The following is a 57671-nucleotide window of genomic DNA, read 5'->3' as shown; positions in this document are numbered from 1 at the left end:
CGCGCACGACCATCGCCGCGTGGTCCATCGCCTGCATTTCCTTGATGTCCGCGCCCGCCGCGAACAGCTTCTCGCCGCCGTACAGGACCACCGCCCGCACGTCGTCGCGCCGGGCCGCCTCCTCGGCCAGCTCGCGCAGCCGGTCCTGTGTCGCGACGTCCAGCGCGTTCATCGGGGGGCGGTTCAGACGGAGGGTGCCGACGCCCTCGGAGACTTCCAGGTTCACAGTCATGAAGGCAGGTTAACGGCCACTAACGACAAGGGACCCGGTGCTGTCGCTCACAGCACCGGGTCCCTCAAGGGCCGGCCGGGGTTACTTGGTCCACTCCGACCAGGAGAGGTTCCAGCCGTTGAGACCGTTGTCGGGCTGGATGACCTTGTCCTTGGAGTTCTTCACGACGACCACGTCGCCGATCAGGGAGCTGTTGTAGAACCAGGCGGCCGGCGTGGACGGGTCGCCGGCCCCGCGGGCGTCGCGCAGACCGACGCAGCCGTGGCTGGTGTTTGCCGAGCCGAACACCGAGGGGTCGCCCCAGTAGTTGCCGTGGATGAAGGTGCCCGAGCTCGACAGGCGCATCGCGTGCGGCACGTCCTTGATGTCGTACTCGCCGCCGAAGCCGACGGTGGCGCCGTTCATGCGCGTCACCTCGTACTTCTCGCTGATGACCATCTGCCCGTTGTACGTGGTGTTCTGCGGGGAGCCCGCGCTGATCGGGATGGTCTTCAGGAGCTTGCCGTCGCGCTCCACCTTCATGGTGTGGGCGCTCGCGTCGACGGTGGAGACCTGGGAGCGGCCGATGGTGAAGTGGACGGTGCGGGTCTGCTTGCCGTAGACGCCGGGCCGGCCCTCGACGCCGTCCAGGTTCAGCTTGACGGTGACCTTGGTGCCGGGCGCCCAGTAGTTCTCGGGGCGGAAGTCGAGGCGGTCGTTGCCGAACCAGTGGCCCTCGACCGGGACGGACGGCTCGGCCGTCACGGTGATCGCCTTCTTGACCGCGTCCGGGTTGGTGATGCCCCGGCTGAAGTTGATGGAGACCGGCATTCCGACACCGACGGTGGACCCGTCCTCGGGCACGTACTGGCCGATGAAGGTGTTGGTCGGGACGAGCGTGGTGAAGGTGGTGTCCTTGGCGGACTCGCGGCCCTTGGCGTCCTTGGCGACCGCGTGGACCTTGTACTGCGTGGCGGAGGCGAGGTGCTGGTCCGGGGCCCAGCCGAGGCCGTCGGCGGATATCTTCCCGGCGACCGCGTTGCCCTTGCTGTCGGCGACCGTGACGGCGGTCAGCCTGCCCTTGTCGGCGGATATCTTCAGCGCGCCGTTGGTGGCCACGTCCTTGGCGTTGTCCGCCGGGACGATGGTGACCACGGCCTCGGACGCCTTGGTGTCCTCGGTGGCGCCCGCGCTGCCGGCCTTCGACTTCGATCCGCCGTCGCCCCCGCCGCACGCGGTGACGAGCAGCAGCAGCGCCCCGCATATGAGGGCCAGCAGTGCGCTGCCCCGACGACCGCGCCGTCCGGCCGCGGCCGGAGCCCCCGAAATAGGCTGCCCGTTCAAGACTGTTCTCCCCTCGCACGGCGTGGCCCCGCCACCGCCCGCACTCACTCACCCCCGCGCGCGTCCTCGCGCGCGCACGGCGTTAGATAATCACACCGAACACGCCGTGATCTCCCCTCCAATGTCACCGTTCAGTCCCAAGTTTTCCTGGAACTCTCAGGTGAAACACAGGAACCGTTCCCGGTTGGTTAACCGGGAACGGTCATGGGGCCGTGCGTTCGAGGGGGCGGGCCCCATGAGGTCCTCATGGGGCTCGGGAGACCTCAGCCGGTCCTCAGGAAATGGCGGAGCCCGCCTTCCACTTCGCCCAGTCCAGGTTCCAGCCACTGAGCCCGTTGTCCGGAGCGACCTCGCGGTCATGGGAGTTGACGACCTCGACCACGTCGCCGATGAGGGTGCGGTCGAAGAACCAGCCCGCCGGGGTGTCCGAACTGCCGCCCTTCACGTCCCGCAGACCGACACAGCCGTGGCTGGTGTTGGAGTTGCCGAAGGTGCTGGAGGGGGCCCAGTAGTTGCCGTGCAGGAAGGTGCCGGTGTTGGTGAGCCGGATGGCGTGCGGCACGTCCGGGATGTCGTACTCCCCGCCGAACCCGACGGTCTGGCTGTTCATCCGCGTCACGTCGTACATCTCGGTCACGACCATCTTGCCGTTGTACGTGGTGTTCTTCGGCGACCCCGCGGAGATCGGCAGCGTCGACACCAGCTCGCCGCCGCGCCGCACCTCCATGGTGTGCGCCTCGGCGTCCACCAGGGACTCCTGGTCGCGCCCCACGGTGAAGCCGATCGTCTTGTCCTGGATGCCGTAGACGTCGGGCGCCGCGAGCACGTCGCGCAGCCGCATGTCGACGGTGACCTTGGTGCCGGGCGCCCAGTACTTCTCCGGCCGGAAGTCGAGCCGGTCCTTGCCGAACCAGTGGCCCCGCACGTCCACCGGAGGCTGCGAGGTGATCCTGATGGCGCGCTCTACGGCCGCCTTGTCCTTGATCGCCTGGTTGAAGTTGAACGACACGATCATGCCGACGCCCACCGTGGAGCGGTTCTCCGGCTTGAAGTACCCGATGAAGCGGTGCTCGGGCACGAGGGTGGCGAAGCTGGTGTGCCGGGCCTGGCGGCGGCCGTGGCCGTCGAGCGCCACGGTGTCCACCGTGTAGAGGGCGGCCAGTTGCAGCGCGCCCCCGGTCGGCGTCCAGGTCAGCCCGTCCGCGGAGATCTTGCCCGGCACCTCCTCGGGCTGCGCGTCCTCCGTCTTCATGACCTTGACCCGCTCCAGGCGCCCGCCCGGCACCCGCACCTCCACCTTCTGGTCCGCCTTGACTCCCTTGGCCCCGTCGTCCGGGGTCACCAGGATGGCCTCCTGCGGCGTCAACGGCTTGCCGCCGATGTCGCCGATGTCCAGGGCGCCGCCCGAGCACCCGGTCAGCGCGGTCACCAGGACCGCCGTCAGTCCTGCCCATGCCAGGGCGGCGGCCGTGCCCGCCCCTGCCCGCTTCAGTACGTCTCTCACGACCGGCCCAACGACCGCCCCCCGCCGGGGGAAACGTGAGTACGAGGGCTGTTGCGGGAAGAACAGGTGCAGAGACGCGCAGGGAAGCCGCGGCCGGGACGCCGCTGCCGCCCCCGCGCCGAGCCGCGGGAGGCCGTCAGGTGTCGAGCGCAGCCGAACAGAAGGCAGTGCGGAGTGCCGCGAGCGGCACGCCCGGTACGGAGGGGCACCCCGCGGTGAACGGCCATCGGGGTGAACCGGGGGCCCTGCGCCCCCCTGTCTGGCCGGGCGCCCCCACCCCGCTCGGCGCCCGCTTCCGGGTCGGCCCGGACGGGGTCGCGGGCACCAACTTCGCGCTGTGGGCGGGAGGCGCCGAATCGGTCGAGCTGTGCCTGTTCGACCCGGCGGGCACCGAGACGCGGCTGGTCCTCACCGAACTGACCCATGAGATCTGGCACGGCTTCGTCCCCGGGGTGCGCCCCGGGCAGCGGTACGGCTTCCGGGTGCACGGGCGCTGGGACCCGTGGACGGGGGCCCGTTGGAACCCGGCGAAGCTGCTCCTGGACCCGTACGCGCGGGCCGTGGACGGTGACTTCGTGCTGCCGCCCGAGGTGTACGGGCACGTGCGGGACTGGCCGCAGCAGCAGGTCGCCGACACCGTGCGCGACGACCGCGACTCGGCGCCGCACGTACCCAAGGGCGTGGTGGTGCAGGACGACGACGACTGGGCCGACGACCGCCGTCCCAAGACGCCCTGGTCCGACTCCGTCATCTACGAGCTGCACGTACGCGGCTTCACCCGGCTGCACCCGGACGTCCCCGAACCGCTGCGCGGCACCTACGCCGGGCTCGCGCACCCGGCCGCGATCGACCATCTGGTGCGGCTCGGCGTCACCGCGGTCGAGCTGCTTCCGGTGCACCAGTTCGCGCACGAGGACCATCTGCTGCGGCGGGGCCTGAAGAACTACTGGGGCTACAACTCGATCGGCTACTTCGCGCCGCACGCCGGATACTCGGCGAGCGGCACCGCGGGCCAGCAGGTCGGCGAGTTCAAGCGGATGGTGCGGGCGCTGCACGAGGCGGGCATCGAGGTGATCCTCGACGTGGTCTACAACCACACCGCCGAGGCGAGCGAGATGGGCCCCACGCTGTCCCTGCGCGGCATCGACAACCGCGGCTACTACCGCCTCCAGGCGGACGCCCGGCGCTATGCCGACTACACCGGCTGCGGCAACACCCTGCACGTGGTCCAGCCCCATGTACTGCGTCTGATCACCGATTCGCTGCGCTACTGGGTCACCGAGATGGGGGTGGACGGCTTCCGGTTCGACCTGGCGGCGGCGCTGGCCCGCTCGATGCACGACGTCGACATGCTGTCGCCCTTCCTCGCGGTGATCGCGCAGGACCCGGTGCTGCGCCGGGTGAAGCTGATCGCCGAGCCCTGGGACGTGGGCAACGGCGGCTACCAGGTGGGGGCCTTCCCACCGCTGTGGACCGAGTGGAACGACCGCTACCGGGACGCGGTACGGGACTTCTGGCGCGGCGCGCTGCCCGACATGCGCGACCTCGGCTACCGGCTGTCGGGCTCCAGCGACCTGTACGCCTGGGGCGGCCGGCGGCCGTACGCGTCCATCAACTTCATCACCGCGCACGACGGCTTCACGCTGCGGGACCTGGTGTCGTACGAGCGCAAGCACAACGAGGCCAACGGCGAGGGCAACCGGGACGGCACCAACGACAACCGGGCCTGGAATTGCGGGGTGGAGGGCGAGACCGACGATCCGCGGGTCAACGCGTTGCGGCGGCGCCAGCTGCGGAACCTGCTCACCACCCTCCTGGTTTCGACGGGCGTGCCGATGCTGGTCGCGGGCGACGAGATGGGGCGCACCCAGGGCGGCAACAACAACGCCTACTGCCAGGACGGCGAGGTCAGCTGGCTCGACTGGTCGCTCCTGGAACAGCCGGGCGCGCGTGGCCTGCTCGAACTGGCCACGCGGCTCCTGGAGTTGAGGCACCGTCACCCCGTGCTGCGGCGACGCGCCTTCTTCTCGGGACGGGCCCAGGGGGCGGACGGGCTGCGGGACCTGGCCTGGTTCACCGCGCGCGGCGAGGAGATGACCGAGCGGGACTGGTACGCGCCCGCCGCCACGCTCGGCCTGTATCTGTCGGGGCGCGACATCCCGGGGCGCGACGCCCGGGGCGCACCCGTGACCGACGACAGCTTCCTGATCCTGCTGCACTCGGCGGACCGTCCGGCGGACTGCGTCCTGCCGGGCCCGCCGTGGGCCGCCTCCTACGAACTGGTCGTGGACACCTCGCGCGAGGACCAGGCCGAGCCGCCGGGAGTGGCCTACCGGGGCGGCGAGATGGTGACGCTCCCGGCCCGCTCGGTGCTGGTCCTGAAGGTGGCGGGGTAGGGAGACGCCGGCGGCTAGCCGAGGATCTTGCGGTCGTACGCCACCGCCACCGCGGCCGCCCGGTCCTTGACGCCCAACTTGCCGTAGATGTGGGTGAGATGGGTCTTCACCGTGGCCTCGCTGATGAACAGGGCGCGGGCGATCTCCCGGTTCGAGGTGCCCTTGGCGACCAGTTCGAGGACTTCGCGCTCGCGGCCGGAGAGCGGTTCGCCCGCGGGTGCCGCGGGCGTGCGGACCGCCGTGACCAGACGTGAGGCGACGGCCGGGGAGAGGACCGTGCGGCCCGCCGCGGCGGCGCGGACCGCGGTGAACAGCTCCTCCCGCGGGGCGTCCTTGAGGAGGTAGCCGGTGGCGCCCGCCTCGATCGCGGGCAGGGTGTCGGAGTCGGTGTCGTAGGTGGTGAGGACGAGGACCTTGGAGCGCAGTCCGCGCCGGGTGAGCTCGGCGATCGCGGCCACTCCCCCACCCCCGGGCATGCGCAGGTCCATCAGGACGACGTCCGGGTCGAGCCGCTCGGCGAGATCGACGCCCTCGACGCCGTTGGAGGCCTCGCCGAGGACCTCGAAGCCGTCGGCGGAGGCGAACATGCCGCGCAGACCGTCCCGCACTACGGGGTGGTCGTCGCAGATCAGGAGGGTGATGGTGGCGTCAGTGGTCATGAGGCACCAACGGTACGCGGGCCGAGACCGCGGTGCCATGGCCGGGCTCCGACTCGACGGTGAGGCTGCCCGCGATGCGTTCGGCGCGGGCCCGCATCCCGTCCAGGCCGAAGCCGCCGGTGCCCGAGCGGGCCGGCAGGTCCAGCGGGTCGAAGCCGCGGCCGTCGTCGCGGACGTCCAGGGAGACCTCGTCGCCCATGAAGGAGAGGGTCACGCCGATGCGCGAGGCCCCGGCGTGGCGGCTCGCGTTGGCGAGGGCCTCCTGGGCGATGCGCAGCAGGGTGGCCTCGATCTCGTCGTGGAGCTGGACGGCGGTGCCGGTCACGGTGAAGTCGGCGCGCACCCCGTGCCGGGTGCCCCATTCGGCGACGGTCTTCTTCAACGCCTCGTGCAGCAGGTCGTGTTCGAGGTCGAGCGGGCTGAGGTTCTGCACCGAGCGGCGGGCCTCGCCGAGGCTGTGCCGGGCCAGCGCCTGGGCGCTGGCGAGGTGTTCGCGTACGAGGGCGGGGTCGTCGCTGCTCGTGACCACCTGGAGCTGGGCGATGATCCCGGCCAGGCCCTGGGCGATGGTGTCGTGGATCTCGGCGGCGAGCCGGCGCCGCTCGTCGGCGACACCGGCTTCCCGTGCCTGGAGCAGGAGTTGGGCGTGCAGGGCGGCGTTCTCGTCGAGGGCCTGCTGGAGCCGGGCGTTGGTGGTCTCCAGGGCGGCGATCGTCTCCACCTGCACCCGGGAGCGCTCGTCCTCCTGGGCGGCGAGATGGCTGAACACCGTGAGCAGGACGCAGTTGATGACGAGCACCGCGCCGAACACCACCCAGCCCATGGTCCCCTTCGGCGGCAGCCCGCCGGACTGCGAACCGGCCATGGTGACGGCGGTGGCGACCAGACCGATCCGTACCAGGCGCCGGGGCAGCACCGCCTGGGCACCGAAGTAGCCGCAGACGGCGAAGAAGGCGAAGAACGGGTTGAGCCAGGTGAGCGCGAAGGCGAGACCCCAGCGCACGAAGTAGTAGACGGCCCCCGCGGCGCTCGGTCCCGGCCGGGCGCGGCGCCACCGGTCCCAGCAGACCTGGAGCATGAGGGCGCCGCCGACCAGGCAGAGCGCGGCCCGGCGGGCGTCCGGGCTCATCAGCAGGTCGGCGGTGGCGGCCGCGGCGAGGCAGCCGATGAACAGCAGGCCGAAGGGGCCCCAGCGGTGGAACACCTCCCAGCGTTCCTCCACCAGGTCCCGCTTCACCTCGTTCGCCCCGTCGCTCATGGCACCAGTGTCATCCACGTCGCAGGGCCCGCCGGTACCGCCCCAGCGGGCGATCGCCGTCATTCCCACCGGAACCAGCGGGTCGCTGCGGCCGAGAGCAGCACGGTCCACAGGGCGAGGACGCCGATGTGGTCCCAGCCCGGCCAGCTGCCGGCCGCTGCCTCGGTGAGTGCCTGGGCCGCGGCGCCGAAGGGCAGCAGCTCCACGATGCGGCCGAGCGTGTCGGGCATGGCCTGGACGGGCAGCCACACACCGGCGCTGAACATCATCGGGAAGAACACCGCGGAGCCGATGGCGTTGGCGATCTTGGAGGTGCGCGAGAGCGCGGAGACCAGGGCGCCGAGGGCGAGCGCGCTCAGAACGGCGAGCAGCAGCGCGAAGGCGTAGCCGAACAGCTGGTGCGGCAGCGCCACCTGGAAGGCGAGCCGGCCCACCGTGATCGACAGGAGCGCGGAGATCACCGCGGCCACCCCGTGCAGCCCCATCTGGGCGCCGAGCAGGGCGGAGGGGCGCACGGGGGTGACCGACATCCGGCGCAGGATGCCCCGCTCGCGGTACCCGGTGATGACCGGCGGCATCGCCTGGAGCCCGGCCATGATCATGGAGAAGAGCACGGCGACGGGGACGTACGCGTCCACGAAGCGGATGCCGCCGAGGGCCTTGTCCGGGTCGCGGAAGCCCGGGATCGAGCCGAGCACGACCAGCAGGACGGTCGGGACGACCATGATCCAGAACAGTCCGGCGGGCTCGCGCCGGAAGAGCGTGGCCTCGGTCTTCAGTACCGCGGCGGCGGCCCGGCGCGAGGGGCGGGCGGCACGGGCGGGGCGCGGCGGGGTGAGGGTGGTGGTCATGCCGAGGCCTCCGTCAGGTCCAGGAACGCGTCGTCGAGGGTGGCCTCGGAGACGCGGAGTTGGTGGGCGGTGATGTGGTGCCGGGCGAGCAGGGTGATCACCGCGTTGACGGTCTCGTCGGTGCCGTGGATGGTCACCCGGCCCTGCTTCTCCTCGACGGCGGCGGCCTGCGGCAGCCCGGCGAGCGCGAAGTCGTCGAGCGGGGCCGAGGGCGTGAAGGAGATGACGGTGGAGCCGGCCGCGCGCCGGATGAGACCCGAGGGGGTGTCCAGGGCGGCGATCCGCCCCTTGTCGATCACGGCGATCCGGTCGCAGAGCCGCTGCGCCTCCTCCATGAAGTGGGTGACCAGGAGGACCGTGACCCCGCCGCGGCGCACGTCCTCGATCAGTTCCCAGGTGTCGCGGCGGGCCCGCGGGTCGAGCCCCGTGGTCAGTTCGTCGAGCACCACCACGCGCGGGTTGCCGATGAGGGCGAGCGCGATGAACAGGCGCTGCTTCTGGCCGCCGGACAGCTTGGCGAAGCGGGTGCCGAGCTTCTCGGCGAGCCCGAGGCGTTCGGCGAGGGGTCGCCAGTCGGCCGGGTCGGAGTAGAAGGAGGCGTACAGCTCCAGGGACTCGCGCACGGTGAGCTTGGGCTGGAGCTCGCTCTCCTGGAGCTGGGCGCCGAGGATGCGGGTCACCCGGTCGTGGTCGGCGACCGGGTCGTACCCGGCCACCCGGATCGTCCCGGCGTCCGGGACGCGCAGCCCCTCGATGCACTCGACGGTGGTGGTCTTGCCCGCGCCGTTGGGGCCGAGGATCCCGAAGATCTCCCCCTCCTCGACGGCAAAGCTGACGTCGTCGACAGCGGGCCTGCGGCCGTATGCCTTGCGCACTGCGTTGACTTCGATGATTGCCATGCCATGAGAATCCCGGCCGGCGGGGGTCCGCCACATCGCCCATCGCGCTCGACCCCGCATCAACCGATCGGTTGACGGGCGGTACGACCCCCACGCGTCCGAGCGGTCCTAGGACCAGCGGACCAGCCCGGCCCGGCCGAAACTCGGTGGGCACTGTCGGTGCCCGTCCGTAGGCTCGGCCCTGATGTCCGAAACACGTGCAGCTATCAAGGACCAGTCGGCCACGCGCTCACTCCTGAGGCTCTGGCCGTATGTACGCCCCATTCGAACGCGCCTGTTCAGCGCGGCATTTGTGGCCATTGTCGCCTCCTGCCTCGGTCTGGTGATCCCGCTCGTCCTGAAGTGGATCGTGGACGGCCCGGTGGCCGACCGCGACCCCGGCGGCGTGTGGCTCGGCGCGCTGTACCTGCTGCTGCTCGGCCTCGCGGAGGCGGCGCTCTTCGGGTACCGGCGATGGCTGGTGGCGCGGCCGCTCGCGAGCGTCGAGGCGGAGATGCGGGCCGATCTGTACCGGCACGTGCAGCGCCTTCCGGTCTCGTTCCACGACCGCTGGGCCTCGGGCCAGCTCCTGTCGCGCGGCACCACGGACCTGATGCTGCTCCGGATGTTCCTGGCGTTCCCGCTGACCTTCCTGGTCGTCAACGCGGTCACCATCCTGGCCGGGTTCGCGATCCTGCTCTCGCAGCAGTGGAGCCTCGGCCTGGTGCTGCTCGTGCCGGTCATTCCGCTGGTGGTCCTCTGCTCGCTCTTCGAGACCCGCTACTCGCTGGTCGCCCGGCAGGCACAGGACCAGGTGGGCGATCTGACGACGGTCGTCGAGGAGAGCGTGCTCGGCATCCGCATCATCAAGGGGTTCGGGCAGCACCGCAGCCAGGCGCTGGCCTTCCGCGAACTCTCCCAGCGGCTGCGCGGCACCGAGCTCGCCAAGGCCCGGCTGCTCGCGGGGCTGTGGGGCCTGATCACCACGATCCCCGAACTCGCCATCGGCGCGGCTCTGGTGCTCGGCACGGTGCAGGTGGCCGACGGCGAGCTCTCGGCCGGGACGCTCGTGGCGTTCCTGTCGACGGCCCTCGCGCTGCGCTGGCCGGTCGAGTCGATCGGGTTCCTGCTCGCGATGAGCCAGGAGTCGGCGACGGCGACGGCCCGCTTCTTCGAGGCGATGGACGCGCAGGAGGAGGCGGAGGCGCCGGGCTCCTCCACGAGCCACCCCCGGGGGACGTTGCCCCCGGGCACCCCCCAAGAACCCCCACGTGAGGCCACGCCCCTCGAACCCGATCGTGAGGCCAAGCCCCTCGATCCCGGTCGGGGCTCCGCCCCGGGAGCCGTCTCCGCCGTCGCTTCGTCCGTGGACCGTGCACCGGGGGCGCGGCCCCTGGACGCCCGCTCCTCAGACGCCGGAGGGACAGACGCCGGAGGGGCTGAACCGCAGCCTCCCAGCGCCGAGTTGGAAGCGTCCGCCGCCGACCGGGCGGCCGGCATCCGGTTCGAAGGGGTCACGTTCCGCTACCCCGACGCCGCCGACGGCAGTGCCCCCGTCCTGTCCCGCATCGATCTGCACATACGGCCGGGCGAGACCATGGCCCTTGTCGGCGGGACCGGGTCGGGCAAGACCACGCTCACCGCGCTCGTGCCGCGGCTGCACGAGGTCAGCGGCGGGCGGATCACGCTCGACGGCGAGGACATCGCGCACATGACGCGGGACCGGCTGCGCGGTCTCGTCTCCGTGGCGTTCGAGGAACCCACCCTGTTCTCCGCCACCGTCGGAGAGAACGTCGCGATGGGCGGCGGGAGCCCGGACGACCTGGAGCGGGCGCTCGACATCGCACAGGCCCAGTTCGTGCGGCGGCTGCCGCAAGGCGTGGACACCCAGGTCGGCGAGCAGGGCCTGAGCCTGTCCGGCGGCCAGCGCCAGCGGCTCGCACTGGCCCGGGCGGTCGTGGGGCGGCCGAGGTTCCTGATCCTCGACGACCCCCTGTCGGCCCTGGACGTCCACACCGAGGCCCTGGTCGAGGCGGCGCTGCGCCGGGTGCTCCAGGACACCACCGCGCTCGTCGTCGCGCACCGCCCTTCCACCGTGCTGCTCGCCGACCGGGTGGCACTGCTTTCGCAGGGCCGCGTCGGCGCCGTCGGCACCCACCAGGAACTGCTGCGCACCAACGCCGAATACGCCTGGCTGATGTCCGGCGCCGATGTCCGGCACGACGAGGGGGAGGACCGGCGATGACCACGACCGTCGGGGAGCAGAAGGCAACGGGCGACGAGGAGTTGAGGCCGGCCGGGGACGGCGATCCCTTCGACCGGGACGAACTGCCCGCGCCGCCCGGGGCGACCGGGGCGCTGCTCGGCTCACTGCTGCGCCCGCTGCGCCGGGGCGTGGTGATCGCGACGCTGATGCTGGTGGTGCAGCAGGCCGCGGCCCAGGCGGGCCCGCTGCTCGTGGCGTACGCCATCGACCGGGGCGTCCCCGCCTTCCGGGCCCACGACCACGGCCCGCTGATCGCCGTCGGCGCCGGATACCTACTGTGCGCGCTGGCCTCCGGGTTCTTCCAGTACGCGTTCGTACGGGCCTCGGCGGTCGTCAACCAGGACGTGCTGCTCGATCTGCGCGGGCGGATCTTCCGGCAGGCGCAGGCGCTGAGCGTGGACTTCCACGAGCGCTACACCTCGGGCCGGCTGATCTCGCGCTCCACCACCGACGTCGAGTCGTTGCGCGAACTGCTCAGCGAGGGCCTTCAGGAGCTGATCGGGGTGATCCTCTCCTCGGTCTACATCTGCGCGATGCTGCTCTGGCTGGACTGGGGCATCGGCGCGCTCGCCGTCGCCTCCTACCTGCCGCTGCACTTCCTGATCCGCCGCTACCAGCGCCGCGCCGGGGTCGTGTACGCGGCCCGGTCCACGGCGACCGCGGCGGTGATCGTCAAGTTCGCCGAGACGCTCAACGGCATCCGGCCGGTGCAGGCGTTCCGGCGGGAGCGGGCCAACGACGCCGAGTTCAAGGTGCTGAACCAGCGCCACGAGCGGACCAACGGCGACGCCCTCCTGGAGATGGCCCGCTATGTGGTGGGCTCCCGGCTCACCGCCAACATCGCGGTCGCCGCGATGGTCCTGTGGGGCGCGACGCGGGTCGCGGACGGCGATCTCGAACTGGGCGTGCTCGCGGCCGCGGTCCTGTATCTGCGCCGCCTGTACGACCCCATCGACCGGCTCGGCATGTTCCTCAACTCCTACCAGTCGGCGGCCGCGTCCCTGGAGAAGGTCGCCGGGCTGCTCGCCCAGACGCCGTCGGTCCCCGAGGCGTCCCGGCCGACCCCGCTGCCTCCTTCCACGGGTGAGTTCCCGGGCCGCCGGGTCGACTTCGAGGGCGTCGGCTTCGGCTACCGCACCGGCGGCGAGGTGCTGCCCCGCTTCGACCTGACCGTCCCGGGCGGCCAGACCGTCGCCGTGGTCGGCTCGACGGGCGCGGGCAAGTCCACCCTCGCCAAGCTCCTGGCCCGCTTCTACGATCCGACGGCCGGCCGCGTCCTGCTCGACGGGACGGACCTGCGCGAGCTGTCCGTACGGGACCTGCGGCGCGGGGTCGTCATGGTCACCCAGGAGGCGTTCCTGTTCTCCGGCACGGTCGCCGAGAACATCGCGATCGGCCGCCCGGACGCCACCCGGGCCGAGATCGAGCAGGCCGCGAAGGCGATCGGCGCACACGACTTCATCGCGAGCCTGCCGGACGGCTACGACACCGACGTCCGCAAGCGGGGCGGCCGCATCTCGGCGGGCCAGCGCCAACTGGTCGCGTTCGCAAGGGCGTTGCTCGCCGATCCGGCCGTCCTGATCCTCGACGAGGCGACCAGCTCGCTGGACATCCCGGGCGAGCGGGCGGTGCAGCGCGCCATGCACACCGTCCTCAAGGGCCGCACGGCGGTGGTGATCGCGCACCGGCTCTCCACGGTCGAGATCGCGGACCGGGTCCTGGTGATGGAACAGGGCCGGATCGTCGAGGACGGCTCCCCCGCCGACCTGATCGCCGGCACCGGCCGCTTCGCATCCCTGCACCGGGCCTGGCGCGACAGCCTGGCCTGAGCGTGCCGGGGGGGATCGGAGCCCGTCCCCACCTGCGGGTTTCCGGTACCTGCCGGGCGACGGCCGGTACCGGGTTTCGTAGGATCGGGGGCGTGGCAACGGGGACGAGTACCAACTGGGCGGCGCCGACGGAGACGGAATGGCTGCTGCACACGGCGGGGCTGCGCGGCGATGCGGCGGCGCAGCTGCGGGTGATCGCCCGCGAGGAGCTCTACATCGCGGCGCCGAAGGCCGAGGTCGACGCCCGGCCCGACCGGATCCACTGGCCCGCCTACCGGGACGCGTCCGGCCGGCGGATCAAGCCGGTGCTCACCCGGGGGATGCTGCCGCCCTGGCATCCGGACTGGGTGTTCCACGGGGTGTCCCTGCGCTGGATCGCCGACTCCGGCCTCCTGGACGGGCGGACCCTGCTCGCGGTCAACGCCGGCACTCCGGCCCAGGCCGTCCTGCCCACCGGGCCCGACCAGCTCACCCACTGGCGCCGGCTCCACGTGGAGGTCGACCGCCCGGCCCGCCTGATCGGCCTGCGGCACGGCGCGTTGCGCGGGCCGCTGGCCTACGGGCTGGCCTGCGGAGCGCATCTGTCGCTCAGCAACGACGTCCCGTGGAACGAGGTGGGCTCCGTCTACCGGGAATACACCGAGCAACTCCGCATGCTGCGCGAATCGTGGGGCATCACCGAACGGGCGCACTGGCAGCGGCAGTTGGACGCGCTGCTCGACGCGCGCAACAGCCCGGCCGAGCCCGACTTCGTCCTGCGCGTGCGCGAGGAACTGCGGGCGGGCCTCGACGAGGCGCCGCCCGCCGAGCTGTGGCGCGAGACGGCGGCCGGGCACGCCCAGGACATCGGGGTGGGCCATGACGCCGTCCGGGAGATCGAGGAGCTGGTGCGGCGCATCATCCGCTACGAGGCCCGGTTCCGGGCGGACGGGCTGCTGCCGCCGGACGGCCGGGTCACCACCGCCGTCGCCTACGACTACGGGCGGGCAGTGAACCTGGCACGCTGGGGGCTCGCGGCCCGGTTCTGCACCCCGCACGAGGCGGAGCAGGCGATCGTGCACGCGGGGGCCCTGAGCAGGTCGGCGTACCGGTCCTGGGAGGACTTCTCGGCGGCGTACACGCTCGGGCGGGTGCTGCGCTTCGACGGGGAATCGTACGGGAGTTACTACCAGGGGAACCTGACCGCGCACCGGATCCTCACCGAGCACGAGGCCAGCCCCTGGCGCAACATCGCCTGGCGCTGAGGCGCGGGCGGCGGGCCGTGGGCGGGCTCAGGCGCCCACGGTGCCGTCGATGCCCTCGCGCAGGAGGTCGGCGTGGCCGTTGTGGCGGCCGTACTCCAGGATCATGTGCAGCATCACCATGCGCAGCGACACGTCCTCGCCCCAGCGCGGCTGGACGGCCACGAGGTCGAGGGACTCGGCCTCCCGCTCGACCTTGCGGGAGTGCTCGACCTCGGCCTCCCAGGCGGCGAACGCCTCGGCGCGGGTGGAGCGGCTCGCGTCGTAGGCGGCCTGGAAGTCCACCTTCTCGGACCACACCATGGGTGCGTCGTGGTCCTCGAACACCCGGCGGAACCAGGCCCGTTCGACCTCCGCCATGTGCCGGACGAGGCCGAGCAGGGAGAGGGTGGACGGAGGCATCGACTGCCGCCGCAGGGCGTCGTCGTCCAGCCCCTCGCACTTCATGGCCAGGGTGGCCCGGTGGTAGTCGAGGAACGCCCGCAGGGTTTCTCGTTCGTCACCGCAGTGCGGCGGGCCTATGCGGGGGTCGTTCATGAAGTGCTCCTCGTACGCTTCCGTTCCGGCCGCCGACAGTATCCGCGCGCCGGCCCCGGGGCGACCGAGTTCCCCGCGCCCAGCCTCCGCGAACGCCCCACGGCGGGCCGGCAACGGGCCCTTCGCGCAGTTCCCCGCGCCCCCAGGGCATCCAACACCGCCGGCACGAAGGCGCAACCCCCACCCCCGGCTTCCGACTGCGGACCGCAGCGGGCTGGTCGCGCAGTTCCCCGCGCCCCCCAGGCGCCCAGGACCGCCCAGGACCGCCCAGGACCGCCCAGCGCAACGACGCCAGAACGCCCCCCAGGGGCGCGGGGAACTGCGCGACCGGCCCGGCACACCCCCGCACCGAACCGACCACCCCCGGCACCCCAGGGGCGCGGGGAACTGCGCAAACACCCCCAATCCCCCGCACCCAATCCCCCGCACCCAAACCCCGCCCCCAGCCGCCGCCCCCACAGCGCACCGCCCCGCACCGGGACGAGCGCCCTACCTCCCCCGCCCCCGCCGAACCCGCAGCCGCGCAAGCGCGACCCCCGCCGCCCCTGCCATCAGCACCGCCGCACCCAGTGCCGCGTAATCGAGGCCGCGGGTGAAGGCCGCGAAGGCGGGGGCCAGGTCGGGGCCCCGTAGGGACGACAGCGCCCCGCCCAGCGTTTCGCGTGCCGCGCTCGGCGCGCCGGCCATGCCGTGGCGGTAGACCGCCGCACCGATCGAGCCGAGCACCGCCATCCCGAGCGCGCCGCCCAGCTCCTGCCCCGACTCCATGACCGCCGCCGCGGACCCGGCCCGTTCGGGCGGCGCCGCCCCGAGCGCGAGTTCGTTGGCGAGGGCCATCGCGGCCACGAGCCCCGACGTGTAGACCGCACACGCCGTGAGCGTGAACCACAGCGCCGAGTCCGTACGTACCCGCGTGAGCGCGAGGAATCCGCACGCCGAGACGGCGAAGCCGGTCGCCATGACCCACCCCCGGTCGAAGCGCCGCGCGAGCACCGCCCCGGCCGGCGCCCCCACGCACGCCCCCAGCGCGGGCACCAGGCTCCACAGCGCCGCCTGGAACGGGCTCTTGCCCAGCACGGACTGGAGGTACTGGGTGAGGAACACCGCCATCCCCACGGTCGCCGCGATGGCGAAGAGGTTGGCGAGCACCGCCCCGCCGTACGTGCGCCGGCGCAGCAGCTCCAGGTCCACCAGGGGGTGGGCGAGCCTCGACTGGCGGCGGACGAACACGTACAGCAGCGCGAGGCCGGCGACGACGGACAACACGGGCACCAACTCGACGCCTTCCCGGGCCAGTTGCTTCACGCCCTGGATCAGCGGAAGCAGCCCCGCGAGCGAGAGGACCGCGCTCATCCAGTCGAAGCGGCCGGCCGGGGGCTGTTTGACCTCGGGCAGCAGCAGCGGCGCCAGGACCAGCAGGAGGACCATGGCCGGCAGGTTGATCAGGAACACCGACCCCCACCAGAAGTGTTCGAGCAGCGCGCCACTGACGACCGGCCCGAAGGAGATGCCGAGCGTCATGACGCCGGTCCAGGCGGTGACCGCCCGCGCGCGCTGCCCGGCGTCGTGGAAGAGGTTGCGGATCAGGGCCAGCGTGGAGGGCATCAGCGCGGCCCCGCCCACTCCGAGCAACGCCCGTGCCCCGATGAGGAGTTGAGGCGAGTCGGCATAGGCCGCGGCCACCGAGGCCAGCCCGAACACGGCCGCCCCCGCGAGCACGAGCCGCCGGCGGCCGACCCGGTCGCCGAGGGCGCCCATGGTGATGAGGAGGCCGGCGAGCACGAAGCCGTACATGTCGAGGACCCACAGCTGCTGGGTGGAGCTGGGCGCCAGGTCCTCGCTGATGAAGGGGATGGCGAAGTAGAGGACGGAGACGTCCATGGAGACGAGCAGCAGGGGCAGCATGAGGACGGCGAGCGCGATCCATTCCCTGCGTCCGGCACGCGGCGGCGCCGGGTCGGTGCGGCCCGCGAGGGGGCCGGTCGTGGTGTCCATGCGGGGAGCGAACAGCGCGGCCGCGTACACCGCAATGACAAGGCTGGTGCACCCCTAGAGCACCCGTGTATCAGGGGGCAGGACGCCGTCCGGCGCACTAGTACACTCCGACCGTGACCGAGCAGCCGCCCTACCTCGTCGTCGCCGACGGCATCCGGCGCCGCATCGCAGCCGGCGAGCTGGAGCCCGGCGACCGGGTGCCGTCCACGCGGGCCATCGTGCGCGAGTCGGGGGTGGCGATGGCGACCGCGACCAAGGCACTCGCCGCTCTCGCCCGGGAGGGCCTGGTGCGGGCGGTGCCGGGAGTGGGCACGGTCGTCGCCGAGGTGGCCCCGGCGCGTGCCGCGCACGAGGGCGCGGCGCCTTTGAGCCGCGAGGCACTGGTGCACGCCGCCGTCCGCATCGCGGATGCCGAGGGGCTGGGCGGAGTGTCGATGCGCCGGATCGCGAGTGATCTCGGCACGTCGACGATGGCCCTGTACCGGCACGTCGCGAGCAAGGGCGAGCTCGTCCGCCTGATGACGGACGCGGGGTTCGCGGAGATGTCGCTCGGACGCCCGGACGCCGGTTGGCGGCCCCAACTGGATCGCGCGGCACGGCAGTTGTGGGCCGCCTACCGCAGGCACCCCTGGATGGCCCGGGCGATGGGCTCCTTCAACCGGCCGCATCCGATGCCCCGGGCGATGAGGTACACCGAGTGGGTGCTGCGGGCGCTGCGCAACAGCGGACTGCGTGTGGACGAGGTGATGCACGTGCACCTGTCGCTCATCGCCTTTGTCCAGGGACTGGGCGTGGCCCTGGAGCTGGAGGGCGAGGCCCTCCAGGACACCGGAGTCTCCGGCGATCAGTGGATGGAACGCCATGAGGGGCGGTTTGCGGCCATCGTGTCAGGAGGCGGCTTCCCCGTCCTGACCACCATCTTCGAACACGAGCCGTTCGAGCTGGACTTGGACTCGCTCTTCGGGTTCGGGCTGGCCCGACTCCTCGACGGCGTCGAAGCACACATCCGCGAAACGTCCGCTTAACGAACGACGACCTTCGGACAACGGACGGTTTTCGGCCAACTTCTTGACGCGCTCCTGACACCGGTTCTCCACTGCTGGCACTCTTCCCCCGTTCCACGCACGAAGTTTTCACGCACCACATCTCGTTGCCGTACTCGCTCCGCTTTGCTCTGCCCGGCCGGCCCCACCCAGTCGACCGGAACCCCCTCGCAGAAGGAGTTCGCGTGAGATCCACGCATCGTCGTCGTGCCACCGCCACCGGCGCCCTGATCGCCGCAGCCGCCATGCTCAGTGTCGGCGTCCAGGCAGGTAGCGCCAGCGCACGCCCCGACGACTCCGCGGCCGCCGCGGCCGTGAAGGCCCAGGCAGTACGCAACACGGGCGCCCTGCCCGTGAGCCTCACCCCCTCCCAGCGTGCCGAGCTCATACGCCAGGCCACGGCCACCACGGCGGCCACGGCCAAGGACCTCGGTCTCAGCGCGCAGGAGAAGCTCGTCGTCCACGACGTGTCCAAGGACCAGGACGGCACGGTCCACACCCGCTACGAGCGCACCTACCAGGGTCTGCCCGTGCTCGGCGGCGACCTGATGGTCGACACCGCGGCCGGCAAGACCAAGGACGTGCTCAAGGCGAACAGCGCGCAGCTCCAGGGCGTCTCCACCGCCGCCCCCGCGAGCGCCCCCGCCACCGCCGAGGGCCAGGCCCTCAAGGCCGCCAAGGCCGCGGGCTCGAAGGCCGACAAGGCCGACAGCGCCCGCAAGGTCATCTGGATGGTCAAGGGCGCGCCGACCCTCGCGTACGAGACGGTCGTGGGCGGGCTCCAGGACGACGGCACCCCGAACCAGCTGCACGTCATCACGGACGCCAGGACGGGCGCCAAGCTGCACCAGTGGCAGGGCATCGAGACCGGTGTCGGCAACACCCGCTACAGCGGCCAGGTCACCCTCAACACCTCGCAGTCCGGGTCGAACTACACCCTGACCGACACCACGCGCGGCAACCACAAGACGTACAACCTGAACCACGGTACGTCCGGCACCGGTTCGCTGTTCACCCAGACCAACGACACCTGGGGCGACGGCACCAACTCCAACGCCGCGACCGCGGGTGCGGACGCCGCCTACGGCGCCGGCGTGACCTGGGACTTCTACAAGAACGTCTTCGGCCGCAGCGGCATCAGGGGCGACGGCGTCGGCGCCTACTCCCGCGTCCACTACGGCAACGCGTACGTCAACGCGTTCTGGGACGACAGCTGCTTCTGCATGACGTACGGCGACGGCACGGGCAACAACGACCCGCTGACCGCGCTCGACGTGGCGGGCCACGAGATGTCGCACGGCGTCACCGCCGCGACCGCGGGCCTGGAGTACGCGGACGAGTCGGGCGGTCTGAACGAGGCCACCTCCGACATCTTCGGCACGTCGGTGGAGTTCTACGCGAACAACGCGTCGGACCCGGGCGACTACCTCATCGGCGAGAAGATCAACATCAACGGTGACGGCACCCCGCTGCGCTACATGGACAAGCCGAGCAAGGACGGCGGCTCCGCGGACAGCTGGTACTCCGGCGTCGGCAACCTGGACGTCCACTACTCCTCGGGCCCGGCGAACCACTGGTTCTACCTGGCCTCCGAGGGCAGTGGCGCCAAGGTCATCAACGGCGTGAGCTACAACTCGCCGACCTCCGACGGCCTTCCGGTCACCGGCATCGGCCGGGACAAGGCCCAGCTGATCTGGTACAAGGCGCTCACCACCAAGTTCAACTCCAGCACGGACTACGCGGGGGCCCGCGCGGGCACCATCGCCGCGGCGACCGAGCTGTACGGCGCGAACAGCGCCGAGGTCACCAACGTCACCAACGCCTGGGCGGCCATCAACGTCGGCGCCCGCGCCGGCGGCGGCAACCCCGGTGGCAAGGTCTTCGAGAACACGGCCAGCGTGGCCATCCCGGACTACCCGGGTGCCGCGGTGACCTCACCGGTCACCGTCTCGGGGATCACCGGCAACGCGCCGGCCGCCCTCCAGGTCGGCGTGAAGATCACGCACACCTACATCGGTGACCTCCAGATCGACCTGGTGGCCCCGAACGGCACCTCGTACCGTCTCCAAAGCTCTTCCTCGGACTCGACGAAGAACCTCAACAAGACGTACACCGTCAACGCCTCCGCCGTCGCTGCCAATGGCGTGTGGAAGCTGAAGGTCCAGGACAAGGCGCGGCAGGACGTCGGCACCATCACCGACTTCAAGCTCACCTTCTGACCAGGCGGCTGGCCGGAAAGTGAAGGTGCCCGGAGCCCACGAGGCTCCGGGCACCGCCCATGTCCGGGCGAGGAAGGGCCGGGCTCAGCGCATGAGCACGCCCGCGCCCTCCCCGGTCGTCCCGGTCGGGCCGGCCACCAGACCCAGCTCCGCGTGGGTCGCGAGGTGGCGGTGGGCCGGAAGCACCCGGACCGTGTAGCCGAACGGGCCGGTCCGGTCGAGCGCCAGCGGCCCCTCGTACATCCAGCGGCCCTCCAGATCGGGGCCGCCCGTCGGCTTCAGCGGGAAGGTCTCGGCGTCCGCGATGGCGTCGGCCGCGTCCACCCGGCCCGCCACGGCCTGCACCTCCACGTCGTCGGGCCCGAGCTCGCCGAGCGCGACCCGGACCTTGAGCGCGAGGGTGGAGCCGAGTTCCGCGGTGCCGTTGGGCGCCGCCACCGGGGCCAGCGCCTCGACGTGGTCGACCGCGACCCGCGGCCAGGCGCCCCGCACCCGCGCCTTCCACTGCGCCAGCTCCCCTGCCGTGGCCGGGTCCAGGGCTCGATGGGCCGCGGCGGCGGGAGCGTACAGCCGGGTCACGTACTCCCGCACCATCCGCCCCGCGAGCACCTTCGGGCCGAGCGTGGTGAGGGTCTGGCGGACCATCTCGATCCAGCGGTCCGGCAGTCCCGCCGCGCCCCGGTCGTAGAAGCGCGGGGCGACCCGGTCCTCGATGAGGTCGTACAGCGCGTTGGCCTCCAGCTCGTCCCGCCGGTCCTCGTCGGTGGCCGCGCCGTCGGCGGTCGGAATGGCCCAGCCGAAGTCGGGCTCGAACCACTCGTCCCACCAGCCGTCCAGGACGGACAGGTTGAGGCAGCCGTTCAGGGCCGCCTTCATGCCGCTGGTCCCACACGCCTCCAGGGGGCGCAGCGGATTGTTGAGCCAGACGTCGCAGCCCGGGTAGAGCTTCTGCGCCATCGCCATGCCGTAGTCGGGCAGGAACACGATCCGGTGGCGCACCCTCGGGTCGTCGGCGAACCGCACCAGTTCCTGCACCAGGCGCTTGCCGCCGTCGTCGGCCGGGTGCGCCTTGCCCGCGACGACGATCTGCACCGGCCGGGTCGGATGAAGGAGCAGCTCCATCAGCCGGTCCCGGTCGCGCAGCATCAGCGTGAGCCGCTTGTACGAGGGGACCCGCCGGGCGAAGCCGATGGTGAGTACGTCGGGGCTCAACACCCCGTCGATCCAGCCCAGTTCGGCGGTCCCGGCGCCGCGCTGGCGCCAGGAGGCGCGCAGCCGCTCGCGGGCCTCGACGACGAGCTGCTCGCGCAGCTCCCTGCGCAGCTCCCAGATCTCGGCGTCCGGGATGTCGGCGACCGCGTCCCAGCGCTCCGAGCCGCCCACGCTCAGCGCGTCCTCGGTGCGGCCCGCGCCGATCTGGCGGGCGCCGAGCCGCATGACCTCGGGCGCCACCCAGGTCGGGGCGTGCACGCCGTTGGTGACGGAGGTGATCGGCACCTCCTGCGCGTCGAAGCCCGGCCAGAGCCCCGCGAACATCTCCCGGCTGACGGCGCCGTGCAGGGCCGAGACCCCGTTGGCGCGCTGGGCCAGCCGCAGCCCCATGACCGCCATGTTGAAGAGGTTCGGCTCGCCGCCGGGGTAGGTCTCCATGCCGAGCCGGAGGATCCTCTCCACGTCGACACCGGGCAGTTCGCCGTCGTCACCGAGGTGGCGGGCGACCAGCTCGCGGTCGAAGCGGTCGATCCCGGCCGGCACCGGGGTGTGGGTGGTGAACACGGTCCCGGACCGCACCGATTCGAGCGCGGCCTCGAACTCAAGCCCCTCACCCGCGAGTTCACGGATGCGCTCGAGCCCGAGGAACCCGGCGTGCCCCTCGTTGGTGTGGAACACCTCGGGCGCCGGGTGGCCGGTGAGGCGGCAGTAGGTGCGCACCGCGCGCACCCCGCCGATGCCGAGCAGCATCTCCTGGAGCAGCCGGTGCTCGCTGCCGCCGCCGTACAGCCGGTCGGTGACATCGCGCTCGCCGGGCGCGTTGTCCTCGACGTCCGAGTCGAGCATCAGAAGCGGCACCCGGCCGACCCGGGCCAGCCAGATGTTGGCGTGCAGCGCGCGCCCGCCGGGCAGCGCGAGCGAGACCCTGGCCGGGCTGCCGTCCTCCTCCCGCAGGAGCGAGACGGGCAGCTCATTGGGGTCGAGCAGGGGGTAGTGCTCCTGCTGCCAGCCGTCGCGCGAGAGCGACTGGCGGAAGTAGCCGTGCCGGTAGAGGAGACCGACCCCGATGAGCGGTACGCCGAGGTCGCTGGCGGATTTGAGGTGGTCCCCGGCGAGGATGCCGAGGCCGCCGGAGTACTGGGGCAGGGCCGCGGTGATGCCGAACTCGGGCGAGAAGTAGCCGATCGCGCAAGGGAGTTCGCCACTCTGCTCCTGGTACCAGCGGCGGCCGTGCAGATAGTCGTCGAGGTCGTCGGCGGCGGCGGTGAGCCGGCGCAGGAAACGGCGGTCCTGGGCGAGCGAGTCGAGCCGGGCGGCGCCGACGGAGCCGAGCAGCCGCACCGGGTCCCCACCGGCCGCCCGCCAGCCGTCGGGGTCCACGGACTGGAAGAGTTCTCTGGTCTCGGTGTGCCAGGACCAGCGCAGATTGCGCGCGAGATCGCTGAGCGGCCTCAGGGCGTCGGGCAGGACAGGGCGCACGGTGAATCGACGGATTGCCTTCACGCTTCCACCTTTGCAGGGGACGTACGTACCGGGGTGGCACACCGTGATGTGCGCCCCTCCTTCACCCCCGAAGGTAGTGCCGACGCGCCCCGCCAACCACAGCGCCTCGCGGCCGGTCCCCCGGATTCCGTTTTCCGCCCCCGCCACTCTGATGGACCGTCACGTATGGGCCGTACAGGCGGAGTTCAGCCACGAGTCACCGATGTCCGGTGCGCTCATCTGTCCGAAACCGTTACGCGCAGGTAGTTAACAAGCTGCCGGAATGCCCACCCGTACACCGTGGAAGGCTCATCCGGTAACGCATTCCCGCAGTCTCTCCCGCACGCCATTCGAGTGAACGCGGACAGGAGCGGCCATGCCCGCAGCCGGTCAGCCGTCAACGGAGCAGCTAAAAAGGACAGATTCCCGCAAACGCGGCAAACCCTACCAATCACCCGCAGGTGAGCCCGTGAACCCGAACCCGTCAATCGGCCGCATTCCCGTCCTCGACGTACGCCCCGCCGTCGAGTGCGGCACCAGGCCCGCCAAGGCGGTGACCGGGGAGAGCTTCCAGGTCACCGCCACCGTCTTCCGCGAGGGCCACGACGCCGTCGCCGCCAATGTCGTGCTCAGAGATCCCGGTGGGCGCCCGGGCCCCTTCACTCCCATGCGCGAACTCGCCCCCGGCACCGACCGCTGGGGCGCCGAGATCGCCGCCGGGGCCGAGGGGCGCTGGACGTACACCGTCGAGGCCTGGAGCGATCCGGTCGCGACCTGGCGCCACCACGCCGGCATCAAGATCCCGGCCCGCCAGGACACCGAGCTCGTCCTGGCCGAGGGCGCCGCCCTCTACGAGCGGGCCGCCGCCGGAGTGCCCAAGACCAAGGGCCGGCGTGAGGCGGTCCTGGCCGCGGTGGACGCCCTGCGCGACACCCGCCGCACCCCCGCGGCCCGGCTCGCGGCCGCCCTCGCACCGGAGGTGGACGCGGCCCTGGCCACGCACCCACTGCGCGACCTGGTCACCGCCTCGGCTCCGATGCCGCTGCTCGTCGAGCGCGAGCGCGCCCTGTTCGGCTCCTGGTACGAGCTGTTCCCGCGCTCGGAGGGAGCCGTGGTCAAGGCGCGCGGCAAGCCGGTCTCCGGAACCTTCCGCACCGCGGCCGAACGGCTCCCGGCGGTCGCCGCGATGGGCTTCGACGTGGTCTACCTGCCGCCGATCCACCCCATCGGCACCACGCACCGCAAGGGCGCCAACAATTCCCTGACGGCCAGGAAGTGGGACGTCGGCGTGCCGTGGGCGATCGGCTCGGCGGACGGCGGCCACGACGCGGTCCACCCCGATCTCGGCACCCTGGACGACTTCGACGCCTTCGTGGGCGCCGCCCGCGATCTGCGTCTGGAGGTGGCCCTCGACTTCGCGCTCCAGTGCTCCCCCGACCACCCCTGGGTGCAGAAGCACCCCGAGTGGTTCCATCACCGGGCGGACGGGACGATCGCCTACGCGGAGAACCCGCCGAAGAAGTACCAGGACATCTATCCGATCGCCTTCGACGAGGACATGCCGGGCCTGATCGAGGAGACCGTCCGGCTGCTGCGGTTCTGGATGGGGCACGGCGTACGGATCTTCCGCGTCGACAATCCGCACACCAAGCCGGTGGTCTTCTGGGACAAGGTCATCGCGGAGGTCAACGGCTCCGACCCGGACGTGATCTTCCTGGCCGAGGCGTTCACCCGGCCCGCGATGATGCACACGCTCGGCAAGATCGGGTTCCAGCAGTCGTACACGTACTTCACCTGGCGCAACAGCAAGCACGAGCTCACCGAATACGTCACCGAACTGGCGGGCGAGAGTGCGCCCTACATGCGGCCCAACTTCTTCGTGAACACGCCGGACATCCTGCACGGCTACCTCCAGGACGGCGGCCGCCCGGCCTTCGAGGTGCGGGCCGTGCTTGCCGCGACCCTCTCCCCCACCTGGGGCGTCTACGCCGGCTACGAGCTGTGCGAGAACGCTCCGGCCAAGCCGGGCAGCGAGGAGTACCTGGACTCGGAGAAGTACCAACTCCGGCCCCGCGACTGGGAGTCGGCCGAGCGCTCGGGCCGCTCCATCGCCCCCTTGATCACCACCCTCAACCGCGTCAGGCGGCGCCATCCGGCGCTGCGGCAGCTGCGCTCGGTCCACTTCCACGAGACGGACAACGAGGCGCTGATCGCCTACAGCAAGCGCTCGGGATCGAACACCGTTGTGGTGGTCGCCAACCTCGACCCCCACCACACCCAGGAGGCCACGGTCTCGTTGGACATGCCGGCGCTCGGCCTCGCGTGGGACGAGACCGTCCCGGTGCGCGACGAGCTCACCGGAGAGACCTACCACTGGGGCAGGGCCAATTACGTGCGCCTAGAGCCGGGCCGAGCGCCCGCGCACATCCTGGTCCTGCGACCGTCCCCGCCGATCGGAGGGTCACCCACACCATGATCGTCAACGAGCCCGTCCACGACACCTTCGAGGACACCCCCGCCAAGGACCGCGACCCCGAGTGGTTCAAACGAGCGGTGTTCTACGAGGTGCTCGTGCGGTCCTTCCAGGACAGCAACGGCGACGGCGTCGGGGATCTCAAGGGCATCACCGCCAAGCTGGACTATCTGCAATGGCTGGGTGTCGACTGTCTCTGGCTGCCGCCGTTCTTCAAATCCCCGCTGCGCGACGGCGGTTACGACGTCTCCGACTACACCGCGGTGCTCCCCGAGTTCGGCGACCTCGCCGACTTCGTGGAGTTCGTCGACGCCGCCCACCAGCGCGGCATGCGCGTGATCATCGACTTCGTGATGAACCACACCAGCGACCAGCACGAGTGGTTCCAGGAGTCCCGCCGGGATCCGGAGGGCCCCTACGGCGACTACTACGTCTGGGCCGACGACGACAAGCAGTTCCAGGACGCGCGGATCATCTTCGTCGACACCGAGACGTCCAACTGGACCTTCGACCCGGTCCGCAAGCAGTACTACTGGCACCGCTTCTTCTCGCACCAGCCCGATCTCAACTACGAGAACCCGGCCGTGCAGGAGGAGATCGTCTCCGCGCTGCGCTTCTGGCTCGACCTCGGCATCGACGGCTTCCGCCTGGACGCCGTGCCGTACCTGTACCAGGAGGAGGGAACCAACTGCGAAAACCTTCCGGCAACGCACGAGTTCCTCAAGCGGGTACGGGCCGAGATCGACGCGAGCTACCCGGACACGGTATTGCTCGCCGAGGCCAACCAGTGGCCCGAGGACGTCGTCGACTACTTCGGCGACTACGCCAAGGGCGGCGACGAGTGCCACATGGCGTTCCACTTCCCGGTGATGCCGCGCATCTTCATGGCGGTACGGCGCGAGTCGCGCTACCCGGTCTCGGAAATCCTCGCCAAGACCCCGGCCATCCCGCGGAACGCCCAGTGGGGCATCTTCCTGCGCAACCACGACGAGCTCACCCTCGAAATGGTCACGGACGAAGAGCGCGACTACATGTACGCCGAGTACGCCAAGGACCCGCGGATGCGGGCCAACATCGGCATCCGGCGCCGGCTCGCCCCGCTGCTCGACAACGACCGCAACCAGATCGAGCTGTTCACCGCGCTGCTGCTCTCCCTGCCCGGATCGCCGATCCTGTACTACGGCGACGAGATCGGCATGGGCGACAACATCTGGCTCGGCGACCGCGACGCGGTGCGCACCCCGATGCAGTGGACGCCGGACCGCAATGCGGGCTTCTCCTCGTGCGACCCGGGCCGGCTCTATCTGCCCACGATCATGGACCCGGTCTACGGCTACCAGGTGACCAACGTCGAGGCGGCCATGGCCTCGCCGTCCTCGCTCCTGCACTGGACCCGGCGCATGATCGAGATCCGCAAGCAGAACCCGGCCTTCGGCCTCGGCTCGTACACCGAGCTGATGTCGTCGAACCCGGCCGTGCTCGCCTTCCTGCGCGAGCGGGGCGACGACCTGGTGCTGTGCGTGCACAACTTCTCGCGCTTCCCGCAGCCCACCGAGCTGGACCTGAGGGCGTTCAACGGGATGCACCCGGTGGAGCTGATCGGCGGAGTGCGCTTCCCCGCCATCGGCGAATGGCCGTATCTGCTCACCCTGGCCGGCCACGGCTTCTACTGGTTCCGGCTGCGGAAGGACCCCGTGTCGCCCGCCATCGGCTGACCACAGCCGCGGGCGGGGCGGTTTCCACCGCTCCGCCCGGGGCACTCTGATAGCCGAACCCCGCGCGCCGCCGGACAGCTTCTGTTGCAATCCGGGACACTCTGCGCAAATCGATTGTGTGCCCGGGGAAAGGACGCGCCGCCATGCCGAAGGCCGCACCGCCCCGTACCACCGGCCTCCCACCCACCCGGCTACTGACCTCGCTCGCCCCGCTCCTGCACGAATGGCTGCCCCGGCAGCGCTGGTTCGCGGGCAAGGGGCGGCCCGTGACCGACTTCGTGCTGCTCACCGCGACCGAGCTGCTGCCCGGCTTCCTGCATCTGCTCGTCCGCACCGAGCACGCACCACTGGCGCTGCCCGCCGACGCGGCGCCGGTGCCGGCCGACTGCTACCAGCTCCTGATCGGCGTACGCGACCAGCTCCCGCCACGGCTCGCTCCCGCCCTCATCGGCCGCGCGAGCCAGGGCCCGCTGGCCGGCCGGACCGTCTACGACGCCCTCCAGGACCCGCAGTCCGCGGCGCTGCTCCTGGAGCGGCTGCGCACCCCGGGCACGGTCGGACCGCTCAGCTTCGAGCACGACCCCGAGGTGACGATCCCGCCGGGCCTCGCGCCGCGCCTGCTCGGCGTCGAGCAGTCCAACTCCTCACTGGTGTACGGAGATACGTTCATTCTCAAGGTCTTCCGGCGGGTGCAGCCGGGCGTCAATCCCGATCTGGAGCTGCCGTGGGCCCTGGCCCGCGAGGGCTGCGCCCGGGTGCCGGCGCCCGCCGCCTGGTTCCGCACCTGCGAGCCGGAGGAGGCCACCCTCGGCGTGCTCCAGCCGTTCCTGCGCGGCGCCGACGACGGCTGGACCCTGGCGCTCGCCTCGCTCGCCCAGAACCGGCCCTTCGCCCGGCAGGCGTTCGAGCTCGGGCAGGCCACCGCCGAGGTGCACCTGGCCCTGGCCGACGCCTTCCCCCCGGTCACCCTCGGCCGGCCGCAGACGGCCGCCATCGCCGCCGCGATGACCGAGCGCCTAGACGCCACCGCCCAGGCGGTGCCCGCGCTCGCACCCCACGTACCGGGCCTGCGGGCCGCCTTCGAGGCGGTCGCGGCCCTCGATTCGGCGGGCACCGCCCAGCGCGTGCACGGCGATCTGCACCTGGGGCAGGCACTGCGGCCCGCCGACGGATCCTGGTCGGTGATCGACTTCGAGGGCGAGCCGGCCCGCCCGCTCGCCGAGCGCCGCCGCCCCCAGCCCCCCGTCCGCGACGTCGCGGGCATGCTCCGCTCCTTCGACTACGCGTCCTGCACCGCGCGGCCCCCCGACCCGCAGTGGGCCAAGGAGTGCCGGGCCGCGTACTGCGACGGATACGCGGCCCGGTCGGGCTCCGACCCGCGCGACACCCCCGAGCTGCTGCGCGCGTACGAGACCGACAAGGCGGTGTACGAGGTGCTCTACGAGGCCCGGCACCGACCCGACTGGCTGGCCGTGCCGATGGCGGCGGTCCGCCGTCTGGCCGGTGCCTGAACTCGTCCTGGAATGACCCCACTTGAGGAGGCCGACCCCGTGACCCCCCGCTCCGCCCGCAACTCCTCCGAGCCCGCTCCCGGCACCGCCGAACCCGTGGCGGCGAAGCCCGCCAAGGCCCCGGCGAAGCCGGCCAAGGCGCCGGCCAAGGCCGCCAAGAAGCCGCCCGCGCCGCGCCGGGCCGCGAGCCGCGGCGTACGGCCCGCACCGGCCCTCGACGCGGCGGAGCGGGGCCGCCTGCTCGCGGGCGGGCACCACGACCCGCACTCCCTGCTCGGCGCGCATCCGACGCGCGGCGGGGTGGTGTTCCGGGCGCTGCGCCCGTTCGCCGAGGCCGTGACCGTGCTCGGCAAGGGGCTGCGCGCCGAGCTCCACGACGACGGCGACGGGCTGTTCTCCGGGGTGCTGCCGCTGAGCGAGATCCCCGACTACACGCTGCTCGTCAGCTACGCGGACGCCGAGGTCGAGGTCCAGGACCCGTACCGCTTCCTGCCCTCGCTCGGTGACCTGGACCTGTATCTGATCGGCGAGGGCCGCCACGAGGAGCTGTGGACGGCGCTCGGCGCCCGTCCGATGACCCACCAGGGCGTGACCGGCACCCGCTTCACGGTCTGGGCGCCCAATGCCCAAGGGGTGCGCGTCACCGGGGACTTCAGCTACTGGAACGGGACCGCGCACCCCATGCGCTCGCTCGGCTCGACCGGGGTGTGGGAGCTGTTCCTGCCGGGGGTGGGCGACGGGGCCCTGTACAAGTTCGAGATCATGCGCCCGGACGGCAGCCACACCCTGCGCGCCGACCCGATGGCCCAGCGCACGGAGGTGCCGCCCGCCAACGCCTCGATCGTCACCGAGTCGCACCACGTCTGGCGCGACCAGGAGTGGATGGCACGACGGGCCGCACGGCCGGTGCACGAGGCGCCGTTCTCCGTGTACGAGGTCCATCTGGCCTCCTGGCGGCCCCGTCTGACGTACCGCCAGCTGGCCGACCAGCTGCCCGCCTACGTCAAGGACCTGGGATTCACGCACGTGGAGTTCCTGCCGGTGGCGGAGCATCCCTACGGCGGATCGTGGGGCTACCAGGTCACCGGCTTCTATGCCCCGACGTCCCGGATGGGCACGCCCGACGACTTCCGTTTCCTGGTGGACGCGCTGCACGAGGCGGGCATCGGGGTGCTCGTGGACTGGGTGCCGGCACACTTCCCCAAGGACGACTGGGCGCTGGCCGAGTTCGACGGGCGCACGCTGTACGAGCACGAGGACCCGCTGCGCGCCGAGCACCCCGACTGGGGCACCCTGGAGTTCGACTACGGCCGCAAGGAGGTGCGCAACTTTCTTGTCGCGAACGCCACTTACTGGTGTGAGGAGTTCCACGTCGACGGGCTGCGGGTGGACGCGGTGGCCTCCATGCTCTACCTGGACTACTCGCGCGAGCACGGCGAGTGGACCCCCAACGAGCACGGCGGCCGCGAGAACCTGGACGCGGTGGCCTTCCTCCAGGAGATGAACGCGACCGTCTACCGGCGCTGCCCCGGAGTCGTGACCGTCGCCGAGGAGTCGACGGCCTGGGACGGGGTGACCCGGCGGACCGACCACGGCGGCCTGGGCTTCGGCCTGAAGTGGAACATGGGCTGGATGCACGACTCACTCGGCTACGTCCAGCACGAGCCGGTGCACCGCAAGTACCACCACAGCGAGATGACGTTCTCCATGGTGTACGCGTACAGCGAGAACTACGTGCTGCCGATCTCGCACGACGAGGTGGTCCACGGCAAGCGCGCCCTGGTGTCGAAGATGCCCGGCGACTGGTGGCAGCAGCGCGCCACCCACCGCGCCTACCTGGGCTTCATGTGGGCCCACCCCGGCAAGCAACTCCTCTTCATGGGGCAGGAGTTCGCGCAGGGCGCCGAGTGGTCCGAGGGCCACGGCCCGGACTGGTGGCTGCTGGACCCCTCCTACAGCGCCGAGCCGGACCACCGGGGCGTGCGCGACCTGGTCCGCGATCTGAACACGGTGTACGCGGCACAGCCCGCCCTGTGGGAGCGCGACACCGACCCGTCGGGCTTCTCGTGGATCGCGGGCGACGCGGCCGAGGACAACGTCTTCGCGTTCCTGCGCCACGACGCGGCGGGCGCCCCGCTCCTGTCGGTGTCCAACTTCTCGCCGGTGGTGCGCGCCGAGTACCGCCTGGGCGTGCCGGAAGGGGCGGGTGCCTGGCAGGAGGTCCTCAACACGGACGAGTCCCGCTACGGCGGGGGCGGCGTCGGCAACCCGGACCCCCTGAAGCCGGAGGCGATCGAGTCCCACGGGCGGCCGGTCTCCCTCAGCCTGACGCTGCCGCCGCTGGGGACGGTCTGGTTCCGGCCGGTGTGACCGGGGGCCGCCGCGCCCCGGCCGGTGAGGATCGGCCGGGGCGCGGCGGCGTGCCCGGTGCGGCTACGCCCGGGTGAACCGCAGTGTGCGCAGTTCGAAGGGGCGCAGGGTCAGCTCCACCGGGCCGGACGTCGACTCCGGCTCCCCGAGCGGGCGTTCCAGGAGGTCGGTCGTCGTGACCGACGCCGTCGGGAAGCCCGGGGCCAAGGTGGCCCGCGCCCGCCCTCCGCACGCCTCGTGGAAGCGGACCACCACATCCCCGCTGCCGTCGTCCGCCAGCTTCACGGCCGTCACGACCACCGCGTCGTTGTCGACCACCACCAGCGGCTCGACCGGGCCGGCCCCCGGCGCCGTCCGTTCGGGCAGGTTCACGACGTACCCCTCGCGCACCGCGTCGCCGATCGTCGCGCCCGGTACCAGCGCATGGCGGAAGCGGTGCGCGCCCTGGTCGGTCTCCGGGTCCGGGAAGCGGGGAGCGCGGAGCAGCGAGACCCGCAGGGTCGTCGTCGTACCCGAGTCGTCCGGCCGTACCGTACGCGTCACGTCGTGGCCGTACGTCGAGTCGGTGACCAGGGCCACGCCCCAGCCCGGCTCCTCCAGGTGCACGAAGCGGTGGTTGCAGGCCTCGAACTTGGCGGCCTCCCAGCTCGTGTTGGTGTGCGTGGCGCGGTAGAAGTGCCCGAACTGGGTCTCCGACGCGTACCGCTCGGCGTGCACGTCCAGCGGGAAGGCGAGCTTCAGGAACTTCTCCGTCTCGTGCCAGTCGACCTCCGTGAGGATGTCGAGACGGGATGCCCCGGGGGCCAGGGTCAGGGTCTGGGTCGCCTTCGAGGAGCCGAAGGAGCGCACCACCCGCACCGAAGGGCCGTCGCCCGCCGTCACCTCGTCCGCCTCGACCAGGTCGGTCACCGTGTTGCGGTAGAACGCGTCCACGTCCCACGCGTCCCACATGTTCGGGAAGTCGGGGTGCATCTGGAGCAGGTTCGCGGGGTGTCCCGGCGCGATCGTCTCCCGGCCGGCCGTCAGGTCGTACGCCGAGACGACCAGGCCGCGCCCGTCGATCTCCACCCGCAGGAGGCCGTTGCTGAGGACGAAGCCCCCGCCCGGGCGCTCCGCCGGCTCGGCCGGCCCCTCACCCGTCGCCACCTCGGCCCCGCCGGCCGCGACGCCGTGCCGGGCGTGCGGGGCCGCGTTGAAGACCAGGGTCCGGGTGCCGTCGCCCGCGAGCGCGCGCTGGGCCCTGTCGATGAGGCCGGTCAGCTCGGCCGCGACCGCCGCGTACGTCTTCTCCGCCTCGCGGTGCACCCAGGCGATCGAGGACCCCGGCAGGATGTCGTGGAACTGGTGCAGCAGGACCGTCTTCCAGATGCGGTCCAACTCCTCGTAGGGATAGGCGAATTCGGGCACCCGCACCGCCGCCGTCGCGGACCACAGCTCCGCCTCGCGCAGGAGGTGCTCACTCCTGCGGTTGCCCTGCTTCGTCTTCGCCTGGCTGGTCAGGGTGGCCCGGTGCAGCTCCAGGTACAGCTCGCCCACCCACACCGGCGGATTCCTGTACTCCGCCTCCGCCTTCGCGAAGAACTCGGCCGGGGTCTCCCACACGACCTGCGCGCTGCCCTCCAGGTCGCGCAGCCGGGCCGCCTTCGCGATCATCTCCCGGGTGGTGCCGCCGCCTCCGTCGCCCCAGCCGGTCGGCGCGAGCGAGTGCCGGGCGACGCCCTTGTCCTTGAAGTTCTTGGCGGCGTGGGCGATCTCGCTGCCCTTCATGGCGCAGTTGTAGGTGTCGACCGGCGGGAAGTGGGTGAAGATCCGGGTGCCGTCGATGCCCTCCCACTGGAAGGTGTGGTGCGGGAACTTGTTGGTCTGCGACCAGGAGATCTTCTGCGTGAGCAGCCACTTGGAGCCCGCCGCCTTGATGATCTGCGGCAGACCCGCGGCGAAGCCGAACGTGTCGGGCAGCCACGCCTCGTCGTTCTCGACGCCGAACTCGTCGATGAAGAACCGCTTGCCGTGCACGAACTGACGGGCCATCGCCTCCGAGCCCGGCATGTTGGTGTCGGCCTCGACCCACATCCCGCCGGCCGGCACGAATCGGCCGTCGGACACCGCCTTGACCACCTTCGCCCACACCTCGGGCCGGTGCTCCTTGATCCAGGCCCACTGCTGGGCCTGCGACATGGAGAAGACGAACTCGGGTTCGTCCTCCAGGAGGGCCGTCATGTTGGACGTCGTACGCGCCACCTTGCGCACCGTCTCGCGCAGCGGCCACAGCCACGCCGAGTCGATGTGGGCGTGGCCGACCGCGCTGATCCGGTGCGCGGAGGGTTCGGCGGGTGAGGAGAGGACCCCGGTCAGCTCCGAACAGGCCGCCTGCGCGGTGCCGTTGACGTCCTGGAGGTCGAGGGCGTCCAGGGCCCGGTCCACGGCCCGCAGGACGTCCCAGCGCCGGCCCGAGTCGACGGGCAGCTCCGCCATCAGCTCGCCGAGCACCTCCAGATCGATGACCAGGCGCCACACCGTCTCGTCGAACACCGCGAGGTCCATGCGGGTCAGCCGGTACAGCGGGTCGCGGTGCGAGGTCTCGATGTCGCCGAGCCGCGTCGGCACGAAGGGGTGGTAGTCGAGCAGCACCGGGTTGGACGCGGCCTCGATGTGCAGGAGGACCTTCTCGCCGCCGTCGACCGGGGCCCCGATGCGCACCCACTGGTTGCGGGGGTTGAGCCCCTTCACCGGGGTGCCGTCGGGCCGGTAGACCAGGCCCTCGCACTGGAAGCCCGGCATGTTCTCGTCGAAGCCGAGGTCGAGCAGGGCCTCCACCGACTTCCCGGCCCACTCCTCGGGCACGGTCCCGCTCACCCGGAACCAGCTGGTGCCCCAGGGCGGGCCCCACAGGTCACCGACCGCGACCGGCGTCACCGGCGCGGCCAGGCCTTCCTCCACCGGTACCGGCTCACCCGGTGCGTTCCAGACGGCGACCTCCAGCGGCACCGACTCCGGGTACACGGCGGGGCGGACGCGCTCGTCCAGAACGCGCTTGAGGCGGGCTTCGACCAGGCCGCGGTCGTCATGCATGAGGGTGCTCCGTTCGGATGGGGTGGATCTGCCGGTTGGGCACGGCGGGGGCCGGATGGGGCGCGGTGTGAGGATCCCCCGCCGTCCGCACGCCGAACCGGCCCGGCGGCCGGCCGCGGCCGGTACCGGTTCGGCGCAGGGGAGGTGTCACCGGACCTGGTCGGGCGTGACGACGTCGGTGATGCCGCGTGCGGCGAGGTGGGCCCGGTCGTCGGCGCGGGTGGCGAGGACGGTGGTGGGCCGGGCGCCGTCGGCGGTGAGCCGGAAGAACGCCTCGAAGACGGCACCCCCGGGTGCGCACGCGGACCTCGCGGCCGGGTCCGCGGGCACGACGAGCGCGGTCGTGCGGGGCGCCGGGCTGTAGGTGCGGGCCCCCTCGCGGAACGCGGCGGCGGTCCGGGCGAGCACCCGGGCGGTGTCCTTGGGCCGGCCGTCGTTGGTCAACAGGCCCAGTCCGTATTCGAGTTCGGGGAAGTCGGCGAGCTCGCGCGAGACGTCGTGGGAGCACCACCAGGTGATGCCCCACAGCTCGGGGCAGTCCAGGGCGTTCTCGACGGTCGCCTCGGTGAACGCGGCCGCGTGCGCGGGCGGCACCAGCGGGGCCGGGGCGCCGACCTCCTGGAGCCAGACCGGCCGGCGCGGGTCGTCGGCCCATGCCTTGGACAGCTCGACGAGGTAGGCGGCGTGGTGCTCGCTCGGCACCGACGCACGGCCGTGGCGTTGCGCGGTGCCGTTGAAGACCCAGGAGTGCACGGCGGTCACGGCGCCGCGCCGGGCCGCCTGGGCCGGGGTGAACGGCATGTCGTCCTGGTACCAGCACGCGTCGTACTCGGCGTGCAGGTGCAGCTTGCCCGGCGCCCCCTCCGCGCAGGCCGCCAGCATCCGCTCCAGCCAGCGGTCGACCTCGGCCTCGGTGGCCCGGTCGGGGTCGGGGTGGGGCCCGGCGGAGAACTGGTTGACCTCGTTGCCGAGGGTCATGCCGATGAAGTTGGGCCGGTCGGCGAGGGCCGCCGCCAGGGTGCGCAGATAGGCGGCCTGGCCGTCGACGACCTCGGGGTCGGTGAACAGGTTGCGGCGGTGCCAGGTCCGGGTCCAGGCGGGCAGGAAGTCGAAGCTCGACAGATGCCCCTGGAGGCCGTCGACGTTGACGTCCAGGCCGCGCTCGGCGGCGGCGTCCGCGAGGTCGACGAGCTGCTCGACGGCTCGGGGGCGGATCAGGGCGCGGTTGGGCTGGAAGTACGGCCAGAGCGGGAAGACGCGTACGTGGTCGAGGCCGAGGTCCGCGATCGCGTCGAGGTCGGTCCGGACGGCATCCGGGTCGTAGTCGAGCCAGTGGTGGAACCAGCCTTGGCTGGGCGTGTAGTTGACGCCGAAGCGCGGGGCTGCCATGGGATGGACTCCAAGGTAGTTCTGCGGAAAGGAAGTTGAGGGTCCCGCTCGTGCGTCGCGTCAGCCCTTGACGGCGCCCTCGCCGACCCCGCGGAAGAAGAACCGCTGGAGGCAGGCGAACATCACGATCAGCGGGGCGACGGCGATGATGGTGCCCGCCGCGACGACGCGCTGGTTGTTGGAGAACGTCCCGTGCAGGAAGTTCAGGCCGACGGTCAGCGTGAAGTGGTCCGAGTCCGAGAGGACGATCAGGGGCCACAGGAAGTCGTCCCAGGCGCCCATGAAGGAGAAGATCGCGACGACCGCGAGGGTGCCCTTCACGGCGGGCAGCGCGATCCGGGTGAAGCGCTGCCAGACGTTGGCGCCGTCGACGATGGCGGCCTCTTCGATCTCGTACGGGATGTTGTCGAAGGCGTTGCGCATCAGGAGCACGTTCATCGCGCCGATGCAGCCCGGCAGCACCACGGCGACCAGGGTGTTGTTGAGTTCCAGGGAACGCATGGTGGCGAACTGGGCCAGCATGGTCGCCTCCATCGGCACCAGGAGCGCGAGCACGAAGACGATGCCGGCGATGCCCCGGCCCTTGAAGCGGAGCCGGGAGAGTGCGTAGCCGGCCATCGCCGCGCCGATCACGTTGGTCAGGACGTTGCTGACGGCCACCTTCACGGAGTTCAGGATGAAGTCCCAGACGGGGATGATGTCCGCGACGCCCCGGTAGTTGGCGAAGGTGGGGTGCTCGGGCAGCAGCCGGGGCGGCGAGGTGTAGATGTCCTCGGTGGTGCCCTTGAGCGAGGTGGACAGCTGCCACAGGAACGGCCCGATCATGATGAGCAGCACGGCGACGAGGGCCGCGTAGCGCAGGGCCTTGCGCCAGCGGGGGGCGCGGGTGCGCCGGGGCGCGGCCGGGTGGTGGGTGACGGCGGCCATCAGTGGGTGTCCTTCCGGTCGGCCATCAGTCCTTGTCCTTCCGGTCGGCGCGCAGCACGAGGAGCATCAGGACGAGGGTCAGCAGGAACAGCACGATCGACATGGCCGAGGCGTAGCCGGTGCGGCCCTGGAGACCGGTGCCGGTCCGCTGGATGAGCATGACGAGGGTGGTGTCGTCGCCGCCGGGTCCCCCGGTCGGGCCGGCGATCATGAAGACCTCGGTGAAGACCTTGAAGGCGGAGACCGAGGAGAGCGCGCCGACCAGGACCATCGTGGAGCGCACGGACGGCATGGTGATGGAGACGAAGCGCCGGATCGGGCCGGCGCCGTCCACCTCGGCGGCCTCGTGCAGTTCCCTGGGTACGTTCGCGAGCGCGGCCAGGTAAATGATCATGTAGTAGCCGAGGCCCTTCCACACCGTCAGGGCCATCGAACTGAGCAGCAGCAGCCACTGGTTGGACAGGAACGGCACCGGGTCGACGCCCACCATGTGCAGGACGCCGTTGAGGAAGCCGCGGTCGTCCAGCATCCACACCCACATCAGGGCCACGACGACCACGGACGCCACGACGGGCGTGTAGTAGGCGGACCGGAAGAAGGCGATGCCGGGGATGTGGCGCTGCACCAGGAGGGCGAGCAGCAGCGGCAGGAAGACCAGACACGGCACGACCAGGACCACGTACAGGGCGCTGTTGCGCAGGGCGACCCAGAACTGGTCGTCGTGCACGAGGGCCGTGAAGTTGTCGAAGCCGACGAAGTCGCCGGTGGTCAGGGTGCGGGCGTCGGTGAACGACTTCCACACCGTGGCGAGGAACGGGTACAGGTTGAAGGCGAGGGTGATCAGGAGTCCGGGGGCCAGGAACAGCCAGGGGCTGAAGGCCTTGTGCGTACGGCCGGCGGTGCGGCCCGCGCGCCGGCCGGGGGCGGCGGCGCGCGGGTGGCCCGCGGCCCCCTTCGCGGCGACGGTCGTGGTCGGGGTACTCATGGGCGCGACCGCCGGGCGGTCGGCGTGGGGGTACCCGTGACCGGGACCGCCGGGGGGCCGGGAGTGGAGGTGCTCATGACCGGGGCCGCCGGGCAGCCGGGGGTGGAGGTGCTCATGACCGGGACCGCCGGGCAGCCGGGGGTGGAGGTGCTCATCGCTCGGTCACCGGGTCACTTCTGCTGGATCAGCTTGGTCATCTGGTTCGCCGCGCTGTCCAGGGCCTGCTTCGGGGACTCCTTGCCCTGGAGGCACTTGGCTATCTCGTTGCGCAGGATCGTCTTCATCTCGTCGCTGAACAGCACCGGCGTGTAGTTGACCGCGGTCGGCAGCATCTTGGCCGAGGCGACCCGGATCTTGCCCTCCTCGGTGCCGTCGGCCTTGGTCCAGTACTCCTTGTCGAGCGAGCCCTTGGTGCTGGGGAAGACGGCGACCTTGTGGCCGAAGTCCTCCTGGTTCTTCTGGTCGGTGACGAAGTGCGCGAAGGCGAGGGCGGTCGCGGCGTTCTTGCTCTGCGAGTTGACCGAGAGACCCTGCAAGTACATGTTCTGCTTGCCGGTGTTGGTCGGTACGTCGGTGATGCCGAGGCTGTTGTAGAGCGACGGGGCGTTCTTCTTGAAGGTGTCCAGGTCGTGGGCGCTGCCCGGGTTCATGGCCACCTCCTGCTGGAGGAACTTCTGCCCGGCCGTCTCGGCGGTGAGCGTCAGCGCCTGCTTGTGCAGCCCGCCCTCCTTGAACATCGCCTGATACTTCGTCAGGAAGTCGACGCCCTTGGCGTCGTTGAAGGTGAACTTCGTCCCGTCCTCGCTCATGATCTGGACCCCGTAGCGCCCGAAGTCCTCGACGGTCGGCGGCTGCGCGAGGGTGGCCTTGCCCTTCCCCGCCAACTGGGCCGCGTCCGCGAAGAGTTCGTCGAAGGTCCTGGGCGCCTTGTCGGGGTCGAGGCCGGCGTCCTTGAACATGGACTTGTTGTAGAAGAGCGGTCCGGTGTTCAGGTACCAGGGGAAGGCGTACGAGCCGTCGAGTCCCGGCATGTCGAAGCCCTGCCAGGCGCCGTCCAGGTACTCGGGCTTGAACTTGGCGGCGACCTTGTCCTTGTCCAGGTTGAGCAGTGTCCCGGCCTTGGCGAGCGGATAGGCGAGGTCCGGGGAGAGGTTCACGACATCGGGGAGGGTGCCGGCGGTGGCATCCGCGCTCAGCTTGTCGGCGTAGTTGTCGGCGGGCTGGTCGACCCACTTCACCGTGGTGCCGGGGTTGGCCTTCTCGAAGTCCTTGATGACGCCTTCGAAGTAATCCTTGAAGTTGGCGCGGAGGTTCCAGGTCTGGAACTTGATCTCGCCCTCGATCTTCCCGTCGGTGGCCGACCCCTTGCCGCTCCCGCCGCCACCGCACGCGGTGAGCAGGGTGAGCGAGAGGGCGGTGCCGAGACCTACGGCCGTCCGGATCGCGACACTGCGATGAATGGACATGAGTGGCTGACTCCTTCGCCTCGTCCCGATGACGTTGCCGCACACCATGCAGCGCGCATTAATTGGCCGTCAATAGCGAATAAGTGGACCGATTGACTAAACGTGCAGGTCAGTGCAACTAAAAAGGACTAAAGTCCTGAATCTCGAAACGCTACTAAGGCGGTTTAGTGCGATTCAACTAAACCGCGTTACCATCAGCGGATGAGCGAGATCGAAAGCGATGCGCCGCCGCCCCGCCGTCCGACGATGAAGGACGTGGCCAGAGAGGCCGGGGTGTCCACCAGCGCGGTGTCCTTCGCGCTCAACAACCGCCCCGGGGTGTCGGATTCGACCCGGCGCCGGGTCATCCGGGTCGCGGACCGGCTCGGCTGGCGCCCCAGCTCGGCGGCGCGTGCGCTCTCCGGCGAGAGCGCGGGGGCCGTCGGCATGGTCCTGGCCCGCCCGGCGGACAGCCTGGGCGGAGAGTCGTTCTTCCTCCAGCTCGTCTCGGGCATCCAGGCGAGCCTCGCGCCGCGGGACCAGGCGCTGGTGTTCCAGATGGTCGACGACGTCCAGGCGGAGTGCGAGCTGTACCGGCGGTGGTGGGCGGAGGGACGGGTGGACGGGGTCATCGTGGTCGACCCCCGGGTCTCGGACCCGCGCCCCGAGACCCTCGCGGTACTCGGCCTGCCGGCCGTGATCATCGGCGGGATGGAGGCGCCGGGCAGTCCCGACGCTCCCCAACTCCCGCGCCAGGCACGGCTTTCCAACATCTGGGCCGACGACTCCGGAGCGATGGATCTGATCGTCCGCCATCTGTACGGGCTCGGCCACCGGCGCATCGGCCACATCGCGGGGACGCCGGGCTTCGCGCACACGGCTCGCCGGATCGCGTCGCTGCGGGCGGCCGCGCGGCGGCTCGGCCTGGAGCACGCGGTGTCCGTGACCACGGACTTCACGGACCGTCAGGGAGCGAAGGCGGCACGGCGGTTGTTCTCGGCGCCGGCGCCGCCCACGGCCCTCATCTGCGACAACGAGGTGATGGCGGTGGCGGCGGTCAGTGTCGCGGCGGAGCGGGGGCTTCTGATCCCGCGGGACGTGTCGGTGGTGTCCTGGGAGGACTCCGTCATCTGCCATACGCTGCATCCCCAGCTCACGGCGCTGGTGCGCAAGGCCGACGAGTTCGGGGGCCGGGCGGCGGCCCAGCTTCTCGCCCTCCTGGACGGCGGCGCGCCGCGCCAACTCCAGGATCCGCTGCCGCGGTTGGAGTCGCGCGAAAGTACGGGGGCGCCTCCGGCTTAGGGTTCGGGGCCGGGGGGTTTGCCCACCCGCCCGCCCGTGACCCGGGGTTGGTTGGTTCCGGCCCCTGGGGCTCCGCCCCAGACCCCGTTCGCGCCTTAAGGGCGCTCGTCCTCAATCGCCGGACGGGCTGAAAGGCCTGATGCGGGCCAGCACCGAGGCTTTAGGGGCGCGGGGAACTGCGCGACCAGCCACGCACGGTCCGCAGACGGACCGCGGGGCGGGGCGGGGCGCAGCCCCGGAGAGCTCTCCTCCCTTCCCGCCCCCGGAGGGTTGAGGGAAGGGGCGGGATGGGGAGAGCCACCGGGGCCGGGGGCGGAGCCCCGGTGCCGCGCCGGCCCTAGGGGGCCGGCAAGCTGTCCAGGGCCGGGGGCAGCGCCCCCGAGGCCAGCACCCCCAGCCTCTGCGTGGCCCGCGTCAGCGCGACGTACAGGTCGCTGACCCCGTACTCCCCCGGCTCCACCACCAGCACCGCATCGAACTCCAGCCCCTTCGCCTGACGCGGGTCGAGGAGCACGACCTCGCTCGTCAGATCGGGGACGGGACCGCACGACGCGTCGGGCAGGGCCGCCAGGAGCGCGGCGTGCAGGGGGGCCGGAGCGATGACCGCGAGGCGGCCCGCGCCGCGGTCGGCCGTGACCGCGTCCGCCACCGCCGACGCGAGCGCCTCGGGGGCGACCCGCCGGGCCCACGGGCGTACCCCGGTGGAGCGGACCGAACTCGGCGGCACGAAGGTGGGATCCGCGTCCCGTAGGACCCCGGCCGCCACCTCCATGATCTCGGCCGGCGTGCGGTAGTTGACGCCGAGCCGGACGTGCTCCCAGTGCCCGGGCGCGATGTACGGAGAGAGGATCCCCTCCCAGGAGCCCACCCCCGCCGCGTCCGCGGTCTGCGCGGGGTCGCCGACGAGCGTCATCGAGCGGGTCGGGCAGCGCCGCATCAGCAGCCGCCACGCCATCGCCGAGAGCTCCTGCGCCTCGTCGACGATGATGTGCCCGAACGCCCAGGTCCGGTCGGCGGCGGCGCGCTCGGCCGCGCTGCGGTGGTCGGCCTCCTCGTGCCGCTCCGCCATCCGCTCGGCGTCGATGATGTTGTGCGCCGCGAGCACCTCCGACTCCTCGTCCTCGAACTCGTAGGACTCCGAGCCCGCGGAGAGGTCGAGCACACCCTGCGCGTAGGCGATGCGGTCCTGGCGCTCGGCCTCCGCGGCGGCCCGCGCCGCGCTGTCGTCCTCGCCGAGGAGCTCGGCCGCCTCGTCGAGCAGGGGCACATCACCGGGCGTCCAGTCACCGCCGGTCCGCCGGATCAACTTGGCTTCGGCGTCCGGGAGATGGGAGGGCTCGGCCAGGAAGTCCGCGACGAACTCCCGCGGCGTCAGCATCGGCCACAGCTCTTCGATCGCCGCGTGCACCTCACGGCTCGTCGCGATCTCCTTGCCCATCTGGGCGGCGTCGTCCGGGCCGAGCAGGTTCGGGCCGCCGAAGGGGTCGGCGCCGATGCGCTCCACCAGCTGTGCGGTGAGCGCGTCGATGATGTGGAAGGCGAAGTGCGGACGGGCCAGGTTGTGCGGGAGGCTGCTCTCGCGTGCCCGCCACCGCGCGTCCTCGGCCATCGCCCGGTCCAACTGGAGCGTCCCGTATCCGTCGTGCGGGATCTCGATGGCCCACTCGGGCACGGTCTGGCGGTCGCGCACGGCCGCCGCGAGCACCTCGGCCATGGCGGCCCGGCCCTTGACCTCGGCGGCCTCCGGGGTGTCGGAACCCGTGGCGTGCACACCGGGGAACAGCTCGGACATCGTCGACAGGAGCACGCCCGTCTCGCCGAGCGAGGGCAGCACATCACCGATGTAGCCGAGGAACGCCGGGTTGGGGCCGACCACGAGCACGGCCCTGCGGGCCAGCAACTCCCGGTATTCGTAGAGGAGATACGCCGCGCGGTGCAGCGCGACGACCGTCTTTCCGGTCCCGGGCCCGCCCTCCACGACGAGCACACCGCGGTGCGGGGCGCGGATGATGCGGTCCTGCTCGGCCTGGATGGTCTGCACGATGTCGTGCATCCGGCCGGTGCGGGCGGCATCCAGCGCGGCGAGCAGCACCTCGTCGGCGTTGGCGCCCTCGTGCCCGGTGCGCTCCGGGTCCGTCAGGTCGAGCAGCTCGTCGTGCAGCGCGGTGACGGTGCGGCCCTGGGTGGTGATGTGGCGCCTGCGCCGCAATCCCATCGGCGAATATCCGGTGGCGAGATAGAACGGGCGTGCCTTTTCGGCCCGCCAGTCGATCACGAGGGGAGTGCGTTCCCGGTCATTCCTGCGGATTCCGATGCGCCCCACATGGTGAGTGGCGCCGTCCTGGAAATCGAGCCGCCCGAAGCACAGCCCGTTCTCACCCGCGTCGAGCGCGCCGAGCAGCCCGGACTGTTCGGCGACCATCACATCCCGTTCGAGCCGGGCCTGTAGACCCGTGCCGACCTGGGACAACGCCGACCGCACCGCGACCTCGGCCTGCTCCCGCAGCTGGTCGAGCCGGAGGTAGAGGTCGGTAATGAATTGCTGTTCCTTCCGAAATTCCTCGGTTGACAATTCCACTCCTGACGCGATACAGTGCTTCCACAAGGCTTCTTCGTGACTTCTTATCGGAAGGCGCGAAACACTTAATATACGCAGGAGAACGCCCCGGATGTCAATTCATCCGGGGCATTTTTGCGGGACCGCTCGGGTCGCCTGTCAGATCACATCGGCCAGTTCCTGTCGCAGCCGCCGCTTGGGGCGCGAGCCCACCATCGACTTCACCGGCTCGCCGTCGACGAAGACCATGAGGGTGGGCATGGACAGGACGCCGTACTTCGCGGTCGTCTCCGGGTTCCGGTCCACGTCCAACTGGACGATCTTCAGCCGGCCCGCCTCCTCGGCCGCCATCGCACTGAGTACGGGGGCGAGCTGCCGGCACGGCCCGCACCAATCGGCGGTGAACTCCACCAGGACCGGAAGGCCCGACCCCGTCACCTCCTCGGCGAACGTCTCGTCCGTGACCTCGTCCACGTCTGCTGCCTTGATCAACACGTCATCCCCTCAGATCCGCTGTCGTCCGGTCCCCGCGCGCATCCGCCGCACCGGTCATGCCACCAGGGCTCAACTCGCAGCGCGGCTCCGGCCCGCCCGGCGCCTCCGCCGTGGCCAGCACCTCGGCCCGCGCCAGCTCGGCCCGCACCCGGGTGCGTACGGCACCGAGCTCGTCGATCAACGCGTCGAGCTCGGCCAGCTTGCGGCGGTACACCGCGAGCGAGGCCGGGCAGCTGTCACCGGCCGGGTGGCCGGCCCGCAGGCACTCCACGAACGGCCGGGTCTCCTCCAGATCGAACCCGAAGTCCTGAAGGGTCCTGATCTGCTGGAGCAGCCGCAGGTCGTCCTCGTCGTACGTGCGGTAGCCGTTGCCGGTGCGCCGCGCGGCGAGCAGGCCGCGCGACTCGTAGTACCTGAGCGCGCGAGTGGTGGTGCCCGCCCGCGCCGCGAGTTCGCCGATGCGCATGACAAGGACGGTAGGCCTTCACGTCGACGTCAAGGCAAGCCCTCCGTCGTCGGAGCGGCGCGGTCGGAGCGCACGCCGACCGCGGGGCCGCTCAGACCGCCAGGGCTCGCGCTCAGACCGACAGGGGCTCGCGCTCGGAGCCGTCCGCGGCCTGGCCTTCCGGGGCTTCGGCGCTCTTGTCGCGGCGCGGCAGGAGGACGGCGACCAGGACGGTTCCCACACCCAGGATGACCGCCCCGATGAGGCTGGTGCGGGCGACCGCGTCGGAGAACGCGGAGCCGACCGCGTGGCTCATCTGCTGGGCGCCCGCCGCGAGTTGCTCGGCCTGCGCCTTGAGCTGGGCCGCCTGCTGCGGGGAGCCCGCGTGCAGCGCCTGGGCGCCGAGCTGCTTGGCCTGGTCGCCGATGCCCTGGGCGACGGCGTAACCGGCGCCGACGGAGTCCTGGGCGGTGGCGAGGGCGGACGCGGGCAGCTTCGTGCCGGCGGTCGCGTCCGCGAGGTGCGAGGAGTACGACTTGGCGAGCACCGAGCCGAGGATGGCGATGCCGAGCGAGCCGCCGAGTTCGAGCGAGGTGTCGTTGACCGCGCCGCCGACGCCGAGTTCGGCCTCCGGGAACGCGCCCATGATCGCGTCGGTGCAGGGCGAGAGGGCGAGCCCGATCGCGACGCCCAGGATGATCAGCGGCGCGAGGAAGTCGCCGTACCCGGAGCCGGAGTCGACGCGGGTGAGCAGGGCGAGCGCGACGGTCCCGGCGACCATCCCGGCCGTGACGGTGACCTTCATGCCGAGCCGCGGGGTCAGGAACCCGGTGAGCGCGGAGCCCACGAAGACCGCGCCGGCCAGCGGCAGCATGCGGATGCCGGTCTCCAGCGGGGTGTAGCCGAGCACGAACTGGAGGTGCTGGGTGAGGTAGTAGAACGCGCCGAACACCGCGAGGAAGAACAGCGCGACGGCGAGCAGCGAGCCGGAGAACATGCGGTGCGCGAAGCGGCGTACGTCCAGGACGGGGCGCGGGTGGCGCAGCTCCCACAGGACGAAGACGAGGAAGCCCAGCCCGGCGACGACGGCGGCGCCGATCGCCTTGATGTCCCAGCCGAAGTGCGGTCCCTGGATGATCATGTAGACGAGCGCGCCGACGGAGACGACCGAGAGCAGGCCGCCGACGTAGTCGATGCGGTCGTGGTGGGCGGCCTTCGACGGCGGTACGAGGACGAACGCGCCGACGACCGCGAGCAGTGCGATCGGCACGTTGATCAGGAACGTCGAGGCCCAGCCGTGGTTCTCCAGGAGCGCGCCCGCCACCAACGGCCCGGCGGCGATGGCGATTCCGGCGGTCGCGGTCCACAGCAGGATGGCCTTGGCGCGCTCGGCGCGCGGGAAGGTGGAGGCGAGCAGCGACAGGGTCGCGGGCATGATCAGCGCGGCACCGACGCCCATGACGGCGCGGGACGCGATGACACCGGTCGAGCTGTCGACGAGCGAGCCCGCCACGGACGCGCCCGCGAAGACGAGCAGGCCGAGCACGAGCGCACCGCGCCGGCTGTACTTGTCTCCGATCGCGCCGAGCAGCAGCATCAGGGCGGCGTACGGGACGGTGTAGCCGTCGATGACCCATTGCAGGTCGGAGCTGCTGAGCCCCAGGTCCTTGGTCATGTCGGGGGCGGCGACCGTGAGGGCGGTGTTGGCCATCACGATGATCAGCAGGCTGAGGCAGAGCACGAGCAGCGCCCACCAGCGTCGCCGGTAGGGCGCTCCCATCTTCTCGACGGGCTGGTTGATGACGAGACCCACGGTGTCTCACCCTTCCTCGGTCTTGCTTCCCCGGGACCTGTCGTCCCCGGGGCCCCCTTGGGGAAGATCCACATCGACTACTTGCACATCACTGTGCAATTACACAGCGATGTGCAATTTACGCCCCTGCACGGCGCTGTGCAAAATGGGGGCGTGACAGCAACCCCTGCCGCCCCCTCGGGGGGCCGCGCCGACGCGAACCGCCGCCGCATCATGGAGGTGGCGTTCGCCGAGCTGCTCCGCGACCCGGACGCGTCGATGGACCAGATCGCCCGCGCGGCGGGGGTCGTGCGGCGTACGGTGTACGGGCACTTCCCGAGCCGGGACGCACTGATCGCGGCGCTGGTGGACGAGGCGGCGGAGACCGTCGCGGACGCGCACCGCGAGGGGCGGGAGGGCATCACCGACCCGGCCGAGGCGCTCGCCCGGGCCACCCTCGCGGTCTGGGAAATCGCCGACCGGTATCGGCTCCTGGTCGCCCTGGCCCAGCGCAGCGTCACCATGGCCGGCATCAAGCTGCGCCTCGCCCCGGTCCGCAAGGAGTGCGTGGATCTGCTCCGACTCGGCCTGCGCGCAGGGGTGTTCACCTCTCCCCTGCCACCCGCGGCGCTCGCCTACGTGCACGAGCAGTCCCTGTTCGGCCTGATGGAGGCGGTCAACGAGGGCGCCCTGCCCGCGGCGGAGGCGGGCCGCTCGGCCGCGACGACCCTCCTCCTCTCGGCGGGCGTCCCGGCGGACCGCACGGCCGAGATCGTGGCGGCCGCGCTGAGCCGGTAGCCGGCCCTCGGCGCTCGCACCGGTAGCCGGCCATCGGCGCTCGGCGCTCGAACCGACAGCCGGACGGCCGACACCCGGCCGATGGCCGGCAGACGACGGCCCCGGAAATCTTTCGGGGCTTCTTCAGCAAGCCCGTAGCCCTTGCCGGGCCCGTGGGGCGAGAGTGACGGTACGTCACCTACCGCTCCCCCCACGGAGGTTCAGGATGCGCCGTCTTACCACCCTGAGCATGACCGCGACCGCGGCACTCGCCCTCGCCGCGCTCGCCACCGCCCCGGTCCAGGCCGCCCCGGCCGACAGGGCGCAGGTGCTCGCCTCCTTCACGCAGACCAGCGCGGCCAGCTCCGCCGCCTGGCAGGCCGCCCACAACGACCAGTCCCGCTGGGCCGCGTACGGCTTCGACTGGTCGACGGACTACTGCTCCAAGTCCCCCGACAACCCCTTCGGCTTCCCCTTCAAACTGTCCTGCGCCCGCCACGACTTCGGCTACCGCAACTACAAGGCGGCGGGCCAGTTCCCCGCGAACAAGGCCCGCGTGGACAGCGCCCTGTACGAGGACCTCAAGCGCGTCTGCACCGCGTACGGCACCGCGAAGAAGGCCTCGTGCGACGCGACGGCCTGGACGTACTACCAGGCGGTGAAGGCCCTGGGCAACTGAGCCCCGGCCCTGCTCTCCGGCTCCGGTTCACCCCGCGGCGAGCCGGGGCCGGCCCGCCCTTCCGGCCCGGGCAAGCCGGTCACCCCTACTCGCGGGGCCGCACAGCCAGCCGCCCACCGCGACTCTCCGCGATGCGCAGAGCGTCACGGAGGCACTCCGAGAGACGGGCGGCGGCGAATCGCAGTTCGACGACGGTCACCAAGGGGGCCGTAATCAACGGGGCAGCGCAGTTGAGTACTTCGCGCGCCGTGCCCAGCTGCACGGCCTCCATCCGATCGGCCACCCGAGCCACGTATCCGTGCCCATCGGTGCTGAGGTAGCACGGCTTGCCATCCGCGCTTGCCCAGGGGAGCAGTCTCGCCGCCAAAGCGCCGGGGCTCTCCTCGGACTCGTCCGTCGATCGCTCCTGCTCGGGTTGGGGCACGATGCACCACCACCTTGGTCCGGCGCCGTATGATGACGAGAACGTAGCGCTATTCGCAAAAAGCAGCAAGGTTGAGTCAGGGCGTCACGCCCTGTGTGTCGCTAACGTAGGCAGCGGAACGGTCAGCAGTCAGCATGTGCGGGAGGACTCCATGGGTGTCGGTGAGTGGGTCAGCAGCTCGATGCCGTATCTGGCGCCGCACCGCCAGTCCGCGGCCGATGCCTGGGGTGCCGAGGCGGCGGCCCGGGGCGGCACCGGGCGTCAGCGCATCGTGCGCGCCGGGGAGGTGGCCGCCCCGGCCGAGGTCGCGGCGGCCTTCGCTGGGCCCGAAGGGATGATGGTCGCGGTACGGCGCAGGGTGATGTACCTCGATGAGCTGCCGTGCGAACTGACCGACAGCTACTACCCGTTGGAGATCGCCCGCGGCACCGCTCTCGCCGGCACCGCCAAGATCCGCGGTGGCGCAGTGCGACTGCTTGCCGAGCTCGGGCACACCGGCGTCCGGGTCCGCGAGGACGTCATCGCGGCGCTACCCGACGACGAGGCTCATGAGGTGCTCCGGCTCACTGCCGGCCAGCCCGTCCTGCGGATCGTACGCACCACCCTCGACGCGGACGACCGGCCCTTCCAGGTCGACATGATGACCATGCCCGCCCACCTTCAGCGCCTGCGCTACGAGATCAGGATCGGATGAACAGGGCCGCCTCCGAGCCGGACGCGCACGACTCCCGCTCCCTCCACGAGAGGATCGCGGCCGATCTCCGCGACGACATCATGAGCGGCGAACTGACGCCGGGCGGCGCCCTCCCGTCGACCGTGCGACTCAAGGAGCGCTTCGGCGCGTCGAGCGCGACCGTGCAGAAGGCTCTCCAACTCCTCAAGAGCGAAGGCCTGGTGATCGGGCGCGCCGGGGCGGCGGTCACCGTACGAGAACATCGCCAACGGACGATTCGCCCCGCGCCCTCCCTCATCCCCGCCCGCTCCGGCGGGGCGTACCCCTGGCTGACCGAGATTGCCCAGCACGGCACTCAGGCCGCTTCGCGCCTGTTGGAGGTCGCGGAAGTGGTTCCGCCGCCGGATGTGCGCGCAGCCCTGGGCCTGCCCGCCGACGGCACGGCGATACTGCGCCGCCAACTGCTCACCGTCGACGACGAGCCCGCCGAACTCGTCTCCTCCTATTACCCCTTGGAGATCGCGGCAGGTACCCCGCTGGCCGAGCGACGCCGCATCAAGGGCGGCAGCCCGACGTTGCTCATCGAACTGGGCCACCCAGCCCGCCTCAGCGTCGACCGGGTCTCGGCCCGGATGCCCACGCAACAGCAGTGCCGCACCCTCCGGCTGCCCGGCAATCTCCCCGTGCTCCGCACCCTGCGCATCGTGTACGGCGACAACGAGCGTGCTGTCGAGGTCGGCGTGCTGGTCAAGGCGGGGCATCTGTACGAGGTGCAGTACGAGTACGCGCCCGAGCCGAACGGATGACCCCCGGTTCGCCCCCGCCCCAGCCGGGGCGGCAGCATGGCACCCGTGACGCACGTACCGCACGACGAGTCCGGGCACGACCCGGCGCACGGACCCGGGCAGGGCACACCGCACCATCCCGCGCACCCGCCGGTGCCCGCCTGGCAGCGGGCCACCCGGGGGGAGTCGCGGTGGGCCTCCGCGGTGGCCGTGCTCGTCGCCGTCGCCCTGCAATGGACACTGCCCGAGCGGCTGACCATTCACCCGGGGTGGCTGCTGCCCGCGCTGGAGGTCGCGCTCATCGCCGCGCTCATCGCGGCCAACCCCTTGCGCATCGAGCGGGCCTCGCGGCTGTACCGGGTCGCGGGGCTCGTACTCATCGCCTGCATCAGCGCGGCCAACGGCTGGTCGGCGGTGCGGCTCGTGGTCGGGCTCGTGCGGGGGCAGGAGGGCCACGACGCCGCCGCCCTGCTGGTGACGGGCGGCGGCATCTGGCTGACCAATGTGATCGTGTTCGCGCTCTGGTACTGGGAGTGGGACCGGGGCGGTCCGGTCGCCCGGATGCGGGCGACCCGGATCTACCCCGACTTCCTGTTCCCGCAGATGCAGAGCCCCGAACTGGCCCCGCCCCACTGGGAACCGGCCTTCCCGGACTACCTGTATCTCTCGTTCACCAACGCCACCGCGTTCAGCCCGACCGATGTGATGCCGCTGAACCGGTGGGCGAAGATGCTGATGATGGTGCAGTCGGCCGTTTCCCTGCTGACCGTCGTGCTCGTGGTGGCCCGCGCGGTCAACATCCTCAACTAGGCATCCTTGAGCGGTTATTGGGCATCCGCGATCAGTCTTCCTCAGTTGGGCACCGGTGAACTGGCCGTGGGGGAAGCCGGCTTCGGGTCCTCGCGCTGTTCCGGAACCTCGGGTTCGCCCGCCGTCAGCATCCGCTCGTCGAAGGGCAGGCGGCCCGCGAGGACCTCCGCGACCCTGGCCTTGTCGATCTCCTTGGTCCAGGTGCCGACCAGGACACAGGCCACCGCGTTGCCCGCGAAGTTGGTCAGCGCCCGCGCCTCGCTCATGAAGCGGTCGATGCCGACGATCAGGCCGACGCCGTCGACCAGTTCGGGGCGGTGGGACTGGAGGCCGCCGGCCAGGGTGGCCAGGCCCGCGCCCGTCACGCCGGCCGCGCCCTTCGAGGCGATGATCATGAAGAGCAGCAGCGAGATCTGCTCGCTCGCGCCCAGCGGCTTGCCCATCGCGTTCGCGATGAACAGCGAGGACATCGTCAGATAGATCGCGGTGCCGTCGAGGTTGAACGAGTACCCGGTCGGCACCGTGATGCCGGCCACCGAGCGGCTCACGCCCAAGTGCTCCATCTTCGCGATGAGCCGCGGCAGCGCGGACTCGGACGAGGACGTGGACAGGATCAGCAGGAACTCCCTGGCCAGGTACTTCAGGAGGCCGAAGATGTTCACGCCGGTCATCAGCTTCAGGATCGCGCCGAGCACCACGAACACGAAGAGGGCGCAGGTGACGTAGAAGCCGATCATGATGACGGCGAGGGCCTTCAGCGCGTCCACACCGGTCTCCCCGACCACCCCGGCGATCGCGCCGAACGCACCGATGGGCGCCACCCACATCACCATCGCCAGGATGCGGAAGACGAGCCGCTGGATGTGCTCGATGCCGCGCAGCACCGGCTGTCCGGCCGAGCCGAGCGCCTGGAGCGCGAAGCCGGCGAGCAGGGCGATCAGGAGGGTCTGGAGGACCTGGCCCTCGGTGAAGGCGGACACCATCGTCCTGGGGATGATCGAGAGCAGGAAGTCGGCGGTCGACTCGCTGGCCCCGGCGGCCTGCTTGGCCCCGGCGTGCCGGGCGGCCTCCGTCAGATGGAGGCCGGAGCCGGGCTCCAGGATGTTGCCGACGACCAGGCCGATGGCGAGGGCCACGGTCGACATGACGAGGAAGTAGCCGAGCGCGAGGCCGCCCACGGCACCGACCTTGGCGGCCTTGCGCACCGAGCCGACGCCGAGCACGATCGTGCAGAAGATGATGGGCGAGATCATCATCTTGATCAGGTTCACGAACCCGGTGCCGATCGGCTTCAGCTCGACGGCGACCCCGGGCGCCGCGAAGCCCACGACGATGCCGAGGATCACCGCGCCGATCACGGCCAGGTAGAGGTAGTGGGTCCGTTCCCGGCGGGCGGGGGCGGCTGGCTCTGCCACGGGATTCTCCTTCGTTGCGGCTCCGTTGCGGCTGCGGCCATGTCCCGATGGCCCTTCAGCGATCCCCGCGACTATCCAGCAGACTGTGACGCCGGTCACCCTTACGTGCATTTCGTTCATGCGGATCCAGCCAGCACACTGACCGGATGCGTCTCCCCCGACCCCGTTCGCTCGCCGGCCAGCTCTTCGCCATGCAGGTGGTCCTGGTCGCCGCGATCGTGGCGGGGTGCGCGCTCTTCTCGTACCTGGCCGACCGCCGCCAGGCCGAGGAGACCGCGCGCCGGCAGGCGGTCGCGACCGCGACCTCGGTCGCCGCCTCGCCCTCGGTGATCGAGGCGGCCCGCACCAAGGACCCCACGGCCGCCCTCCAGCCGTACGCACAGACCCTGGTCACCACGACCGGCGTCGACTTCGTCGTCGTGATGGCGCCGGACGGCACCCGCTGGACGCATCCCGTGCCGGGCGAGATCGGCCGGACCTACCTCGGCGACACCGCCCCCGCGCTGCGCGGCGAGACGTTCACCGAGACGCACATGGGCGTGCTCGGCCCGTCCGTACGGGTCGTGACGCCGGTGCGCGACCCCGATGATCATGGCCGGATCACCGCGCTCGTCAGCGCGGGCATCACCATCGACCGCATCAGCGAGCAGGTGCGCAAGCAACTGGTGGCGCTGGCCGGCATGGCGGGCGGCGCGCTCGCGCTCGGCGGCCTCGGCACGTACGTGATCAACGCGCGGCTGCGGCGGCACACGCACGGCATGAACGCGGCCGAGCTCAGCCGCATGCACGACTACCACCAGGCCACCCTGCACGCCGTGCGCGAGGGGCTCCTGATGCTGGACGGGCGGCGGCGGATCGCGCTGATCAACGACGGCGGGCGCGAGCTGCTCGGGCTCGGCGAGGACGCGGTGGGCCGCCCGGTCGCCGAACTGGGCCTGCCCGCCGCCCTCGCCGGGGCGCTGCTGGCCTCCGAACCGCGCGTGGACGAGGTGCACATGACGGCCGACCGGATCGTGGTCCTGAACACCCGGCCGGTCTCCTCCGGCGGGCAGCGCGGCACCGTGGTGACCCTGCGCGACCACACCGAACTCCAGGCGCTGTCGGGCGAGTTGGACTCCGAGCGCGGTTTCACCCAGGCGCTGCGGGCGCAGGCGCACGAGGCCGCGAACCGGCTGCACACCGTGGTCTCGCTGATCGAGCTGGACCGCGTCGAGGACGCCGTCGAGTTCGCGACCGCCGAGCTGGAGCTGGCCCAGGCACTCACCGATCAGGTGGTCACCGCGGTCGGCGAACCGGTGCTGGCCGCACTGCTCCTCGGCAAGGCGGCGCAGGCCAACGAGCACGGCGTGGAGCTGGTCCTCACCGAGGGCAGCGCGATCGGGGACGGCCTCCTGCCGGACTCGCTGCCCGCCCGCGACCTGGTGACCGTCCTCGGCAACCTCCTGGACAACGCGGTGGACGCGGCACAGGGCAGCGCCGCCGCCGAGGTCGCCGTCACGCTCACCACCGAGGACGGCTCCCTCGTGGTGCGGGTCGCGGACAGCGGGCCCGGCGTCGACCCGGCCGCCGCCGAGGCCGTGTTCGAGCGGGGGTGGTCGACGAAGAGCCCGGGGCGCGGCCTCGGCCTCGCCCTGGTGCGGCTCACCGCGGCCCGGCACGGCGGCACCATCGCACTCGACCAAAGTCCTTACGGCGGAGCCGAGTTCACCGTGCGGCTGCCCATACAGCAGGGAGTACGCGCATGATCCGGGTCCTGGTCGTCGAGGACGATCCCGTCGCCGCCGAGGCACACCGGCTCTATGTGGGCCGGGTCCCCGGCTTCACCCCGGTCGCGGTCGCGCACTCCCGGGCCGAGGCGCTGCGCGCGCTGGAGCGGACCGAGGTGGACCTGCTGCTGCTCGACCTGTATCTGCCGGACGGGCACGGCCTCCAGCTCGTACGGTCGCTGCGGGCGGCCGGGCACGGCGCCGATGTGGTGGCGGTGACCTCGGCGCGGGACCTGACGATGGTGCGCGAGGGCGTCTCGCTCGGGGTCGTGCAGTACGTCCTGAAGCCGTTCACGTTCCCGACCCTGCGCGACCGGCTCGTGCGGTACGCCGAGTTCCGGGCGGCGGCCGGGGAGGCGAGCGGGCAGGAGGAGGTCGACCGGGCGCTGGCCGCGCTGCGCGCCCCGCAGCCCTCCGCGCTCCCCAAGGGGCTGAGCGCGCCCACGCTCCAGGCGGTCACCCGCACGTTGCGCGAGGCGCCGCAAGGCGTGACCGCGACGGAGGCGGGCCTCGCGGTCGGCATCTCGCGGATCACCGCACGCCGCTATCTGGAACATCTGGTCACCACCGGCCGCGCCGAGCGCACGCCCCAGTACGGCCAGATCGGCCGGCCCGAGTTGCAGTACCGCTGGCTCAACTCCACGCGCCCGCACGGTGGTTGACAAGGTTGTCAGCCAGGGTGGGCGCGGGGTTGACCTTGTCCGCGGGCGCCCTTACGTTCACCGGGCAGCCAAGTGCGGCCGTGGCCATGGCCGCACGCCCGGCCCGAGGAGGTCGTGCCCGTGCGCCCCACCGCCCCCGCCGCAGCCCCCGTGTCCCGCCCGCGCCGAGCGGCCCGGGGACACCGGCTCTCCCTGATCCTCGCCGCCGCCCTCGCCGCCGGAGCGCTCGCCGGCTGCGGCGGCTCCGGCAGCGACGCCGACACCGTGAAGATCGCGTACAACCGCTCCACCGACAACAAGATCCGCTTCAAGGACGCATTCCTGGAGGACGTCAAGAAGCAGTTCGAGCAGGCCCATCCCGGCAAGAAGGCCGAGCTCGTGCCGATCCAGGCCGCCGACAACGACTACGCGGCCAAGGTGCAGCAGATGATGCGCTCCCCGAAGACCGCCCCGGACCTGGTGTACGAGGACACGTTCCGCATCAACGCCGACATCGGGGCGGGCTATCTGCGCCCGCTGGACGACTATCTCGCCGGCTGGGACCAGTGGAGCCACTTCGTCGACACCGCGAAGGCGGCGGCGAAGGCCGAGGACGGCAGGACCTACGGGGTGCCGGACGGCACCGACACCCGGGGCCTGTGGTTCAACAAGCAGATCTTCGCGAAGGCGGGCCTGCCCGCGAACTGGCAGCCGAGGAACTGGGCGGAGCTCCTGGACGCCGCCCGCACGGTCAAGGAGAAGGTGCCCGGCGTCATCCCGCTCAACGTGTACACGGGCAAGGCGGGCGGCGAGGCATCCGCCATGCAGGGCCTGGAGATGCTCCTGTACGGGACCGGCGCGAACCCGCTGTACGACCCGGCGGCCAAGAAGTGGGTCTCGGGCACCCAGGGCTTCAAGGACGCCCTCGACTTCGTACGGACGGTGTACGCGGAGAAGCTCGGGCCCGATCCCTCCGACGCCCTCGACCCCAATGTGGGCACGCACCTGGCCACCGACTGGATGCCGAACGGCAAGCTGGCCATCGCCCTCGACGGCTCCTGGCTCGGCCAGAACTGGATCGACAAGGGACCCAAGGAGTGGCCCGCCTGGTCGACCACGCTGGGCCAGGCGGCGATGCCGACCCAGTACGGCCAGGCGCCGGGCAAGGTGTCGATGTCGGGCGGCTGGACCTGGGCGATCCCCGCGAAGGCGGCCAATCCCGCCCTCGCCTTCGACTTCGTCAAGACCCTGCAGACGACGCGGAACGCGGTGAAGTGGGACGTGGCGGACGCCCAGATCGCGGTCCGCACGGACGTCGCCGCCGATCCCACGTATCTGCACTCCATGCCCGGCATCACCTTCTTCACCGGCCTCGTCCCCCACACCCACTACCGGCCCGCGCTCCCGGTGTATCCGCAGGTGTCGACGGCGATCGGCGAGGCGATGGAGTCGGTCACGACCGGCGGCTCGGCGGCCGCTGCCGCGAAGACCTACGACGACCAGCTCAAGTCCATCGTCCAGGGGGCGAGTTGAGCGCCTTCGCACCGGCGCGGGGCGGACCGCGGGCCCGTGTGGTGCGCTGGCTGCCGATCGCTCCCGCGACCCTGCTCCTGCTGCTCTTCCTCGCCGGGCCGATCGGCTACTGCATCTACATCGCCTTCACCGACATGCAGTTGACCGGATCGTCGACGGTCGATTTCGTCGGCCTCGCCAACTTCCGGCGGGCGTTCGCCGACCCGGCGTTCCGCAACGCCGTCTGGCTCACCCTCGTCTTCACCGTCCTGTCCTCGCTGGTCGGCCAGAACACGCTCGGCCTGGCGCTCGCGGCCCTGATGCGGCGGGCCTCGCGCCCGGTGCGGACGGCGACGGGGGCGCTGGTGATCACGGCCTGGGTGCTGCCGGAGATCGTGGCGGCCTTCCTGCTCTACGCCTTCTTCCGGCGCGAGGGAACGCTGAACGCGGTCCTCGCATGGCTCCATCTGCCCACCCAGAACTGGCTGTTCACGCTGCCGATCCTCGCGGTGTCCTTCGCCAACGTGTGGCGCGGGACCGCGTTCTCGATGCTGATCTACTCGGCCGCGCTCGCCGAGATCCCGCGCGACATCGAGGAGGCGGCGGAGGTCGACGGGGCGGGCGGGGTGCGCCGGTTCTGGCACATCACCCTGCCGATGATCCGCCGCTCCATCGGCACCAACCTGATGCTCAACACCCTCCAGACGCTGTCGGTCTTCGGCCTCATCTGGGCGATGACCCGGGGCGGGCCGGGCGACCGCAGCCGGACGCTGCCGGTGTTCATGTACGACCAGGCGTTCCTGAAGAGCCTGATCGGCTACGGCACGGCGGTGGCCCTGCTGCTGCTCCTGGTCGGCTCGCTGTTCTCGGTGGTCTATCTGCGGCTGATGAAGGTGGACGCGTGACGGCCCGCGAGGGACGCGGGCCGGCCACCCGTGCCAGCGGGCCGGCCGCTGGTGGCCGCGGACCGGCGACCCGTGGCCGCGGGCCGGGCCGCACGGGGCGGGTGCGCCGCCGTGCCCGGCAGCGGCTCGCCGCCGACCTGGCCCTGCTGGCGGTGGCGGCCGCCTTCGCGGTGCCGCTGCTGTGGCTGCTGCTCGCCTCCGTCGACACCCAGGCCGATCTGCGGGTACGCGTCCCCGGCTCGGTGACACCGGACAACTTCTCGGCCGTCCTGACCCCCGACATCACGTTCACACCCATGCTCAACAGCCTTGTCCTGTGCGGGAGTTCGACGCTTCTCACGGTGGTGTGCGCGGCGCTCGCGGCCTACCCGCTCTCGCGCTACCGCTCCCGGCTGACCCGCCCGTACCTGCTCACGGTCCTGTTCACGACGTGCCTGCCGATCACGGCGGTGATGGTTCCGGTGTACGGGCTCTTCGTGCAGGTGAACCTCGTCGACACGACGTACGGCACCGCCCTGTTCCTCGCCACCTCCCAACTCCCGTTCGCCATCTGGCTGATGAAGAACTTCATGGACGGTGTGCCGCTCGCCCTGGAGGAGGCGGCCTGGACGGACGGGGCGTCCATGCCGCAGACCCTGGTGCGGGTGGTGCTGCCGCTGATGGGGCCGGGAGTGACGGTGGTGACGGTCTACACCTTCATCATGCTGTGGGGGAACTTCTTCGTCCCCTTCATGCTGCTGCTCTCCCCCGACCGGTTGCCCGCCTCGGTCTCGATCTTCACGTTCTTCGGGAACTACGGCTCGGTGGTCTACGGCCAGCTCGCCGCCTTCTCGATCCTGTACTCCACGCCGGTGCTGCTGCTGTACGTCCTGATCGCACGGCGGCTCGGCGGAGGTTTCGCCCTGGCCGGCGGCGTGAAGGGTTAGCGTGGGCGAGCACACGCTTACCGAACCCTTAGGTAACACGGACGCCACCAAAACCGTACTTTCCTCCAATTCACCTTCTTTGGTGGAACACACCGTAGGCAGATGTCACTTACCGTCCTACGGTGTGCGCGTGCACCCCACCCCACCCTTCAATGCCCTCGCGGCCCGCCGACTGCGAGAGGCCCTGGGCATGGCCCCCGGCCACGTCGCCTACGGCATGCGCGCCCAGTACGGCCTGCTGGTGTCACCGGACACCGTGATGGCGTGGGAGCGGGGGCTCGCGGCGCCCGAGGCACGGGAGCTGACCGCACTCGCCGGTGTCCTGTGGTGCTCCCCCGGCGATCTCATGGCGGCCGCCTCCACCCTGCGCGAGCACCGCCTCGCCCGCGGCCTGACCCTGGAGGACATGGCCCGCCGGGTCGGGCTCGACGTCGGGGCGTACCGGCGGATGGAGGACGCGGGGCGCTGGCGCGGCAACGAACGCCAGTCGGCGGCGCTGGCCGATCTGCTCCAGCTGTCGCTGCGCGACTACGTGACGGCCACCGGCCAGAACGAGGACCTGGCCGAGCTGCTGCGCGGCGCGGTGACGACGCGCTGGCAGGCGTACGTCAAGCCGACGGCGAAGCTGCTCCCGCTCTCCAAGCAGCATGTGGAGGGGGTGCTCGACCAGCTCCACAGCGAGTACCAGTCGCACATGGTCGCCACGTTGAACTGGGGCGCGGACAACGACACCGGGGACGCGGGGCGGGACTTCCTCGACCGCATCGTCGACCGGTTCTGGGAGCTGGCTCACGGGTAGCTCCACCGGCGGGGCCGGATTTGTCCGCGGGTTCGCCGCGGCTGGTCGCCGCCCACGCGGCGGAGCCGCACAGAAGTGCCGGCCCCGCGCCTCTTCCGGGACCTTCGGCCCCCGGAAAAGGGGGCCACGGTCCCGCTTCGTCCGCTAGAAAACCGA

43 protein-coding genes (2 of these 43 only partly in view) are annotated in these 57671 nt (G+C 71.4%); 22 read left to right on the top strand and 21 right to left on the bottom strand.

The window, feature by feature from the left end:
• The 3 genes from ACFYNP_RS27290 to ACFYNP_RS27280 form a co-directional block, all read right to left on the bottom strand.
• On the bottom strand, window positions 1-232 hold the beginning of the coding sequence (locus tag ACFYNP_RS27290) for an enoyl-CoA hydratase/isomerase family protein (RefSeq protein ID WP_100577536.1). The gene continues 536 nt to the left of window position 1, outside the view; the window shows 232 of its 768 coding nt (coding positions 1-232); the start codon lies at window positions 230-232; its stop codon lies off the left edge, out of view.
• Between the two features lie 81 nt (window positions 233-313).
• Window positions 314-1555, bottom strand: a complete 1242-nt coding sequence (locus ACFYNP_RS27285; RefSeq protein ID WP_388411942.1) for an Ig-like domain-containing protein — start codon at window positions 1553-1555, stop codon at window positions 314-316.
• 274 nt (window positions 1556-1829) lie between these two features.
• Window positions 1830-3059 carry an Ig-like domain-containing protein gene (locus ACFYNP_RS27280; RefSeq protein ID WP_388411940.1) on the bottom strand — a complete coding sequence of 410 codons (1230 nt, stop codon included), beginning with the start codon at window positions 3057-3059 and terminating at the stop codon, window positions 1830-1832.
• 140 nt (window positions 3060-3199) lie between these two features.
• On the opposite strand from ACFYNP_RS27280, the gene glgX reads away from it, so the two are divergent.
• Window positions 3200-5455 carry a glycogen debranching protein GlgX gene (gene glgX, locus ACFYNP_RS27275; RefSeq protein WP_388411938.1) on the top strand — a complete coding sequence of 752 codons (2256 nt, stop codon included), beginning with the start codon at window positions 3200-3202 and terminating at the stop codon, window positions 5453-5455.
• A 14-nt stretch (window positions 5456-5469) separates the two neighbouring features.
• On the opposite strand, the gene ACFYNP_RS27270 is transcribed toward glgX, so the two are convergent.
• The 4 genes from ACFYNP_RS27270 to ACFYNP_RS27255 are packed head-to-tail and all read right to left on the bottom strand — an operon-like array spanning window position 5470 to window position 9122.
• Window positions 5470-6114, bottom strand: coding sequence for a response regulator (locus ACFYNP_RS27270; RefSeq protein WP_388788993.1), 645 nt, complete (start codon window positions 6112-6114; stop codon window positions 5470-5472).
• Window positions 6104-7372 carry a sensor histidine kinase gene (locus ACFYNP_RS27265; protein ID WP_388788990.1) on the bottom strand — a complete coding sequence of 423 codons (1269 nt, stop codon included), beginning with the start codon at window positions 7370-7372 and terminating at the stop codon, window positions 6104-6106. Before ACFYNP_RS27265 ends, ACFYNP_RS27270 begins: the two co-directional genes overlap by 11 nt.
• 59 nt (window positions 7373-7431) lie before the next feature.
• The gene (locus ACFYNP_RS27260) at window positions 7432-8223 is read right to left on the bottom strand and encodes an ABC transporter permease (RefSeq protein ID WP_388788988.1); all 792 of its coding nucleotides are present in this window, start codon (window positions 8221-8223) and stop codon (window positions 7432-7434) included.
• Window positions 8220-9122: an ATP-binding cassette domain-containing protein gene (locus tag ACFYNP_RS27255; RefSeq protein WP_388411930.1), complete on the bottom strand. Its 903-nt coding sequence runs from the start codon at window positions 9120-9122 to the stop codon at window positions 8220-8222. Before ACFYNP_RS27255 ends, ACFYNP_RS27260 begins: the two co-directional genes overlap by 4 nt.
• Before the next feature lie 184 nt (window positions 9123-9306).
• On the opposite strand from ACFYNP_RS27255, the gene ACFYNP_RS27250 reads away from it, so the two are divergent.
• From ACFYNP_RS27250 to ACFYNP_RS27240, 3 genes are all read left to right on the top strand, one after another.
• Window positions 9307-11346, top strand: coding sequence for an ABC transporter ATP-binding protein (locus tag ACFYNP_RS27250; protein WP_388788985.1), 2040 nt, complete (start codon window positions 9307-9309; stop codon window positions 11344-11346).
• A complete protein-coding gene (locus ACFYNP_RS27245; RefSeq protein ID WP_388788982.1) occupies window positions 11343-13196 on the top strand; it encodes an ABC transporter ATP-binding protein in 1854 nt (617 codons plus the stop codon). The genes ACFYNP_RS27250 and ACFYNP_RS27245 overlap by 4 nt, the downstream gene beginning before the upstream one ends.
• 92 nt (window positions 13197-13288) lie before the next feature.
• Window positions 13289-14440: a DUF1266 domain-containing protein gene (locus tag ACFYNP_RS27240; protein ID WP_388411924.1), complete on the top strand. Its 1152-nt coding sequence runs from the start codon at window positions 13289-13291 to the stop codon at window positions 14438-14440.
• 27 nt (window positions 14441-14467) lie between these two features.
• Here the strand turns inward: ACFYNP_RS27240 and ACFYNP_RS27235 are convergent, their stop codons facing one another.
• Together ACFYNP_RS27235 and ACFYNP_RS27230 are read right to left on the bottom strand one after the other, a co-directional pair.
• Complete coding sequence (locus ACFYNP_RS27235) at window positions 14468-14974, bottom strand: DinB family protein (protein WP_388411922.1); 507 nt, start codon at window positions 14972-14974, stop codon at window positions 14468-14470.
• 489 nt (window positions 14975-15463) lie between these two features.
• A complete protein-coding gene (locus tag ACFYNP_RS27230) occupies window positions 15464-16969 on the bottom strand; it encodes an MFS transporter (RefSeq protein WP_388788979.1) in 1506 nt (501 codons plus the stop codon).
• Between the two features lie 113 nt (window positions 16970-17082).
• Between ACFYNP_RS27230 and ACFYNP_RS27225 the strand changes: the two genes are divergently transcribed.
• Window positions 17083-17994: a TetR/AcrR family transcriptional regulator C-terminal domain-containing protein gene (locus ACFYNP_RS27225; protein ID WP_388788977.1), complete on the top strand. Its 912-nt coding sequence runs from the start codon at window positions 17083-17085 to the stop codon at window positions 17992-17994.
• 203 nt (window positions 17995-18197) lie between these two features.
• Window positions 18198-20231: a M4 family metallopeptidase gene (locus ACFYNP_RS27220; RefSeq protein ID WP_388788974.1), complete on the top strand. Its 2034-nt coding sequence runs from the start codon at window positions 18198-18200 to the stop codon at window positions 20229-20231.
• An 84-nt stretch (window positions 20232-20315) separates the two neighbouring features.
• Here ACFYNP_RS27220 and glgP read toward each other — a convergent pair whose 3' ends face one another.
• Window positions 20316-22946, bottom strand: a complete 2631-nt coding sequence (gene glgP / locus ACFYNP_RS27215) for an alpha-glucan family phosphorylase (protein WP_388788971.1) — start codon at window positions 22944-22946, stop codon at window positions 20316-20318.
• Window positions 22947-23301: 355 nt separating this feature from the next.
• Here glgP and ACFYNP_RS27210 point away from each other — a divergent pair, with 355 nt between their 5' ends.
• The 4 genes from ACFYNP_RS27210 (at window position 23302) to glgB (ending at window position 30994) form a co-directional block, all read left to right on the top strand.
• Window positions 23302-25401, top strand: a complete 2100-nt coding sequence (locus ACFYNP_RS27210; protein ID WP_388788969.1) for an alpha-1,4-glucan--maltose-1-phosphate maltosyltransferase — start codon at window positions 23302-23304, stop codon at window positions 25399-25401.
• The gene (treS, locus tag ACFYNP_RS27205; RefSeq protein ID WP_388411912.1) at window positions 25398-27113 is read left to right on the top strand and encodes a maltose alpha-D-glucosyltransferase; all 1716 of its coding nucleotides are present in this window, start codon (window positions 25398-25400) and stop codon (window positions 27111-27113) included. The genes ACFYNP_RS27210 and treS overlap by 4 nt, the downstream gene beginning before the upstream one ends.
• A gap of 143 nt (window positions 27114-27256) precedes the next feature.
• On the top strand, window positions 27257-28624 hold the full coding sequence (locus tag ACFYNP_RS27200; RefSeq protein WP_388788966.1) for a maltokinase: 1368 nt from the start codon (window positions 27257-27259) through the stop codon (window positions 28622-28624).
• Between the two features lie 12 nt (window positions 28625-28636).
• A complete protein-coding gene (glgB, locus tag ACFYNP_RS27195) occupies window positions 28637-30994 on the top strand; it encodes a 1,4-alpha-glucan branching enzyme (RefSeq protein ID WP_388411908.1) in 2358 nt (785 codons plus the stop codon).
• Window positions 30995-31057: 63 nt separating this feature from the next.
• Here the strand turns inward: glgB and ACFYNP_RS27190 are convergent, their stop codons facing one another.
• From ACFYNP_RS27190 to ACFYNP_RS27170, 5 genes are all read right to left on the bottom strand, one after another.
• Window positions 31058-34066, bottom strand: a complete 3009-nt coding sequence (locus ACFYNP_RS27190; protein ID WP_388788963.1) for an alpha-mannosidase — start codon at window positions 34064-34066, stop codon at window positions 31058-31060.
• A gap of 147 nt (window positions 34067-34213) precedes the next feature.
• A complete protein-coding gene (locus tag ACFYNP_RS27185) occupies window positions 34214-35455 on the bottom strand; it encodes a glycosyl hydrolase (protein ID WP_388788961.1) in 1242 nt (413 codons plus the stop codon).
• A gap of 60 nt (window positions 35456-35515) precedes the next feature.
• A complete protein-coding gene (locus tag ACFYNP_RS27180) occupies window positions 35516-36382 on the bottom strand; it encodes a carbohydrate ABC transporter permease (protein ID WP_388411903.1) in 867 nt (288 codons plus the stop codon).
• Window positions 36383-36407: 25 nt separating this feature from the next.
• Window positions 36408-37367, bottom strand: a complete 960-nt coding sequence (locus ACFYNP_RS27175) for a carbohydrate ABC transporter permease (RefSeq protein ID WP_388788959.1) — start codon at window positions 37365-37367, stop codon at window positions 36408-36410.
• A gap of 170 nt (window positions 37368-37537) precedes the next feature.
• Entirely contained in the window at window positions 37538-38833 is a 1296-nt protein-coding gene (locus ACFYNP_RS27170) for an ABC transporter substrate-binding protein (RefSeq protein ID WP_388788957.1), read from the bottom strand.
• A gap of 201 nt (window positions 38834-39034) precedes the next feature.
• Here ACFYNP_RS27170 and ACFYNP_RS27165 point away from each other — a divergent pair, with 201 nt between their 5' ends.
• Window positions 39035-40114: a LacI family DNA-binding transcriptional regulator gene (locus tag ACFYNP_RS27165; protein WP_388411897.1), complete on the top strand. Its 1080-nt coding sequence runs from the start codon at window positions 39035-39037 to the stop codon at window positions 40112-40114.
• 337 nt (window positions 40115-40451) lie between these two features.
• Here ACFYNP_RS27165 and ACFYNP_RS27160 read toward each other — a convergent pair whose 3' ends face one another.
• The 4 genes from ACFYNP_RS27160 to ACFYNP_RS27145 form a co-directional block, all read right to left on the bottom strand.
• On the bottom strand, window positions 40452-42686 hold the full coding sequence (locus ACFYNP_RS27160) for a HelD family protein (protein ID WP_388788955.1): 2235 nt from the start codon (window positions 42684-42686) through the stop codon (window positions 40452-40454).
• Between the two features lie 144 nt (window positions 42687-42830).
• Window positions 42831-43163 (bottom strand): thioredoxin, encoded by a 333-nt coding sequence (trxA, locus tag ACFYNP_RS27155; protein WP_388788953.1) that lies wholly within the window; start codon window positions 43161-43163, stop codon window positions 42831-42833.
• Between the two features lie 4 nt (window positions 43164-43167).
• Window positions 43168-43632, bottom strand: a complete 465-nt coding sequence (locus ACFYNP_RS27150) for a MerR family transcriptional regulator (RefSeq protein ID WP_388788949.1) — start codon at window positions 43630-43632, stop codon at window positions 43168-43170.
• Window positions 43633-43744: 112 nt separating this feature from the next.
• The gene (locus tag ACFYNP_RS27145; RefSeq protein WP_388789063.1) at window positions 43745-45391 is read right to left on the bottom strand and encodes an MFS transporter; all 1647 of its coding nucleotides are present in this window, start codon (window positions 45389-45391) and stop codon (window positions 43745-43747) included.
• Window positions 45392-45637: 246 nt separating this feature from the next.
• Between ACFYNP_RS27145 and ACFYNP_RS27140 the strand changes: the two genes are divergently transcribed.
• The 5 genes from ACFYNP_RS27140 to ACFYNP_RS27120 all read left to right on the top strand — a co-directional run bounded on the left by ACFYNP_RS27140 (window position 45638) and on the right by ACFYNP_RS27120 (window position 49551).
• Window positions 45638-46201, top strand: a complete 564-nt coding sequence (locus ACFYNP_RS27140; RefSeq protein ID WP_388412374.1) for a TetR/AcrR family transcriptional regulator — start codon at window positions 45638-45640, stop codon at window positions 46199-46201.
• A 205-nt stretch (window positions 46202-46406) separates the two neighbouring features.
• Window positions 46407-46859 carry a phospholipase gene (locus ACFYNP_RS27135; RefSeq protein ID WP_388788946.1) on the top strand — a complete coding sequence of 151 codons (453 nt, stop codon included), beginning with the start codon at window positions 46407-46409 and terminating at the stop codon, window positions 46857-46859.
• Window positions 46860-47434: 575 nt separating this feature from the next.
• The gene (locus ACFYNP_RS27130; RefSeq protein ID WP_388411890.1) at window positions 47435-47977 is read left to right on the top strand and encodes a UTRA domain-containing protein; all 543 of its coding nucleotides are present in this window, start codon (window positions 47435-47437) and stop codon (window positions 47975-47977) included.
• Window positions 47974-48762, top strand: a complete 789-nt coding sequence (locus tag ACFYNP_RS27125; protein WP_388788944.1) for a GntR family transcriptional regulator — start codon at window positions 47974-47976, stop codon at window positions 48760-48762. Before ACFYNP_RS27130 ends, ACFYNP_RS27125 begins: the two co-directional genes overlap by 4 nt.
• A gap of 45 nt (window positions 48763-48807) precedes the next feature.
• Window positions 48808-49551, top strand: coding sequence for a hypothetical protein (locus ACFYNP_RS27120; protein WP_388411886.1), 744 nt, complete (start codon window positions 48808-48810; stop codon window positions 49549-49551).
• Window positions 49552-49592: 41 nt separating this feature from the next.
• Here the strand turns inward: ACFYNP_RS27120 and ACFYNP_RS27115 are convergent, their stop codons facing one another.
• Entirely contained in the window at window positions 49593-50966 is a 1374-nt protein-coding gene (locus tag ACFYNP_RS27115) for a cation:dicarboxylate symporter family transporter (RefSeq protein ID WP_388788941.1), read from the bottom strand.
• A gap of 146 nt (window positions 50967-51112) precedes the next feature.
• On the opposite strand from ACFYNP_RS27115, the gene ACFYNP_RS27110 reads away from it, so the two are divergent.
• From ACFYNP_RS27110 to ACFYNP_RS27085, 6 genes are all read left to right on the top strand, one after another.
• Complete coding sequence (locus ACFYNP_RS27110) at window positions 51113-52711, top strand: ATP-binding protein (RefSeq protein WP_388788938.1); 1599 nt, start codon at window positions 51113-51115, stop codon at window positions 52709-52711.
• Complete coding sequence (locus ACFYNP_RS27105; protein WP_388411879.1) at window positions 52708-53394, top strand: response regulator; 687 nt, start codon at window positions 52708-52710, stop codon at window positions 53392-53394. The genes ACFYNP_RS27110 and ACFYNP_RS27105 overlap by 4 nt, the downstream gene beginning before the upstream one ends.
• A 120-nt stretch (window positions 53395-53514) precedes the next feature.
• On the top strand, window positions 53515-54906 hold the full coding sequence (locus ACFYNP_RS27100) for an extracellular solute-binding protein (protein WP_388788936.1): 1392 nt from the start codon (window positions 53515-53517) through the stop codon (window positions 54904-54906).
• Window positions 54903-55790 (top strand): carbohydrate ABC transporter permease, encoded by an 888-nt coding sequence (locus ACFYNP_RS27095; protein ID WP_388788933.1) that lies wholly within the window; start codon window positions 54903-54905, stop codon window positions 55788-55790. Before ACFYNP_RS27100 ends, ACFYNP_RS27095 begins: the two co-directional genes overlap by 4 nt.
• 101 nt (window positions 55791-55891) lie before the next feature.
• Window positions 55892-56716, top strand: coding sequence for a carbohydrate ABC transporter permease (locus tag ACFYNP_RS27090; protein ID WP_388411873.1), 825 nt, complete (start codon window positions 55892-55894; stop codon window positions 56714-56716).
• 124 nt (window positions 56717-56840) lie between these two features.
• A complete protein-coding gene (locus ACFYNP_RS27085; RefSeq protein ID WP_388411871.1) occupies window positions 56841-57515 on the top strand; it encodes a helix-turn-helix domain-containing protein in 675 nt (224 codons plus the stop codon).
• A gap of 144 nt (window positions 57516-57659) precedes the next feature.
• On the opposite strand, the gene ACFYNP_RS27080 is transcribed toward ACFYNP_RS27085, so the two are convergent.
• Window positions 57660-57671 carry the 3' end of an ATP-dependent 6-phosphofructokinase gene (locus ACFYNP_RS27080; RefSeq protein ID WP_388411869.1) on the bottom strand. Its footprint extends 1014 nt past the window's final position, so only the last 12 of its 1026 coding nucleotides appear in the window; its start codon lies beyond the right edge, outside the window — the gene reads right to left on this strand; its stop codon occupies window positions 57660-57662.

It is taken from the genome of Streptomyces sp. NPDC006691 (assembly GCF_042869955.1).
Classification (GTDB): Bacteria; Actinomycetota; Actinomycetes; order Streptomycetales; family Streptomycetaceae; genus Streptomyces.
This window is presented reverse-complemented; position numbering and strand designations above follow the sequence as displayed.

Bases quoted from the DNA above. Each gene is read 5' to 3' on its own strand.
- ACFYNP_RS27270 (WP_388788993.1), bottom strand. From the start codon at position 6,114: ATGACCACTGACGCCACCATCACCCTCCTGATCTGCGACGACCACCCC.
- ACFYNP_RS27265 (WP_388788990.1), bottom strand. From the start codon at position 7,372: ATGAGCGACGGGGCGAACGAGGTGAAGCGGGACCTGGTGGAGGAACGC.
- ACFYNP_RS27260 (WP_388788988.1), bottom strand. From the start codon at position 8,223: ATGACCACCACCCTCACCCCGCCGCGCCCCGCCCGTGCCGCCCGCCCC.
- ACFYNP_RS27255 (WP_388411930.1), bottom strand. From the start codon at position 9,122: ATGGCAATCATCGAAGTCAACGCAGTGCGCAAGGCATACGGCCGCAGG.
- ACFYNP_RS27250 (WP_388788985.1), top strand. From the start codon at position 9,307: ATGTCCGAAACACGTGCAGCTATCAAGGACCAGTCGGCCACGCGCTCA.
- ACFYNP_RS27245 (WP_388788982.1), top strand. From the start codon at position 11,343: ATGACCACGACCGTCGGGGAGCAGAAGGCAACGGGCGACGAGGAGTTG.
- ACFYNP_RS27235 (WP_388411922.1), bottom strand. From the start codon at position 14,974: ATGAACGACCCCCGCATAGGCCCGCCGCACTGCGGTGACGAACGAGAA.
- ACFYNP_RS27230 (WP_388788979.1), bottom strand. From the start codon at position 16,969: ATGGACACCACGACCGGCCCCCTCGCGGGCCGCACCGACCCGGCGCCG.
- ACFYNP_RS27210 (WP_388788969.1), top strand. From the start codon at position 23,302: ATGCCCGCAGCCGGTCAGCCGTCAACGGAGCAGCTAAAAAGGACAGAT.
- treS (WP_388411912.1), top strand. From the start codon at position 25,398: ATGATCGTCAACGAGCCCGTCCACGACACCTTCGAGGACACCCCCGCC.
- ACFYNP_RS27200 (WP_388788966.1), top strand. From the start codon at position 27,257: ATGCCGAAGGCCGCACCGCCCCGTACCACCGGCCTCCCACCCACCCGG.
- glgB (WP_388411908.1), top strand. From the start codon at position 28,637: ATGACCCCACTTGAGGAGGCCGACCCCGTGACCCCCCGCTCCGCCCGC.
- ACFYNP_RS27190 (WP_388788963.1), bottom strand. From the start codon at position 34,066: ATGCATGACGACCGCGGCCTGGTCGAAGCCCGCCTCAAGCGCGTTCTG.
- ACFYNP_RS27185 (WP_388788961.1), bottom strand. From the start codon at position 35,455: ATGGCAGCCCCGCGCTTCGGCGTCAACTACACGCCCAGCCAAGGCTGG.
- ACFYNP_RS27180 (WP_388411903.1), bottom strand. From the start codon at position 36,382: ATGGCCGCCGTCACCCACCACCCGGCCGCGCCCCGGCGCACCCGCGCC.
- ACFYNP_RS27175 (WP_388788959.1), bottom strand. From the start codon at position 37,367: ATGAGTACCCCGACCACGACCGTCGCCGCGAAGGGGGCCGCGGGCCAC.
- ACFYNP_RS27170 (WP_388788957.1), bottom strand. From the start codon at position 38,833: ATGTCCATTCATCGCAGTGTCGCGATCCGGACGGCCGTAGGTCTCGGC.
- ACFYNP_RS27165 (WP_388411897.1), top strand. From the start codon at position 39,035: ATGAGCGAGATCGAAAGCGATGCGCCGCCGCCCCGCCGTCCGACGATG.
- ACFYNP_RS27150 (WP_388788949.1), bottom strand. From the start codon at position 43,632: ATGCGCATCGGCGAACTCGCGGCGCGGGCGGGCACCACCACTCGCGCG.
- ACFYNP_RS27145 (WP_388789063.1), bottom strand. From the start codon at position 45,391: ATGGGAGCGCCCTACCGGCGACGCTGGTGGGCGCTGCTCGTGCTCTGC.
- ACFYNP_RS27140 (WP_388412374.1), top strand. From the start codon at position 45,638: ATGGAGGTGGCGTTCGCCGAGCTGCTCCGCGACCCGGACGCGTCGATG.
- ACFYNP_RS27135 (WP_388788946.1), top strand. From the start codon at position 46,407: ATGCGCCGTCTTACCACCCTGAGCATGACCGCGACCGCGGCACTCGCC.
- ACFYNP_RS27130 (WP_388411890.1), top strand. From the start codon at position 47,435: ATGGGTGTCGGTGAGTGGGTCAGCAGCTCGATGCCGTATCTGGCGCCG.
- ACFYNP_RS27125 (WP_388788944.1), top strand. From the start codon at position 47,974: ATGAACAGGGCCGCCTCCGAGCCGGACGCGCACGACTCCCGCTCCCTC.
- ACFYNP_RS27110 (WP_388788938.1), top strand. From the start codon at position 51,113: ATGCGTCTCCCCCGACCCCGTTCGCTCGCCGGCCAGCTCTTCGCCATG.
- ACFYNP_RS27105 (WP_388411879.1), top strand. From the start codon at position 52,708: ATGATCCGGGTCCTGGTCGTCGAGGACGATCCCGTCGCCGCCGAGGCA.